Annotated in this window: 56 protein-coding genes, 2 tRNA genes and 2 pseudogenes (2 of these 60 only partly in view); 30 read left to right on the top strand and 30 right to left on the bottom strand. The window is 55.8% G+C overall.

What is annotated here, in order from left to right:
• The 4 genes from D3871_RS10910 to D3871_RS10925 form a co-directional block, all read right to left on the bottom strand.
• Nucleotides 1-1011 carry the 5' portion of an arginine N-succinyltransferase gene (locus tag D3871_RS10910; RefSeq protein WP_119768909.1) on the bottom strand. The gene continues 9 nt to the left of window position 1, outside the view, so the window shows 1011 of its 1020 coding nt (coding positions 1-1011); it begins with the start codon at nucleotides 1009-1011; the stop codon falls past the left edge of the window.
• A 30-nt stretch (nucleotides 1012-1041) separates the two neighbouring features.
• Complete coding sequence (astC, locus tag D3871_RS10915) at nucleotides 1042-2310, bottom strand: acetylornithine/succinylornithine family transaminase (RefSeq protein WP_119768910.1); 1269 nt, start codon at nucleotides 2308-2310, stop codon at nucleotides 1042-1044.
• Nucleotides 2311-2441: 131 nt separating this feature from the next.
• Nucleotides 2442-3947: an L-piperidine-6-carboxylate dehydrogenase gene (gene amaB, locus D3871_RS10920; protein ID WP_119770026.1), complete on the bottom strand. Its 1506-nt coding sequence runs from the start codon at nucleotides 3945-3947 to the stop codon at nucleotides 2442-2444.
• 15 nt (nucleotides 3948-3962) lie between these two features.
• Nucleotides 3963-5054 carry a saccharopine dehydrogenase family protein gene (locus D3871_RS10925; RefSeq protein ID WP_119768911.1) on the bottom strand — a complete coding sequence of 364 codons (1092 nt, stop codon included), beginning with the start codon at nucleotides 5052-5054 and terminating at the stop codon, nucleotides 3963-3965.
• Between the two features lie 128 nt (nucleotides 5055-5182).
• Here D3871_RS10925 and D3871_RS10930 point away from each other — a divergent pair, with 128 nt between their 5' ends.
• Both D3871_RS10930 and D3871_RS10935 read left to right on the top strand, forming a co-directional pair.
• Nucleotides 5183-5629 carry an Lrp/AsnC family transcriptional regulator gene (locus D3871_RS10930; protein WP_119768912.1) on the top strand — a complete coding sequence of 149 codons (447 nt, stop codon included), beginning with the start codon at nucleotides 5183-5185 and terminating at the stop codon, nucleotides 5627-5629.
• A gap of 43 nt (nucleotides 5630-5672) precedes the next feature.
• Nucleotides 5673-6008: a hypothetical protein gene (locus tag D3871_RS10935; protein WP_119768913.1), complete on the top strand. Its 336-nt coding sequence runs from the start codon at nucleotides 5673-5675 to the stop codon at nucleotides 6006-6008.
• Nucleotides 6009-6023: 15 nt separating this feature from the next.
• Here D3871_RS10935 and D3871_RS10940 read toward each other — a convergent pair whose 3' ends face one another.
• Entirely contained in the window at nucleotides 6024-7013 is a 990-nt protein-coding gene (locus tag D3871_RS10940; protein ID WP_119768914.1) for a serine/threonine protein kinase, read from the bottom strand.
• A 303-nt stretch (nucleotides 7014-7316) separates the two neighbouring features.
• On the opposite strand from D3871_RS10940, the gene D3871_RS10945 reads away from it, so the two are divergent.
• The 8 genes from D3871_RS10945 (at nucleotide 7317) to D3871_RS10980 (ending at nucleotide 17342) form a co-directional block, all read left to right on the top strand.
• A complete protein-coding gene (locus D3871_RS10945; protein ID WP_119768915.1) occupies nucleotides 7317-7763 on the top strand; it encodes a type IV pilin protein in 447 nt (148 codons plus the stop codon).
• On the top strand, nucleotides 7757-8332 hold the full coding sequence (locus tag D3871_RS10950; RefSeq protein ID WP_119770027.1) for a GspH/FimT family pseudopilin: 576 nt from the start codon (nucleotides 7757-7759) through the stop codon (nucleotides 8330-8332). The genes D3871_RS10945 and D3871_RS10950 overlap by 7 nt, the downstream gene beginning before the upstream one ends.
• 7 nt (nucleotides 8333-8339) lie before the next feature.
• Entirely contained in the window at nucleotides 8340-8777 is a 438-nt protein-coding gene (locus tag D3871_RS10955; protein ID WP_119768916.1) for a PilV family protein, read from the top strand.
• 4 nt (nucleotides 8778-8781) lie between these two features.
• Nucleotides 8782-9900 (top strand): PilW family protein, encoded by a 1119-nt coding sequence (locus tag D3871_RS10960; protein WP_119768917.1) that lies wholly within the window; start codon nucleotides 8782-8784, stop codon nucleotides 9898-9900.
• Nucleotides 9894-10520, top strand: a complete 627-nt coding sequence (locus D3871_RS10965; protein ID WP_119768918.1) for a pilus assembly PilX family protein — start codon at nucleotides 9894-9896, stop codon at nucleotides 10518-10520. Before D3871_RS10960 ends, D3871_RS10965 begins: the two co-directional genes overlap by 7 nt.
• Nucleotides 10521-10599: 79 nt before the next feature.
• A complete protein-coding gene (locus D3871_RS10970; protein WP_147376775.1) occupies nucleotides 10600-15714 on the top strand; it encodes a pilus assembly protein in 5115 nt (1704 codons plus the stop codon).
• Between the two features lie 218 nt (nucleotides 15715-15932).
• Nucleotides 15933-16499 (top strand): hypothetical protein, encoded by a 567-nt coding sequence (locus tag D3871_RS10975; protein WP_147376776.1) that lies wholly within the window; start codon nucleotides 15933-15935, stop codon nucleotides 16497-16499.
• A 138-nt stretch (nucleotides 16500-16637) separates the two neighbouring features.
• Nucleotides 16638-17342 carry a UPF0149 family protein gene (locus D3871_RS10980; protein ID WP_119770028.1) on the top strand — a complete coding sequence of 235 codons (705 nt, stop codon included), beginning with the start codon at nucleotides 16638-16640 and terminating at the stop codon, nucleotides 17340-17342.
• Nucleotides 17343-17423: 81 nt separating this feature from the next.
• Here the strand turns inward: D3871_RS10980 and D3871_RS10985 are convergent, their stop codons facing one another.
• The 5 genes from D3871_RS10985 to D3871_RS11005 all read right to left on the bottom strand — a co-directional run bounded on the left by D3871_RS10985 (nucleotide 17424) and on the right by D3871_RS11005 (nucleotide 23530).
• Complete coding sequence (locus D3871_RS10985) at nucleotides 17424-19214, bottom strand: glycoside hydrolase family 2 protein (protein ID WP_119768921.1); 1791 nt, start codon at nucleotides 19212-19214, stop codon at nucleotides 17424-17426.
• 129 nt (nucleotides 19215-19343) lie between these two features.
• A complete protein-coding gene (locus tag D3871_RS10990; RefSeq protein ID WP_119768922.1) occupies nucleotides 19344-21551 on the bottom strand; it encodes a family 1 glycosylhydrolase in 2208 nt (735 codons plus the stop codon).
• A gap of 392 nt (nucleotides 21552-21943) precedes the next feature.
• Nucleotides 21944-22597 carry a DUF2799 domain-containing protein gene (locus D3871_RS10995; protein ID WP_119768923.1) on the bottom strand — a complete coding sequence of 218 codons (654 nt, stop codon included), beginning with the start codon at nucleotides 22595-22597 and terminating at the stop codon, nucleotides 21944-21946.
• Between the two features lie 67 nt (nucleotides 22598-22664).
• Nucleotides 22665-23165, bottom strand: coding sequence for a glycine zipper 2TM domain-containing protein (locus D3871_RS11000; protein ID WP_119768924.1), 501 nt, complete (start codon nucleotides 23163-23165; stop codon nucleotides 22665-22667).
• 134 nt (nucleotides 23166-23299) lie between these two features.
• Nucleotides 23300-23530, bottom strand: coding sequence for a hypothetical protein (locus D3871_RS11005; protein ID WP_119768925.1), 231 nt, complete (start codon nucleotides 23528-23530; stop codon nucleotides 23300-23302).
• Nucleotides 23531-24415: 885 nt separating this feature from the next.
• Between D3871_RS11005 and D3871_RS11015 the strand changes: the two genes are divergently transcribed.
• Complete coding sequence (locus D3871_RS11015; protein ID WP_147376777.1) at nucleotides 24416-24823, top strand: hypothetical protein; 408 nt, start codon at nucleotides 24416-24418, stop codon at nucleotides 24821-24823.
• Between the two features lie 84 nt (nucleotides 24824-24907).
• On the opposite strand, the gene D3871_RS11020 is transcribed toward D3871_RS11015, so the two are convergent.
• Nucleotides 24908-25198 carry a hypothetical protein gene (locus D3871_RS11020; protein ID WP_119768928.1) on the bottom strand — a complete coding sequence of 97 codons (291 nt, stop codon included), beginning with the start codon at nucleotides 25196-25198 and terminating at the stop codon, nucleotides 24908-24910.
• Between the two features lie 418 nt (nucleotides 25199-25616).
• Here D3871_RS11020 and D3871_RS11025 point away from each other — a divergent pair, with 418 nt between their 5' ends.
• From D3871_RS11025 to D3871_RS31325, 5 genes are all read left to right on the top strand, one after another.
• Nucleotides 25617-25871 carry a hypothetical protein gene (locus D3871_RS11025; protein WP_147376778.1) on the top strand — a complete coding sequence of 85 codons (255 nt, stop codon included), beginning with the start codon at nucleotides 25617-25619 and terminating at the stop codon, nucleotides 25869-25871.
• A gap of 380 nt (nucleotides 25872-26251) precedes the next feature.
• A complete protein-coding gene (locus D3871_RS11030; protein ID WP_119768930.1) occupies nucleotides 26252-26560 on the top strand; it encodes a hypothetical protein in 309 nt (102 codons plus the stop codon).
• A 449-nt stretch (nucleotides 26561-27009) separates the two neighbouring features.
• Nucleotides 27010-27150, top strand: coding sequence for a hypothetical protein (locus D3871_RS30190; protein WP_158597909.1), 141 nt, complete (start codon nucleotides 27010-27012; stop codon nucleotides 27148-27150).
• A gap of 142 nt (nucleotides 27151-27292) precedes the next feature.
• A complete protein-coding gene (locus tag D3871_RS11040; protein WP_233575578.1) occupies nucleotides 27293-28486 on the top strand; it encodes a mechanosensitive ion channel family protein in 1194 nt (397 codons plus the stop codon).
• 61 nt (nucleotides 28487-28547) lie between these two features.
• The gene (locus tag D3871_RS31325) at nucleotides 28548-28670 is read left to right on the top strand and encodes a hypothetical protein (protein WP_274381723.1); all 123 of its coding nucleotides are present in this window, start codon (nucleotides 28548-28550) and stop codon (nucleotides 28668-28670) included.
• Nucleotides 28671-28877: 207 nt separating this feature from the next.
• Here D3871_RS31325 and D3871_RS11045 read toward each other — a convergent pair whose 3' ends face one another.
• Nucleotides 28878-29141, bottom strand: a complete 264-nt coding sequence (locus D3871_RS11045) for a hypothetical protein (RefSeq protein WP_119768932.1) — start codon at nucleotides 29139-29141, stop codon at nucleotides 28878-28880.
• An 806-nt stretch (nucleotides 29142-29947) separates the two neighbouring features.
• Here D3871_RS11045 and D3871_RS11055 point away from each other — a divergent pair.
• Entirely contained in the window at nucleotides 29948-30238 is a 291-nt protein-coding gene (locus D3871_RS11055) for a hypothetical protein (RefSeq protein WP_119768934.1), read from the top strand.
• Nucleotides 30239-30385: 147 nt separating this feature from the next.
• Nucleotides 30386-30610 (top strand): annotated as a pseudogene (locus D3871_RS30810) (J domain-containing protein); the annotation flags it as partial.
• 297 nt (nucleotides 30611-30907) lie between these two features.
• Here D3871_RS30810 and D3871_RS11065 read toward each other — a convergent pair.
• Entirely contained in the window at nucleotides 30908-31141 is a 234-nt protein-coding gene (locus tag D3871_RS11065; protein ID WP_119768935.1) for a hypothetical protein, read from the bottom strand.
• Nucleotides 31142-31549: 408 nt separating this feature from the next.
• Between D3871_RS11065 and D3871_RS11070 the strand changes: the two genes are divergently transcribed.
• The gene (locus tag D3871_RS11070; RefSeq protein ID WP_147376779.1) at nucleotides 31550-31765 is read left to right on the top strand and encodes a hypothetical protein; all 216 of its coding nucleotides are present in this window, start codon (nucleotides 31550-31552) and stop codon (nucleotides 31763-31765) included.
• Between the two features lie 162 nt (nucleotides 31766-31927).
• Here the strand turns inward: D3871_RS11070 and D3871_RS11075 are convergent.
• Nucleotides 31928-32003: transfer RNA gene (locus tag D3871_RS11075), tRNA-Asn, on the bottom strand.
• A 218-nt stretch (nucleotides 32004-32221) separates the two neighbouring features.
• Here D3871_RS11075 and D3871_RS11080 point away from each other — a divergent pair.
• The 4 genes and pseudogenes from D3871_RS11080 to D3871_RS31860 form a co-directional block, all read left to right on the top strand.
• Nucleotides 32222-32542: a hypothetical protein gene (locus tag D3871_RS11080; RefSeq protein WP_119768937.1), complete on the top strand. Its 321-nt coding sequence runs from the start codon at nucleotides 32222-32224 to the stop codon at nucleotides 32540-32542.
• A 492-nt stretch (nucleotides 32543-33034) separates the two neighbouring features.
• A complete protein-coding gene (locus D3871_RS11085) occupies nucleotides 33035-33904 on the top strand; it encodes a YihY/virulence factor BrkB family protein (RefSeq protein ID WP_119770031.1) in 870 nt (289 codons plus the stop codon).
• Nucleotides 33905-34356: 452 nt separating this feature from the next.
• On the top strand, nucleotides 34357-35088 hold the full coding sequence (locus tag D3871_RS11090) for a hypothetical protein (protein ID WP_147376780.1): 732 nt from the start codon (nucleotides 34357-34359) through the stop codon (nucleotides 35086-35088).
• A 60-nt stretch (nucleotides 35089-35148) separates the two neighbouring features.
• Nucleotides 35149-35355: pseudogene (locus D3871_RS31860) on the top strand (hypothetical protein); the annotation flags it as partial.
• Here the strand turns inward: D3871_RS31860 and D3871_RS29740 are convergent.
• The 5 genes from D3871_RS29740 to acs all read right to left on the bottom strand — a co-directional run bounded on the left by D3871_RS29740 (nucleotide 35348) and on the right by acs (nucleotide 39819).
• The gene (locus D3871_RS29740) at nucleotides 35348-35932 is read right to left on the bottom strand and encodes a hypothetical protein (protein WP_147376781.1); all 585 of its coding nucleotides are present in this window, start codon (nucleotides 35930-35932) and stop codon (nucleotides 35348-35350) included. The pseudogene D3871_RS31860 and the gene D3871_RS29740 sit on opposite strands and share 8 nt — an antisense overlap.
• 12 nt (nucleotides 35933-35944) lie before the next feature.
• A complete protein-coding gene (locus D3871_RS11100) occupies nucleotides 35945-36523 on the bottom strand; it encodes a hypothetical protein (protein ID WP_147376782.1) in 579 nt (192 codons plus the stop codon).
• A 9-nt stretch (nucleotides 36524-36532) separates the two neighbouring features.
• On the bottom strand, nucleotides 36533-37363 hold the full coding sequence (locus D3871_RS11105) for a TIGR04255 family protein (protein WP_119768940.1): 831 nt from the start codon (nucleotides 37361-37363) through the stop codon (nucleotides 36533-36535).
• Between the two features lie 193 nt (nucleotides 37364-37556).
• Nucleotides 37557-37647: transfer RNA gene (locus D3871_RS11110), tRNA-Ser, on the bottom strand.
• 189 nt (nucleotides 37648-37836) lie between these two features.
• A complete protein-coding gene (acs, locus tag D3871_RS11115; protein ID WP_119768941.1) occupies nucleotides 37837-39819 on the bottom strand; it encodes an acetate--CoA ligase in 1983 nt (660 codons plus the stop codon).
• Between the two features lie 257 nt (nucleotides 39820-40076).
• Here acs and D3871_RS11120 point away from each other — a divergent pair, with 257 nt between their 5' ends.
• From D3871_RS11120 to murI, 3 genes are read left to right on the top strand one after another with little or no spacing between them, the layout of a single operon-like run.
• The gene (locus D3871_RS11120) at nucleotides 40077-40697 is read left to right on the top strand and encodes a TIGR00645 family protein (RefSeq protein ID WP_119768942.1); all 621 of its coding nucleotides are present in this window, start codon (nucleotides 40077-40079) and stop codon (nucleotides 40695-40697) included.
• Nucleotides 40698-40723: 26 nt separating this feature from the next.
• Nucleotides 40724-42262, top strand: coding sequence for a fumarate hydratase (locus D3871_RS11125; protein WP_119768943.1), 1539 nt, complete (start codon nucleotides 40724-40726; stop codon nucleotides 42260-42262).
• Nucleotides 42263-42308: 46 nt separating this feature from the next.
• Entirely contained in the window at nucleotides 42309-43127 is an 819-nt protein-coding gene (gene murI, locus D3871_RS11130; protein ID WP_119770032.1) for a glutamate racemase, read from the top strand.
• A 172-nt stretch (nucleotides 43128-43299) separates the two neighbouring features.
• Here murI and D3871_RS11135 read toward each other — a convergent pair whose 3' ends face one another.
• Entirely contained in the window at nucleotides 43300-43749 is a 450-nt protein-coding gene (locus D3871_RS11135; RefSeq protein WP_119768944.1) for a cache domain-containing protein, read from the bottom strand.
• Nucleotides 43750-44225: 476 nt separating this feature from the next.
• Here D3871_RS11135 and D3871_RS11140 point away from each other — a divergent pair, with 476 nt between their 5' ends.
• From D3871_RS11140 to D3871_RS11155, 4 genes are read left to right on the top strand one after another with little or no spacing between them, the layout of a single operon-like run.
• A complete protein-coding gene (locus D3871_RS11140) occupies nucleotides 44226-44579 on the top strand; it encodes a hypothetical protein (protein WP_119768945.1) in 354 nt (117 codons plus the stop codon).
• A 2-nt stretch (nucleotides 44580-44581) separates the two neighbouring features.
• Nucleotides 44582-45175 carry an HD domain-containing protein gene (locus D3871_RS11145; RefSeq protein WP_119768946.1) on the top strand — a complete coding sequence of 198 codons (594 nt, stop codon included), beginning with the start codon at nucleotides 44582-44584 and terminating at the stop codon, nucleotides 45173-45175.
• A 31-nt stretch (nucleotides 45176-45206) separates the two neighbouring features.
• Nucleotides 45207-45521, top strand: coding sequence for a hypothetical protein (locus D3871_RS11150; protein ID WP_119768947.1), 315 nt, complete (start codon nucleotides 45207-45209; stop codon nucleotides 45519-45521).
• Nucleotides 45518-45898: a phage protein NinX family protein gene (locus tag D3871_RS11155; RefSeq protein WP_119768948.1), complete on the top strand. Its 381-nt coding sequence runs from the start codon at nucleotides 45518-45520 to the stop codon at nucleotides 45896-45898. Before D3871_RS11150 ends, D3871_RS11155 begins: the two co-directional genes overlap by 4 nt.
• A 47-nt stretch (nucleotides 45899-45945) precedes the next feature.
• Here D3871_RS11155 and D3871_RS11160 read toward each other — a convergent pair whose 3' ends face one another.
• The 10 genes in view from D3871_RS11160 to D3871_RS11205 are tightly spaced (at most 60 nt apart) and all read right to left on the bottom strand, a layout consistent with a single transcriptional unit that may run on beyond the window.
• Nucleotides 45946-46377, bottom strand: a complete 432-nt coding sequence (locus D3871_RS11160) for a type II toxin-antitoxin system HicB family antitoxin (RefSeq protein ID WP_119768949.1) — start codon at nucleotides 46375-46377, stop codon at nucleotides 45946-45948.
• A gap of 60 nt (nucleotides 46378-46437) precedes the next feature.
• Complete coding sequence (locus D3871_RS11165) at nucleotides 46438-46656, bottom strand: type II toxin-antitoxin system HicA family toxin (RefSeq protein ID WP_420799640.1); 219 nt, start codon at nucleotides 46654-46656, stop codon at nucleotides 46438-46440.
• A gap of 42 nt (nucleotides 46657-46698) precedes the next feature.
• Complete coding sequence (locus D3871_RS11170) at nucleotides 46699-47193, bottom strand: hypothetical protein (protein WP_119768950.1); 495 nt, start codon at nucleotides 47191-47193, stop codon at nucleotides 46699-46701.
• Nucleotides 47190-47840, bottom strand: a complete 651-nt coding sequence (locus D3871_RS11175; protein ID WP_119768951.1) for a glycoside hydrolase family 19 protein — start codon at nucleotides 47838-47840, stop codon at nucleotides 47190-47192. Before D3871_RS11175 ends, D3871_RS11170 begins: the two co-directional genes overlap by 4 nt.
• Nucleotides 47837-48211, bottom strand: coding sequence for a hypothetical protein (locus D3871_RS11180; protein WP_119768952.1), 375 nt, complete (start codon nucleotides 48209-48211; stop codon nucleotides 47837-47839). Before D3871_RS11180 ends, D3871_RS11175 begins: the two co-directional genes overlap by 4 nt.
• A 10-nt stretch (nucleotides 48212-48221) precedes the next feature.
• Nucleotides 48222-48725, bottom strand: coding sequence for a hypothetical protein (locus D3871_RS11185; RefSeq protein WP_147376783.1), 504 nt, complete (start codon nucleotides 48723-48725; stop codon nucleotides 48222-48224).
• Between the two features lie 3 nt (nucleotides 48726-48728).
• Nucleotides 48729-49295, bottom strand: a complete 567-nt coding sequence (locus D3871_RS11190) for a DUF4376 domain-containing protein (RefSeq protein ID WP_119768954.1) — start codon at nucleotides 49293-49295, stop codon at nucleotides 48729-48731.
• A 3-nt stretch (nucleotides 49296-49298) separates the two neighbouring features.
• Nucleotides 49299-51587: a hypothetical protein gene (locus D3871_RS11195; protein WP_119768955.1), complete on the bottom strand. Its 2289-nt coding sequence runs from the start codon at nucleotides 51585-51587 to the stop codon at nucleotides 49299-49301.
• On the bottom strand, nucleotides 51588-52505 hold the full coding sequence (locus D3871_RS11200) for a hypothetical protein (RefSeq protein ID WP_119768956.1): 918 nt from the start codon (nucleotides 52503-52505) through the stop codon (nucleotides 51588-51590).
• On the bottom strand, nucleotides 52502-57189 hold the 3' portion of the coding sequence (locus tag D3871_RS11205; RefSeq protein ID WP_119768957.1) for a phage tail tape measure protein. It continues 307 nt past the right edge of the window; the window shows 4688 of its 4995 coding nt (coding positions 308-4995); its start codon lies off the right edge, out of view — the gene reads right to left on this strand; its stop codon occupies nucleotides 52502-52504. The genes D3871_RS11200 and D3871_RS11205 overlap by 4 nt, the downstream gene beginning before the upstream one ends.

Below are 57189 nucleotides of genomic sequence, written 5' to 3' on the forward strand. Positions count from 1 at the left end.
CACGCACAGTACAAATTCGCCTTCGCTCAGTTCGAGCTTGCGCAATACTGCTTGCGGCAGGATGATCTCGCCCGACAGTTCGACGATCCTGCATTGGACGAGCAGCGCCCGGAAATTTTCTTCACGTGCAGTGGCGATCATCCAGGTTTCTGCCCCGGCGTTGTCGGCATCGCCGGCGTAGGCACGACGCAGCGTCGACGCGGAAAAGGAACGCAAGGCATTCCTGTGTGCCCGCAGTACCGGTCCGCCGTCAAAAATATCCACATACTTGTCGGGCTCGAAACCTTCCGCCGACAAGATACGGAACGGCAGTTCGGCTTCTGCATGCACCTGGCCCAATGCAGCTTGGGCCTCATTGGGCAACAGGGGAACATAGACTGGATAGTGCGGCATCAGTTCGACGATCAGTGTGCGGTTGCGCGCGCCCTCGATCATGCGTTCGGCCTCCAGAAAATCCATTCCGAAAAACTTGCGGCCCAATGCTTCCCAAAACGGCGAGCGGCCGTTCGTATCGGTCATGCCCGACATCGATGCAAAGAACTTGTCGCTGAAGCGCTGCGGCGCAACTGCCGCAAACAGCAGGCGCGCACGCGACAGAAGCGCCGCGCCGCCAACGGCGCGCCGGTCGCATAGATGAAATCCCGACAATTGCGAATAGCTGGTCAGATCCGAACACAAACTGAGCGCATCGACGTGATGGCTGATATTCAGGTCGCGCGACACCTGGCTCAACACATCATGTCGAAAGGCGAAGAAGGTGCCGGTCGCGCCGGCCGTCGCCGATATGGCCGCGGTGCCGGCAATCGTCTCATCCGGTCCTTCCATCACGAAAAAATAGGCTTCTTCGCTCGGCATCTCGGGAGCAGCGGAAAACGATGCGAGCGAGCGCTCCACCGCGCGTTCGATGGTCTTGCGCGTTCGCGGCAAGGTATGTACGCCAGGAGTGGACGCCGTCGCCAGCGCTTCCAGCAGCGGGACATCCCTTGCTTCTACAGGCCGGACGACGTACATGGGTTCTCCATTCACGATCGAACTGCAGCCCTACTGGTTTACCGATGTGGGCTCGATCACCGCATCGATCGCCTGTCGCAGGCGGGAAATGCCTTCGTCGATCTGCTCTTCGCTGACGACCAGGGCCGGCAGCAGGCGCACCACGTCGGGTCCGGCGATCAGCAGCATCAAGCCATGCGCCTCGGCCGACTTGACGATGTCTTTGGCCTTGCCCAGATATTGGTCCGCAAGCACGATGCCGAGCATCAGGCCGCTGCCGCGCACCAGCGAAAACATCTTCGGGTAATCGCGCACGACGACGGCGAGTTTGCCGACAAGATATTGCGCCATCTGGTTGACTCGCGCCAGAAAGGCCGGGGTATTGATGATTTGCAGTACCCGCAAGGCGACGGCGGTGGCGAGCGGATTGCCGCCGAAAGTGGTGCCATGCGCGCCGGGTGTGAAAACAGCGGCGATAGTTTCGGTGGTCAGCATGGCTCCGATGGGATAACCGTTGCCGAGCGCCTTGGCCGATGTCAGGATATCCGGCGTTACCCCATAGCCCATGTAGGCAAACAGTTTTCCGGTGCGCCCCATGCCGCACTGCACTTCGTCGAAGATCAGCAGCGCACCGCGTGCATTGCAGAATTCGCGCAAGGCTTTCAGATACGCCGGATCGGCCGGCATGACGCCGCCCTCGCCTTGCACCGGTTCGACCACCACGGCGCAAACCTCGTCGGTGATCGCGGCCCGGGCAGCCTCGATGTCGTTGAAAGGCACATGCAGCAATTCCGCCGGCAAGGGCTCGTAGCCCTCGGTGTATTTCGACTGGCCGCCGACCGATACCGTGAACAGGGTACGGCCATGAAAGGAATTGAGGCAGGATACGATGCGCGATTTGTGCGGCCCGAATTTCGCATGTGCATATTTGCGGGCCAGTTTGAACGCGGCTTCATTGGCTTCCGCACCGGAATTGGAAAAAAAAGCACGGTCGGCGAAAGTCGCTTCGGTGAGCGCACGCGCCAACTGCAGCACAGGCTCGTTGGTGTAGCCATTGCCTGCATGCCATAGCTTGTCGGCCTGAGTGCGCAGTGCCTCGACCACCGCCGGATGCGAATGGCCAAGGCCAGTGACGGCAATGCCGGCGGTAAAGTCGAGATATTGCTTGCCCTCCTGATCCCACAAGTTGAGTCCTTGCGCCCGCACCGGCACCATGGAACTCGGCGCATAGGTGGGCACCATGACTTCATCGAAAGTCTGGCGGGTGACGGGCTCGACTGCAAAGCCGGATTCGGTATCTTGTCCCGGAATCGCGTTCATTGGATGCTCCGTTTCATTCCGAATAATCAATTATAGGCGGCGCGGCCATGGTCTCGTTGGATCACATCATGCCATTTTTCCGTTCTGTTATACGCTTTCCGCATTTCAGAATGCACCATCAATTCTTTGGTTCAAATGTCGAAGCTGATCCCTTGTGCCAAGGGGAGCGCATGGCTGTAGTTGATCGTATTGGTTGCACGCCGCATATAGGCTTTCCATGCATCCGACCCGGATTCGCGGCCACCGCCGGTTTCCTTTTCCCCGCCGAACGCGCCGCCGATCTCCGCGCCGCTGGGACCGATATTGACATTGGCAATGCCGCAGTCGCTGCCCGCCGCCGACATGAACAATTCGGCTTCGCGCACGTCAGTTGTAAAAATGCTCGATGACAGGCCTTGCGGCACGGCATTGTTCCAGGCAATGGCCTGTTCGATCTTGCCATATCGCACAATATAGAGAATGGGTGCGAAGGTTTCGTGATGCATGATGCCGGTTTGTTCAGCCATCTCGGCCAGCGCCGGTTTGACGTAATAAGCGCCTTCGCAGCCGGCAACACTGACGCGTTCGCCGCCGTGCACCTTGCCGCCTTCCATTCGCGCCTTGTCCAGCGCGGTTTGCATGGCCTCGAAGGCGGCGGCATCGATCAGCGGACCGATCAGATTGCCAGGCTCCAGCGGGTTTCCGACAGGCAGAGTGTCATACACTTTCTTCAGGCGTGGCACCAAGGTATCGTAGACGCTGTCATGCACGAACAGGCGGCGCAGGCTGGTGCAGCGCTGCCCCGCCGTACCCACCGCCGAGAACACGATGGCCCGGGTTGCCAGTTCGAGGTCGGCGCTGGGGGCCACAATCATTGCGTTATTGCCGCCCAGTTCGAGCAGGGAACGCCCCAGCCGTTGCGCGCAGCGCACCGCCACTTCGCGCCCCATGCGCGTACTGCCAGTGGCGCTGACCAGCGGTAGGCGCGCATCGTCCACCAATGCCGCGCCCGCTTCACGTCCGCCGATGATCAACTCCGACAAGCCTTCCGGCGCATCATTGCCGAAGCGGGCGACAGCCTTTTCAAACAAGGACTGGACCGCTATCGCGGTCAGCGGCGTTTTTTCGGACGGCTTCCATACCACGCTGTTTCCACAGACAAAGGCCAGCGCCGCATTCCATGACCAGACGGCGACCGGAAAATTGAATGCCGAAATCACGCCGACCACGCCCAGCGGATGCCAGGTTTCCATCATGCGGTGCCCCGGCCGCTCGGACGCAATCGTCAGACCATAGAGCTGACGCGACAAACCGACCGCGAAGTCGCAGATATCGATCATTTCCTGCACCTCGCCCCAGCCTTCCTGCAGGATTTTCCCGGCTTCCATGGTGACCAGTCTGCCGAGCGCATCCTTGTGGGTGCGCAGTTCCTCGCCGAACAGGCGGACCAGCTCGCCGCGCCGGGGCGCCGGCACCATGCGCCATTGCGCAAAGGCGGCATGGGCACGCGCGATCCGGTCCGAGACCTGTTGCGGCGTATCGCATCGCAGGCTCGCGAGCGTCGCGCCGGAGATCGGCGATACGCTGTGCAAATCGCTTCCTTCGTAGCGTGCCAGATCGACACCGAGCGTGTTCAGCGCATGCTTGATGTTTTCCATACTTCCCATCCTTTCTCAAGCCGCGTAGAAACGGCCGAAGCGGTTATCCAGAAACTGCTGCAATCTCGCCTGCTCTTGCCTGACCAGTCCGCGCCTGGGCAAATGGCCTTGCATGACCAAGTCCACCATTGTGCAAATCCCGGCGGCGGTCGTCACCTGGATCGCCGACAACAGGTGGCCATTGACCGGCTGGCTATAAATTTTCTTCGCATAGGTTTCCTGTTCGAGGCGCCCTTCCCGCATGCCGCATACGCTGGCAAACACCAGCACGACATCCTGCCGGGTGATCGGAATAGCCGACTCCAGAACTTCCTTCAGAATGGGACGCCGGTCGAGCAAGCCCAGTTGCAGGTCGCGCACGAGCATCTTGATGATATCCCGGTGGCCGGGGTAGCGCACGGTCTTGTAGTTGAGGTTTTGCACTTTACCGGCGAGGCTTTCGCATAGGGTGCCCAAGCCGCCGGATGTGTTGAAGGCTTCGTAGTCTATGCCGTCGAGCGAAAAATGCTCCACTTCCTCAAGCGGCGACACTTCGCGCAACTGCCCGTCGACAATGGCTTCGCAGGGATTGCAATATTCATTGATCAGACCGTCGGTGCTCCAGGTAAGGTTGTACTTCAATGCATTGCTCGGAAAGGTCGGCAGCGCGCCGACACGCATAGTGACATCGCGTAGCGTATCGAAACGGCTGGCCACATCATTGGCGACAATGGAAATGAAGCCTGGCGCCAGCCCGCACTGGGGAACGAAAGCGGTCGCTGCATCTTCGGCCAACTGCTTGACGACGCGGGTGCTCTCCACATCCTCGGTCAGGTCGAAATAATGGGCACCAGCCTTTTTTGCCGCGCCGGCGATGACCGGGGTCAAAAAGTAGGGGCAGGCGGACAAGGCGACGTCATGACCATCGATCAGATCGACCACCGCCTTGGCATCGCTGATATCGACCAGCGTTGTCGTCACCTCGGGAAAGCCCATTTGTCGGACGTGGGCGAGACGCTGCGCATCCCGGTCGGCGACCGTCAACGCATAGTCGCCGCTGTACGCCAGCAGGTTGAGAATGGCGTCGCCGATTTTCCCGGCGCCGAGGAGGATGACTTTGTTTTTCATGTTGCACTCTCTTCAGGATGGATGAAAAAAGTGTAAGGGCGGGCACGGTCAGATAATAGAGAGCAAAGCGTCGTCGTATTGTATGATTCCACGACAAAACGTCGACACAATGAGACAAATTGCCTGACATGAAACCCTTACTCGACGAAGTCGACAACAAGATCCTTGCCTTGCTGATGGATGACGCGCGCATGCCCACCGCCACCATCGCCAAGCGGGTTGACATCGCGCGCACCACTGCCATTGCGCGCATCGCCAATCTTGAAAAACGCGGTGTCATTGCCGGGTATGGCGTCAGGCTGAACCAGGAACTGTATCAGCCGGCGGTGCGCGCCTATGTCGGCGTCGCGGTCGACCCGCGCAAGGCCGCGCCGCTGGTCAAACTGCTGCAGCGCATGCCCGAAGTTGAAACCCTGTGCGCGGTAAGCGGCCCGGTCGATTACATGCTGACGCTGCGCTGCCAGTCCACCGGCGAGCTGGACCGCCTGCTCGACCAGATCGGCGCGGTCGACGGTGTGCGCCAAACCTCGACCTCGATCATCCTCACAAAACGGATTGATAGAAGTCCGGTGTGAAAAAACGGAAATCGGCTAAGCTGCGTCCTTGAAGGAGAAATAAATGCATTCCATTCCAGAATCGAAAAAGAATCACCTCTGGCGCAAGGTCGTCTGGTTTACCGATCCGGACGAACACCCGCTCGGGCCATTTCACTCGGTTGAAGTGTATTGCAGCGAAGAGTCGAACGGCTACGCGGTCTGGTATGTGCGCAAGCTGGCCAAGGACGACCCGCGCGGCGCCGGCATCGAGAATGCGGACTATCTGCTGAAGTATTTCGCCAAGACCGCGCGCGATGCGGCCATCGAACACGCGGTACTCATCGCTCACAGCGATGCCTCCCTCGACAAGGTCATCGAAAACCTCGACCGTCTGGCGGTTGCGGCGCAAAAGGTTTGAGTCAATTCACTTCATTCAGGTCGGCCACAACGGCGGCTCGTCCATCAGCGCGGCCTGCTCGCGCAGTTCGAGGATGCGATCCTGCCAGTAGCGCTGGGTGTTAAACCACGGAAAAGCAGCTGGAAATGCAGGATCTTCCCAGCGTCGCGCCAGCCACGCCGAGTAATGGATCAGGCGCAAGGTGCGCAAGGCCTCGATCAGATACAGTTCGCGCGGATTGAAGTCAACGAAATCTTCATACCCTGCAAGCACATCGGATAACTGCCTGACCATATCGGCACGCTCGCCCGACAACAACATCCACAAGTCCTGAATCGCCGGACCCATGCGGCTGTCGTCGAAATCGACGAAGTGCGGGCCGACATCCGTCCACAATACATTCCCGGCATGGCAATCGCCATGCAGGCGTATGGTCGCGACTTCTCCGGCACGATCATAGCAACGGCGCACACCATCAAAACACTGAAGCACGACGCTGCGATAGGCCTCGACCAAGTCAGCAGGAATGAATCCATGTTCCAGCAGATAGGCGAGCGGTTCTTCGCCGAAGCTTTCCACATCGATGCGCGGCCTTGCGCAAAATGGCTGCAGCGCACCGACGGCATGAATGCGCCCGATGAAACGCCCTATCCACTCCAGCGTCACACTGTCGTCGAGCTCCGGCGCGCGACCACCCTGGCGCGGGAAAACGGCGAAACGGTAGCCGGCATGGGTATGCAGCGTCCGGCCATGAATAAGACTGGGAGCAACCACGGGGATCTCTTGCTCCGCAAGCGCAAGAACGAAGGCATGTTCTTCCAGGATGGCTTCATCGCTCCAGCGCTCGGGACGGTAAAACTTTGCGATAACGGGTGCGCCTTCCTCCAGGCCGATTTGATAGACGCGGTTTTCATAGCTGTTCAGGGCTAGCAGGCGGCCATCGCTGTGAAGGTCGAAAAGCGCGAGTGCGTCGAGAACGGTGTCGGGAGTGAGGTCACGGAAATGACCCTCAATTTTTATGGTCATTTATTCAAGGTCGGTTGCGGGTGCATAAGCGCAGAGTCTACATGGAAGTCGATGTCATCGACGCTCACTGAATTGCAGGCTTCGCGTATATATCGCCGAGCGATTCCGGATTGCAACGCAACTACCTGCTTTACCATTCGGCTGCTAAATTCTGCCGTTCGTCAACGGAGCTTTTGTTTCCGTATGTCATTGCTATAGAGTAACTTTACACGCCGCTCATGACATAACGGACATAACGCGCATTGCATATGGGAAAGCGCAGTAGCCTGTCAGGATGGCACAAGGACAATAAAGGATAACGCAATGAAGCAAGAAAAAGCGGTAGTTCGCCATGACGGATTTACTCTGGTTGAACTGATGATCGTCGTAGCCATAATCGGCATTCTCGCTGCGGTTGCATTGCCGTCCTATAGCGATTACGTCACACGCGGGAAAATCCCTGAGGCCACCGCCACCCTGGCGGCAAAACGGGTGGAAATGGAACAGTTTTTCCAGGATAACCGCACCTATGCCAACGCACCGGCCTGTACATCGGACACCACCTCGAGCAAATACTTTACGTTTGATTGCTCAGTTGCCGGTTCGGCTTCGGCATTCGAACTTCGCGCGACCGGTAGCGGTTCAATGACGGGCTTTAGCTTCACTGTCAATCAAAACAACGTCAGAGCCACAACAATCGGCGGCGGCGCACCCTCCGGCTGGACCGGCAACGCATCCTGCTGGGTCACGCAGAAAGGCGGCGCATGCTGAAAACTGTTGACATGCAGCGCGGCGTCAGCCTGATTGAAATCATGATCGGGCTGGCCATCGTCGCGATGCTGTTTGCAGCCGCGGCGCCCAACTACGCCACGTTTATCCAGAACAGCCAGGTGCGGAACGCAGCCGATGCGCTGCAAACCGGACTTGGCTATGCAAAGGCGGAAGCCGTCCGCCGCAATACCTTCGTACAGCTTGTCCTTGGCGCGGATTATTCATGGACCGTCGGATGCCAGACGCCGGTGGTAGACCCGGACGCCGACGACGGCATGGAACTCGATTGCCCGGCAACCATACAGACACGCAGTGCAAATGACGGCTCCCGAAATGCCGTCATCACACCAACTCCCGCGGCTCCTTCCACCATCGTTTTCAATGGTCTCGGTCGGACGACGCTTGCCGCCAATGCAAGCTATGACATTACCAATCCTTCGGGAGGAACCTGCGCGGCTGCGGGAGGAAAGATTCGTTGTTTGAGCGTCGTCGTAACGACCGCCGGCCAGGTGAGGATGTGCGATCCGGCGTTGACGATTTCCAAACCCACCGACCCGCAAGCGTGTTGATCCGCCCATGAACAGCCATTTCAATCATCTGAAACAGCAAGCCGGCATCGTGCTTCTTGAAGGGCTGATCGCCATTCTCATTTTCTCGCTCGGCATTCTCGCACTCGTCGGCACACAGGCTGTGGCAGTCAAGCAGTCGACCGATGCGCAATATCGCACCGAGGCCGGCCAATTGGTCAATCAGCTGGTTGGCACCATGTGGGCCTCCGACCGTACTACCGCCACTCTCAAGGCGAATTTCCAGACCGGAGGCGCTGGATACAACACATGGCTTGCCGATGTAAGCGCCACTCTGCCGGGCGTCGACACTTTCCCGCCGACGGTGGTAGTCAGCGATGTCGCCCCCAACGAAGGACTTGTGACGATTACGGTGTTCTGGCGCTCCCCTAGTGAATCGTCGACAGCCGCGCCGCATAACTACGTTTCCGTCGCACGGCTCAGGTAAGGAGATGAAATTGCTGCCGGTGTCCATATTCTCAACGCATCGCCATCGCGGCTTCGGCCTGGTGGAAATCATGGTGGGCCTCGTCATCGGCATGCTCGCTGCGGTCGTGATGCTGCAAGTGTTTGCCCTGTCGGAAGAGAGAAAACGCACGACCACCGGAGGCGGCGACGCGCTGACCAATGGCGCCATTACTTTTCATCAGTTGCAGCGCGATATCAGTCAGGCGGGTTACGGCTTCGTTGCGCTTGGTCTGCTCAACTGCAATATCCGTTGGCCGGTTGCCTCCGGCGCCAACATCGCAACCGCAGTTCGCCTAGCGCCGGTAACGATCAATCCGCCGAACGCGGTCATCCCCGCAGGCGACCCGAATACCGATACCTTGCTGCTGATGTACGGCAATGCCGACGGCCAGCCTCAGGGAAATATCATCATGGGCCAAACCGGCAGTTTCTACCGGGTGCAAATGGCCAGCGCATTTTCCGTCAACGATAGAGTGATCGCCTCGCCGGCTGCCTGCGCGGGCGATCTGTTGATCGATCAAGTGACAGGACTGGGCAACGCAGTCGTACCAGGCGTCTCCGTGGCGACCGGCGCGGCCGGCTCCACCGCTCTCTACAACCTTGGCAATGGCCCGACAATTTCCGCATATGCCATTCGCAACGGGAACCTCACCGTTTGCAATTATCTCGTGAACGACTGCGGTCTTGCGGCAAGTGTCAACGACGCATCGATCTGGATGCCTGTTGCCAACAACATCGTCAGCATGCGTGCCCTTTATGCACATGACATCGATGTACCTATGGATGGATACGCGGAAGATGCGGCGGGTTTCGATCAAACCACGCCAACCACGAATTGCGGATGGATGCGGACGCCGGCGGTTCATCTCGCCATCACGGCGCGCAACAGCCAGTTCAACAAGGAAGTCGTCACGAAGACCGGGGAAGGCGGCAATGCGCCGAGCTGGCAATGGGAAGCCGCCGCGTCACTGGTGGGCGCGAACGGCGCGCTCGGTCCCGACGCCGCGGCGGACGAGCCCTGGAAGCATTACCGCTATAAGGTCTTTCAAAGCCTCATACCCATTCGGAACGTCGCACTGGTTGCGCCGTCATCAACATGCTGATCCGATATCCATCTCGCGTCATCTACCGGCCGCATCACTCGCAACAGGCGGGTGTGGTGCTGATCATCGCACTGGTGGTCCTGGTCGCCATGACACTGGCAGCCGTAGCCCTTGTGCGCTCGGTCGATACTTCGAATGTCATTGCCGGCAATCTCGCCTTTCAGCAGGCGGCAACGCGCTCGGCGGATACCGGCATCGAAACGGCCATCAGCTGGCTTGAAGCCAATAACGCCGGCGCCATGTTGAATGACGACGATCAAACCAATGGCTACGCCTCCAACGGCGGCAATGCGGCCCAAAGTCCGGCCGCCAATGAATCGTGGGACGCGTTCTGGATGCGTTCCCTGGTCAACCGGTCGGTCAAGCTGTATGGCGGCGGAAAGGACAGTGCAGGCAATATGGTTTCCTATGTCATTGACCGCATGTGCAATAACGCAGGTGCGACGACCAGCGGTGCATCCTGTATCGCGTCCCCTGTCGTGACAGCGGCAACCGGCAATGCCGAAGAGGGGGGCGAAGTCCCGCTCGCGGCGCCCTCCGTGGTGTATTACCGGATCACGGTCCGCGTGGCCGGTCCCCGGAATACCGTCAGCTACGTGCAAGCGGTGGTTGCTATTTAAAGACGCCGCATCACCGGGTTTCATCAACATGAAAGTCAGCGCTTGCGAAATGCAGGTACTTCAATATCAGGAGATCGCGATGATCACCGCACGATTACTCAGAAAAACGATTTCGGTACTGATGAGTCTGGCTTGGTCCGGCGGCGCATACGCTGCGGCGACAGACATCTCTACCGAACCGCTGAATACCTATTCCGCAACGTCTTCGACGGATGTCAAGCCGAACGTCATGTTCGTACTGGACGACTCCGGCAGTATGGCGTGGGACTTCATGCCCGACTGGGCCTGTGCTAGGCATTCCGTGGTGCGCCCCGAATGCGGCAGCCTCGGAGAAAATCCCTCGTCGCCACGATGGGAATATCTGTTCAGGAGCGCCGACTATAACGGTGTCTACTATAACCCGGCGATTCGGTACAAGCCTCCCGTTGCGGTCAATAGTGCGGGTGTGGCGACCACTGCCACCTATCCGAGCATGACAGGCGACTCCGCTGCAACCGGTGCGGATTCCTCCAGCAAACCGAACTGGAAGGCGGTCAAGAACGATGCGTTCGGTGTGCAAAGCACTGGAACATCGGATCTGAGTTCGACGTCTTCGAACGAAGCAAGCTTTTATACCGTCATACCGGGCGAGTATTGCACGAGCCCCAATCTAAGAAGCTGCATTTCCACCAACGTTCAGACAACGACGCATCCTTATCCCGCCAAGGTCAGATGGTGCAACAGCAGTGCGCTGACAAATTGCCAGGCGGCATTCACACCGACCTACAGCTGGGTGCGTACGCCCTCTCCGCGCACAGCGACGATCATTGTCTCGGCGCCCTCCAGTCCCACTACGACAAGCGTGAGCGGCATCACGATCGGCACAACCCAAATCATGGCGGGTACGGCCGCTGCGTCGACCAATCCGCTCACCCTTGCCCAGAATATCGTCGATCAGATCAATGCGTGTACAGTCCATAAAGTAGGCAATTGCCAGACAGTCGGCTACAGCGCATCGCGTATACAGCGCCGGGACTCCAGAGATTCCGGGGCGAGCTTTGGCGAATGGTATCCCGTCGGCTCTTGCACAGAGGACACCAGTGGCACCACGCAGAACCAGTGCCGGAACAACGTCATCGTGATCAGCGCACCGCGTAACGTGTCCGGCACGCCGTCGGTCAGCAAGGGCAATAGCGGAAATCTGTCCTTCGCGGTCACCGCATTTGTCGGCACCGACGTCCCGGGCGAGATCGTCCGCACCAGTATCACGGATACGATCACCGGTACAAGCTATCCCTTCCCCGGGAGCGCCGGCAAGGCGGCGGATCGAACCGACTGTGCGGGAAGTACCTGTACCTATACCGAGGAAATGATCAACTTCGCAAACTGGTGGACGTACAACCGTACCCGGATGCAGTTGATGAAAACCGCCGTCAGCCAGGCTTTTTCGAAAATCGATACCGATGCGGACATCGCGAGCGGGATGTCGCGGTTCCGTCTGGGCTATATGAGTATCAACAACGCGACCACACAAGATTTTCTCAATATCGATCAGTTCAAGACGTCGCAGAAACAGACTTGGTACGCCAAGCTCTTTGCGGCAAATCCGTCCGGCGGGACGCCATTGCGGCGAGCCTTGTCGGACGCTGGCCGCCTGTATGCCGGGAAATTGAATGGCGAAAGCTTCAATGGAAGTACCGTCGTCGATCCGCTGCAATACTCCTGCCAGCAGAACTACACCATCCTGTCGACCGACGGTTTCTGGAATGGCGATGACGGATACAAGATGAACGGCACGAGCAGTGTCGGAAATCAGGACGCGCATCTGGCCCGCCCGTACTACGACGGCGGCAATTCGCAACTCCAGCAACGCACCAGCCAGCTCCAGAAGCAAGACCTGACGCTGCAACTGCAAAGCAGGGCAAGCACCCTGCAGACAAGGACGATCACAAATACAGCGGCGCCCTCGATGCAGAAACGCGAGTCGTCGAATAGCGGCAGCACCTGGACTGAGTGGACCGACGTTACGTCCTGCAGCGCGGACAATAGCGGGTCATCCAGGCGTCAGTGTCGTTATCCGAACAGTACCTCGTCCGACAGCGGTGCTACCTGGACCAGCTGGTCCTACGAGAATGATTGCGACTCCGACAACTCGGGAACCAACCGTACGGCATGTTCTGGTACGGTTGCCGTGGCCAGCGACTGGGCCGACACGGCAAGTTGCACGGCGGCGGGCGACCGTCAATGCCGCTACTCGTCCTGGACTTCGTGGGCAAACGCAGCTTCCTGCTCCGCTGTATCGCAATCGCCCAGTTCTCCTTATACCGTTGGCCAAGCATCTGAATGCCGCACGATTGTTTCGTCCACCGGACCCTGGACAAATGCATCGTCATGCACGGTATCCGCAACCCAGAATTGCCAATACACCAGCTGGTCCAGCTGGTCCAATGCCACTTCCTGTACCAGCGCAGCGCAATCCGTCGCGCCGGGATATACCGTGGGCCAGGCGCGCGAATGCCGCAACAGTGCAAGCGGCGGAACACTGGATACGCTGGCGGACGTCGCCGCGTATTACTACAGCACCGATCTGCGCAGTTCGGTTTCAGCAGATGGCACCGGGACGTGCGATGGTCCGGTTATTGCACCCGCAACCATCCCCAACAACCTCTGCACGGACAACGTGCCATCAAATGGCCGGGACGTGGCGGCGACGCAGCATATGACGACATTTACCCTTGGCCTCGGCGCACAGGGACAAATGATCTATGCTCCGATCGACAAGAAGGATTACTGGAACGACGGCAGTGGCGATTTTTACGACGTAAAACAGGGCACCACAGCCAATGCCAGCAACGGCATCTGCTCGTGGCAAAGCAGCGGTTCGTGCAATTGGCCTACCCCGTCGGCCGATTCCAGCGCAAATATCGATGATTTATGGCACGCGGCGATCAATGGGCGCGGAACCTACTTCAGCGCCAAGGATCCGGTGACCTTGACCACCAGCCTGACAAACACGCTCGAAGCGATCATCAATACGCCACGGCCCGGCACAGCGGCAGCGGCGGCAAGCAGTAATCCGAACGTCAGCGCAAGCGACAATTATGTGTTCAGCTCTTCATACCGGTCCGTGGAATGGTTTGGGGAACTCATCCGGCAGCGCATCAGCGATAGCGGCGCATTGACGGCGCAGAACTGGTCCGCCATGAAACTGCTCGACTGCGCAATGACAACATGGACTCCATCGACCAACTATGTCGTCGGTGCGGTGTTCCGTCATGGCGACAGCCCACGATGCTATTCCGTCACGACCGCTTACACCACGGGCGATTCGTTCGGCACGGCCGACACCGCGAATACCTCGATCGTGAACGTCGATGAAGCGGCGGATACCAAGACAGCTATCGAAGCGCCGACATCGCGCACGATCTATACCAAGGCCGGATCGGTTCTGATACCTTTCACCTGGCCCAGCATTCAGGCAGCCGGCCTGAGCTCCTACTTCACCAAGCCAACGATTGCCTATGTATCGGAAAGCGTAGGTCTGTCGCAGTTCTGCTCGACAGGGGGTACCTGTCTGAGTGCGGCCGCGCAGGATAATACGACCGTCGCCTCGGGAGGAGCGGCCGGAGAAGCGCTTGTCAACTTCCTGCGCGGCGAGCGCACCAATGAAGGCGGCTTCTTCCGTAAGCGTACTCATGTCCTTGGCGATATCGTTGCCTCCGAAGCAAGGTATGTGCAGGCGCCGTTGTTCGAGTATGCCGACGCGAATTACAGCCAGTTCAAGGCAAACAATCTGTCTCGCGCAGGAAGCGTTTATGTAGGCGCGAACGACGGCATGCTTCACGCTTTCGACGCGACGAACGGCAAGGAACTTTGGGCCTACATTCCCAGCCTCGTGCTTCCGAATCTGTACAAGCTGGCCGACAAGAACTATGCAAGCAAGCATCAGTTCTTCGTCGACGGCACGCCAGAGACCGGCGATATCTGTCCCAATGCCCCTGCATCTGCATGCACGGCGAGTGAATGGCGGACCATTCTGGTCGGCGGTTTGAATCGGGGCGGCAAGGGTTATTACGCTCTGGATATCACTAACCCGGCCTCGCCAGCCCTGCTATGGGAATTTACCCATGCGCAGCTCGGTTACAGCTACGGCAATCCCAAGATCACCAAGCTGAAGGACGGTACCTGGGTGGTATTGGTAGCATCGGGCTACAACAACGCTGACGGCGCAGGCCGCCTGTTCGTTTTGAATGCCAAGACCGGGGCGCTGATCGGTGACCCCATCCTCACAAGTGCCGGCACTGCCGCCACCCCCAGCGGTGTGGCGCGGATCAGCGCCCATGTCGTCTCACCGCTGACCGACAACACGACATCGGCTGCTTATGGCGGCGACACGCTGGGGAATCTGTGGCGCTTCGATATCAATGGCGACATCGGCGCTTCAGGCCGTGATGCGCATCGCCTGATCACGCTGGTCGACGAGAATGGCGCCGCGCAGCCGATCACGGTTCGCCCGCTGGAAGCCACCATCAATGGCAAGCCGGTCGTATTTGCCGGTACCGGCCGCTATCTGGGAACCAGCGATGTGGCGAACACCGCCATGCAGTCTTTTTATGCCGTAAAGGACAATCTGGACGCGACAAGCTATGCAAGTCCGCGGGCCGGCGGCAGCAACTTCGTCAAACAGACGCTGACCGCGGGCAAATGTCCATCGGGAACGCCACGTACGGTATGTACGGCCGAGCAACTGGTCCGGACCAGCAGCAAGAACCCGGTCGATTGGACAACCAAAAACGGCTGGTACATCGATTTCGTGACGCCGGGCGAACGCTCGGTTTCCGATCCGTCGCTGGGGCTTGGTACGCTTTTGTTCACAACGATCACGCCACAAGCGACTTCAGTCAGCGCATGCGGCGATACGGAAAACTCCTCACCAAGTTTCGTCTATGCATTGGATTATCTGACCGGGGGCGCGGTAGAGGGGGCAAATAATGTCAGTGGAGTAAGCGTGGGTTCCGGGCTTGTGACGCGGCCCGTCATGATCAGGCAGACAGATGGTACGGTCCGGGCGCTGATTCGTACTTCCGGCGGAGGATCTGCCGCAGCGGGAAGCACCGATCAGGGCAATACGATTGTGATTGATCCGACCATCAGGCGTAGCGGCGGCACCGACACGCGTCGTGTCTCATGGCGCGAGCTAACCACAACCAAGTAAGGCTATTGTAGATAGCGCATCGAGGGGCGCTGCGCCCCTCGATAGATTTATTCGCGAGAAATTGTTTGTATTGTCCTCCACCCTTGCGTAGCCGCCTTTTTCAGCTGACTGCGCTTTTGCTGTCCCTGGCTCTTCACATCGGACTCAGCCTTGCGATTGGCAAGAGAAACCACGCCACTCCGTCAATACCTGCGAAGCAGATGGAAATCGGGCAGGCAATGACTGTTTGGCTGCATCTACCGACAAATGCTACCCACAATGAAATATCGTCTCCGGCGCTCCTGAACAACACAGGTATTCCGATAGAGCGCCCGATGCCGGATGCAAGGCAGGCAACCGTACAACCAAGCCCGTCCGAGCTTGCCGCTCCCTCCCTCACGTCGCCCATGGTTTCCGATACCGTTGCTGAGGAGCGGCTTGCGCCTGCATTGCTGGAAATCCCGGAGCCACCGTACCTGGAAATCAGCCAGTTGACGGAAAAGCCTGATCTGATCGAAGACATTCCTGCCGACAAGGTAAAACAGGTGACTGATGTTCCAGTGGAGCCGGTCATTGCGAATTTGTTGATCAATGAAGCTGGCGGTATCGACAACGTCGTCATCAATGACCCCGCGCTTTCGGAAGAAATCAGGCAATTTATTGTCGACTCTTTTGCCGGCGTACGTTTTCATCCCGGAAAAGTTGGCGCCTTGCCGGTCAAGAGCCAAATGGCTATCGAAATCAGGCTGGATCCACCCAAGCCGGCTCCCGCACCCGTACCGGTAATAGTACGGACCTTGCAATAGTGCTTTTGTCCTCTTTGTTATCAGCGGCGTTACGCAGGCTCAGTGCACTATGATCGGCACGCCGGAATGCATCCGGCGTCGGATATGCGTCTACAATGACGCATTCGGCAGGCATGCTGCCACTCTCTTTTCATGATCATGCATCTCGACGAACCCCTCTCCGATAAAGAATTCAAGGAACTCGACCAGTTCCTCCTCTCCGACCGTTGCGCCGACGATGGCATGACGATGGATTCGCTGCACGGCTTTCTGACCGCGCTTGCCATCGGTCCGGAAGAAGTGTTGATGGCCGAATGGCTGCCGGTCATCTGGGGATCGCATGGCGACAAGGGCCCTGCCTTCAAGAACGCGAAGGAAGCTGAGCGCATTACCGGCCTGATCGCGCGCTTCATGAATGAAGTGGCGATCACCTTCGAAGTCGCGCCCAAGGAATTCGAACCGCTCTACTGCGAGCATGAAGTCGATGGACGCACGCTGCTTGATGCCGATGCTTGGGCATGGGGTTTCTGGGAAGGGATCGACCTGCGCGCGGAAGCGTGGGAGCCGCTCTGGTCTTCCGATCTCGCCGAGATGGCGCGCCCGATCTATCTGCTTGGCGCAGAAGAGATCGAGGAAGAGGAAATGGCACTGGTGGACGATCCGGTCAAGCGCCACAAGCTTGCCATCGAGATGGAAGCTGCCATTCCGCATATTCACCGCTTCTGGCAACCGCATCGCAAATCCGCCGTTCAACAGGTGCAGCGCGACGCGCCGAAGGTGGGCCGCAACGATCCCTGTCCTTGCGGCAGCGGCAAGAAATACAAGAAATGCTGCGGAGCCGACCAGGCCGATCCCCAATCTTGATATGCCGCCGTGAGCCCAAGGCCGTGTGCGGTTCACCCGTGCGGCTTGCTACTGCAGCTTTACCGCCGGACGACCAGGGCTTCAAATTCCATACTGCATTTTCGCATTCGGCTTGACGTTGCGGGTCGCCGCATAAATGTCGGACAACGGCAGCTTGGGTGAACGGTCCGCGGTCAGCAAGCCGTTTGCCTCTTGAAAGGTGTCGGCAAACTGGGTGTAGCAGAATCCGCTGAACATCGGCGCTTCGTTAATGACTTCCAGCAAGCGCCGATAGATGCTCAGAAATTCCTGGTCGCTGTCGGCCAGCGAATACCCCCATACATTCTTGACGCCAGGCTCCGGCTGTTTGGCATAGGTGATGCCGCCGAATTCGGTCAGGATGATCGGCTGCCCGCGGTGCGGATAGCCATCCAGCGTCAGGATGCGGCCGCCGGGGCGCCTGCGATCGAACAATTCCTGCGTCGTCACCTTTGACGAATAGCGGGCCGCAATCCGTTCTGGATCTCCGTCATAGTCATGTATGCCGAGCAGGTCGGTCGCCGAGGCTTCCCAGCCATCGTTACCAATTACCGGACGCGTGGAATCGAATGTGCGCGTCAGATGATAGAGCGCTTCGACCGCGTTGCGATGGGCCTGAGTGGACGTCAGGTTCGGCACGCCCCAGGATTCGTTGAACGCAACCCAGACGATGATGCAGGGATGGCTGTAATCGCGCTCGATGACCTCGCTCCATTCGCGCACCATGCGGTTGATTGCCTGCGGCGTAAAACGATACGACGATGGCATTTCTTCCCACACCAGCAGCCCGAGGCGATCGGCCCAGTACAGATAACGCGGGTCTTCGATCTTCTGGTGCTTGCGCACGCCATTGAAACCCATGGCTTTGGCCAATTCAACATCCTTGCGCAACGCAGCGTCCGAGGGCGCCGACAGCAGCGTATCGGGCCAGTAGCCCTGGTCGAGCACCAGCTTGAGGTGATATGGGCGACCGTTCAGCATGAAGCGGTCCCGGTTGATGTTCACAGAGCGCAGCGCAGTGTACGACTTGATCTTGTCGATCACCTGATCCTCGTGCCACAGCGTGACGTCGACATCGAGCAGCGTCGGATGCTCTGGACTCCAGAGCAGTTCATTACGCGAATCGTCGATGCCCGGGTCGGACAAGGCGATCTTACGATGCGCTTCCCCCCCGATCACCTTGTAATGATCGTCGGCGAGCATTTTTTGTCCATGCCGGATTTTGACTTCGACCGACAAGTCGTCTTCCAGATCGCCCGCGATAAAAGCCTCGCAACCGATTTCAAACCCCTCGAAGTGCGGTGTCCAGCGCAGTCTCTGGATATAGGTGCGCGGCACGCGTTCCAGCCATACCGCTTGCCAGATGCCTGTGGTCCTTGGATACCAGATCGAATGCGGTTCGAGTTGCCAGTCCTGCTTGCCGCGCGGCTTAGCCAGATCGAGCGGATCATCTTCGACAAACACCGTGACCGTATGTCGGCTTTGCTCGCCCAGGGCATTGGTAATGTCTGCATAAAAGGAACTGTGACCGCCTTCATGTTCGGTGACCCTATGCCCGTTGACCCATACCACGGCACGGTAGTCGACAGCGCCGAAATGCAGCAGCACGCGTTCGCCCTGCGGCACGATGTCGAATTCGTTCTGGTACCAGCACGCGCGATGGAAGCCTCGATCCCCTACCCCGCTGGCTTGCGATTCCGGAGGAAATGGCACCGTGATATCGTGCGTCCACTGGATGGGATTGCTGGGATGCGTGTATTTCTTTTCGCTATCGAAGGTAAATTTCCACTGACCGTTCAGCGATTGCCAGTGCTCACGTACCAGTTGAGGACGCGGGTATGCGGTATCAGCCATTCTTTTTCCTGTTCCGTTATGTGGTGAGTGCTACCACATTTGGAGTGAAAGCCGGCGTGGCTGTTCCCTGCGCGCCTAAAGATGCCATCGGGCAAACTGCCGGCATCGACTGATACAGCGTAAACCAGATCAGGCAGCCTCGCGCTCGGATGGCGCGTCGCTCCATGCGACCGTGTTTTCCTGCACATAGCGTTCTATTGCACTGGTAAAGCTTGGCAACAACAGGCCGCGCTCGCTGGTCAAGGCTGTCATGCCGCGTTCTGCGCCCTGCACCCTGATGAGCATGCCCGTATCAAGGCCGGCCTGGCGTGCAGCGCGCTCGGCGAACTCGTACCACGAGATGGTGCCTTGGTTGGCGAGATGCCAGATGCCGCCGACGCGATCAATCAGCAAATCGATCGTGGCATGGGCCAGATCGGGCACATAGGTCGGCGAGACCTGGACCTTGTCGCTGGCTTCTACCGGACGGCCAGCAACAAGGTCGCGCAATACTGCATGGACGAAGTTATAGCGGTCCCACGGACTGAAAAAGGCACTGGTGCGCACGACCAATGCGTCAGGAAATGCCTGGATCACCCTCTTTTCCGCCTCTGCCTTGCTACTGCCGTAGACGCACAGCGGCGAGACTTCATCGCTCTCTACATAGGCGCGTCCGAGGCTGCCATCGAATACAAGATCGGAAGAAAAAGTGACGTAGGGAATCCCCAGCTTTGCACAGGCATGTGCCAGCATTTCGGCGCCCGCCGCGTTTTCACGGAAGCAGCGTTCGGACTCGCGTGCCGCATCAGCCACGCGCACATAGCCGGCTGCATTGATCACAGCCCAGGGCCGATGCCTTCGCAACGCCGCTTCGACCGATGCGGTATCGGCAATATCCATTTCGTCGCGTGTCAGCAAGTCATGGGCAAGGCTGCGGTGTTCGCATACCCGTGCCAGCGCGCGTCCTAATGTACCGCGTCCGCCGGTAATCACCAGTTTGCGCGCGGACGCGCTGATATGGGGCGCGCCTATCGGTTGCGGTGGCGGCGCAAAGAAACGGTCTTCGCGATGCCACCAGCCGACTCCATCCAGCACCGGATGATCGAATGTCCCTTCGCGCACCAACGATGACACCGCGCCTGCCAGGGCGGTCGGACGTATGGCGCCGCCGCGTACGTCGAATACACCGCTCTCGTAGAAACCGTTTTGCTGGGTCAACAAGGTATTCCAGTCGACGCATCCAAAAAGCGACCATGCGGTGACAGCACGCACGTCCGCACCGTCGGCGCGCAGATTCTGCGCGGCCTGCCAAACCTGCCCAAGCCAGCGCAACTGGTCGTCGCGCGCACCGCCGAGATGAGCTTCGGTGACCACGATAGGCAACCGATAGCGCTCCCATACTTCACGCAAGCGCGCCTCGGGTCCTGTCAGTCCGATCGTCTGATAAGCGCGTGTGGCATGGACATCCACATAGGGCACCGCGTCGGTATGAAATGCCGGCGGATAATCGCGGAACCGGTGATCGAGAAAACGTTCGCTGGTGACATAGTGATTGATGCCGATGAGATCTGGTACGCAAGGCTGACCGACAAACTCGGCCAGTTGCGCCGCATCGATACCGGCCTCCAGAAACGCCTGGTGCCACGGGTGCGAACGAGAAATCTTCCCGCACAACAAATCGAATGACAGCCAGCGACGCTCATTCTCAAAATCTGCCTGGTGTTGCAAGCGTGGAAGGCAAAAGGTTTTTCCCATGTCTTCGGTCTGCACCAGTTGGGCATCCGGGATGATGCTGCGGATGGCACGCATCGACAGCAAGATTCCGCGACATTCCTGATAAAGCGCTCTGAGCATGGCTTCCTGACTTCGGGCATGGGGATACCAGTGGCCATACAGCGCGCTGAATCGCGCCGTCGTCAGCGGCTCATTTACCGGAGTAAATAACTTGATCCAAGGATAGCGTTCAGCGACGCGCAGCGCATGCTTGGCCAGCTTTTCAGGGAATTCCGCATCTAACAAGCTCGTGTATGCCGGACCGCTGCCGTGATGGACCAGTCCAGCGATCGGTGCAATACCCAGGCCATGGAGGTGGGCCATTCTTTCATCATGCCAACCCCAGTCGCAGACATCCGGATGGTCCGGTGCAATCGTTTCCCAAAGGATCGGATAACGCAGTGTGCGAATGCCGAGGGCGGCAATGGCGTCGAGGTCGGATAGCCGGTTTGTGTGGCCGGTTTCAATGGCTTGGCTTCGGAATTTGTCTTGAATGCGAACGATGGTGCATTCGATTCCACCCCACAATTCCAGGGGCGCTTGGATAAGGGAAAAAGGCTTGCGATTCGAGGTGAGAAGAGTCATATCCACAAGTCGGTTAGATAAGAGATGGATTGAATGATCCGGACTTGTCTCCTGACCGTGGCTGATGAACATCAAGGCCGGACAAGATCACTCGCGATTCCAGTCCGCGTGGCGCATGTCGTCGGGTATTCAGCAGATTGCCGGAAGCAGCCGTCTCGGTTGTCCTGGAGGAAATTCGGAGATGGGTCTTAGCAAGACAACGACGGATCGGCAAGCCTGTAGTGCCCTGCCCCGCCAGACTGGTCCGAATTACCCTCTGCTGCACATTGTGGGTGTTTCATTAACCAAGACTATGGAAGTCTGTTAAATGTTCCTTGATATTCGATCAAGAATGGCGCGAGGAGGACCTGATCGGAGCATGCTTTGGGCGCCGATAAGTCAGAAAGAAGGGGTTAATAGCCGAAATCACGTAATTGTATTTGCAAATGATGCTGCAAACGGTTCGCTTCGCTATAAAGATAGTTGTTTTCGCGGCCAAGCGAGTTCTTTTGATCGAGCAGGCGATTGTAGTCGTTAAGCAGGGCCGCGCGCCGCTCGGCGGGCGGATTGTCCCTGTCCAGTTCACGCCGGATTTTTGCAATCTGTTCATCGTTGCGTCGCATCTGGCGCTGGTTCCGTTCGATATGTGCATGTCGATTCGACAAATCCCGTTCCATTGCATGAACCTGCGTACCCCGCAGGTGCTGGTCCAAAAACCCATATTTCAGATGTTCCGGACAATCCCCGGCATTGGCTTCATTTCCGCGCCGGCCGACGGCAAAGCCGTTATCCGGCCGGCAGTATCTCAGCAGGCCTTGCTCACGGCCGCGAAGATAATCGTCGAGATGCGGTCGGATGCCATATTCGGCACATGCCTTCGCATGATCATTGATACGGCCGGCCGACACGCCGGAAGCACCGTCACCAAAACCAATCTGCCGCCAGTCCGCTGTCTTGCATTGCTCCGGCGACAGGCTCGCGCAAGACGACAAGAGCATGAAGGAGGCATATGCAGCGATGCGGCGCCAGGAAGGCGCAGGTGCATCGGAGAAGGGAAGATGCCGCATGACGGATGTCTTTCGGTGATGAACAACGAGGGGGAGATCCAGGAGAGGCCTGAACCGGCCATCCCGATTACATGCGTGGTGCCACCGATACGCGCACCCGCAGGCGATCGCCAGGGTCGTAAGGCATGATGCTGGTATAGGTATGGCCGTGGTATTCGTAGGTCACCGCATAGCCGTTGTTGCGGGTTTGCCAGTTATCGATGGTCCGGCACTGACGTACTGGCTGCTGCTCGGTCACAATTGTGCCGTTGCTGTTTTCCATTCGGTCGCCAACAATGGCGCCGGCAATGGCACCGGCCGCAGTGGCAACGGTGCGTCCGCTGCCGCCTCCCACCTGGTTACCCAGAATGCCGCCGGCCACACCGCCGACAATGGAGCCGCCCACGCCTCTTGACTGACGCTGTACCGGGACGTACTCGGTCCGGCATTCCTGCTGGGGATAATTGACTTGCTCTACTTGCGGCGTAACACTCAGTACGCGCGCATAGTCTTCGAAATCGGCGGCTAGCGCCGTCGAACCAGTCGCAAATGCAAGCACGACGCCTGCTGCGACAGAAAATCTGGACATAATTTGCCTTTCGGTAAAAACGACAATGAAATGCTACGTCGTTCAACGTGCAAAGCAAATAAATGTACTACAGGAAAATGTAACGACATGTATCGAAATTTGCCTTTTCCGATATTGCCTGGCGACTACATTTTTTAGACGCCTGCAATGCCGGGTTGCGTTCCGACCGAGCGTGCCATTTGAACCAGCAAAGCGCCCTGCACCATCGAAAGCGCCACATTGCTGCCCATCTTGAAACCGCGCATCGCTGCCGCATCCATGAGCGTCAAAACCTGCTCATGCGTAAGATGCTGATAATCGTTTCGTCCAAACAAGACATCACGGTTGCGCGTATTGAGTTCACTGATAATTTCATCCGGCGTCATGTCGGCTCCCGAAGGTTCAATGACTTGTTGATCATGGTGCTAAATTGATAACAAGTTTGCTCCAGTAGTTGCCATGCGTTCTGCGCCAATTCGCATGCTCTGCATCGAAAAATTGTGAACGCTCAAAAATTGTTAAAACTCCAACAGCGGACCAACGTGCTCAGGCACAGCGAAACTGATCGAGTCGGATGAGAAGCCGGGCAAAGCAACGATACCTGGCGGTATCAGGCTGAAGGATTATTGAACGCTTCTTCTTCGACACGATAGTCATCTGCGCAGGATTTGTTGCAAAAGCGCTTGATGTTGTCGAGCGGCTGGTTGCAATACCAGCATGCGCCTTTAGGCTTCAATGCTGCGACGCTTATTCCGCCTGCAAGCTCGGTTTGCCTCCGAGGTTCGCTTTGCCCGTCAATATGATCTGCATCATTCATGATTCAGCCGCCGCTCCAAAGCTGTTACCAATTGCGCCGAAAGACAAATTGCAGCCAGTATAGTGCTATATGACGCCGGCATCGAACAGTAATACCAGTCCCAACCCCTAACGTGATGTGACATCGCGTCTTTTTCCGGGGGCGCCGAGCCGCCTGCCTGCGTTGCACTCGTCGTCAATAGCACCGCTATTGATTCCTCCTGCGCCATGCCGGTCGAAAAAATCCATCGATTTCATTTGTCCCGTTACCGGTCGGGATTGGTATAGGACAAAAATCCGGGACCGCTCGCATTCGGTCAGCCGGTGTAAACGCCTGGCCGATTTAAGCAGGATGCATCCAGCGGAACGCCTGCGAAACGTCGTGTTTCCCCAATGAACTTTTTTCGGCAGTGCCGCGTCCAACGACTCAAAATCCACAGGGAATATACCCCACATCATGATGCCAGGGAGGTCGCGTGTCAGCAGTACTTGATTCGAATGAAATTGTGTCGACAGCCGGTTCCAGGTCGACAGCTATCGAAATCCGCGAAGGCGACTGGAAGGCCTACCTGTACTGTATCAATCGCAGCAAGGAGACTCCGGCAATCATCGAGCGCTATGGCAGCGCTGACGCTTACAAGCGTGCCTGCGCACTCGCCTATCTCGGCAAACGTGCCCAGCTTCATGGCGGCGTATGCAGCACCCGGCATCCGCATGTCATGACGCCGCAATTCATCGCCGACCTCGAATTGACAAATCGTACAGCGCGCTTCAACCGCTATCCGTGGTTACGTGCACTAATGACGCTGCTTGCCGAAATCGAACAGATACAGGATCAGATATCGAGCACCAACGTCATCACTCTGGTGCCCTCGTCAAAGTAAGCCCGCTCATTGGACGCGTAGACATCAACGAGCGATTGCCTCCTTCAGCGCGATTGACAACCCGTGTCCGGGCCCCGGCTTTATTTATACGGCTGGCGGCCGCACCTCATGTTCAACCTGCGCGGTTTCATCGCCGACCTTGCTCATCCACGCCTGTTCCCAATATACCTTCTGTTCACTAGTCGGTTCTTCAAACCAGACTACTATCAGCGTCCCCTTGTGATCGTGCAGGTGTGACAGCTTGCCAAGGAACTGCTGATCACCGACGCCATCGGCAACGGCCAATGCGTAACCGTACACACGGTTCAGGCGTTCAATCCTGTCCGGCTCGGTATTGCTGTTGGTGGCACTGATTTTGGGGTGGTCCAGGTACATCTTTTCGTCTCCATGAGAAGGCCAGATCCGTATGCGCAGTGGATGCGCATACGGAGGTGAAGTCTGTTCTGATGATGATCTGCAGTCGAGCCGCTTCGATCATGGTACATCTTGTGTTGCATTTGCCAGCATATCACTGTTCATATGATGGTAACGATTCCGGGAACGATCGCTGCGTCGGCCGGATATCCTTCGCCACATGTTAGCTTCAGACGAGCGGGAGCTGACGTTATTCCAGACTCCTGCATAAAAAGTGCGGCAGAGGCCCGTACCAATCGAATCATTCGTGCAGCACCTGCGCCATGTCGCATATATAGCGTCGAGAAGTTGAGTGGTGTCAAAACTTCCATGTATTGGCTCATTACCATCAAGCACATCGAGGTTCCGTTTCTGCAACCCTCAATCTATGGAGACAACGATGCACAGAACAATGTCGGAGCCACGCGTCGCGGAAGAAGGCGTGACCTTTACGGTCGAAGTCGGTTTCGTCGATCGCGAATGCGTAGTGTCAAAGAATGCCCTCGCCCATCTGCGCCGCATGAAAGGCGGCCAGCTGGATTTCATGGAAACCTACCGCACATTCGAAGACCAGATCCATAGTGTGGCGCGCCGCCTCGTTGTGGCAGGCGTCAGCGGTTCCCCACTCGTATTGGGCGCAGCCTATTTCGTTTAGTTTGTTAGCTGTAATACCAATCCTGACCCATAACATGACATGAAATCGCGTCTTTTTCTGGGGGCGCCGAGCCGCCTGCCCGCGTTGCACTCGTCGTCAATAGCACAGCTATTGACTCCCTCTGCGCCTTGGCAGTCGAAAAAATCCATCAATTTCATTTGTCACGTTATGGGTCAGGATTGGTATAAGGCGTCGATTCGCATAAAAGCGTGTAATAAGCATACGCGGACTGACGCTCGTCTTTATCAGGTTGTACGCATTACGCAAGTACACACTCTCGGGCGGATGCAGAAACAAGCATCTCTGAGAATTATCAAAAAGACATCTGAGCGAATAGTCAGAATAAACCTCAGATCGAACCACAATGGGGAATAGTCCACATGAACCAAGCTAAAGAAATGAACGCGTCAGAACAGTTCCAATACGATCCCAATCATCTCTTGGAATCGTTGATCGAAAAGCTGAACCTGAAAAACGATGCGGCTCTCTCTCGCGCACTCGAAGTCGCGCCCCCACTGATCAGCAAGATCCGCCATCGCCGCTTGCCGGTCGGCGCCTCGCTTCTGATCCGCATGCATGAAGTGTCGGATCTGAGTATCAGGGATCTGCGCCAGTTGATGGGCGATCGTCGCAACAAGTTCCGCATCAGCGACAAGCAGTTCAAGCCGAAGACCAGCTCGCCGTCCTGACGTTCGCCATCCCCGCACTGGCGGCTACTGATCTTATGCCGCCGTGCTGCGATCGACGCAGTTGTCACAGCTTTTCGACAAGTCCTCTGCGCCAGCGACAAGCGTACACGGAGTGGCGGTGGCAGGAGAGTTGCCTTTTCATGGCAAGGTTTTGGCAGGAACGTCTTTCTTGCGGTATCTCATGGGCTACTGCATGAATCTATGGCGGCAGCCCGGTCGCAGGCGGTGACTGCAGCGATATGATGCCGAAGTACCGGTCCTCAGCCATCGGCAGGCCACCATTGATCTGCAAGCAACAGAAAACAACGCAAGACACGCGCGCTTTTTATGCGTCAGTGTGCAGACCGCCAACGGTATACCGCATGATGCAAATCTCCTCTTCACTGAGGTCGCTCAAGGTCTTCCTGTACAGGCGCGATACGATAAAGCCAATTGTATTGGAGCAGATCATGTCGAAATTTGAAGATCATCAGGTGCCGCCAGACCCTGTCCCAGGCGATCCGCCGACCCCTGACCAGAGTCCCACTCCAGACGAAGACCCGGTCCCTGACCACAATCCGGTTGCCGCTGAAAACGCAAAGGCCAAGTAGCCTTTTCCTTCCCAGGAAAAGTCGTCGTGGCGGACATAGAACCGCACAATGATTTTTCCCATGACGGTTTTATTCTTGCTTTGCACGCACGGTCGCCGGCGTAATGCGCGCAAGCCAATCCTTCCCTTGCAATTGATGGACGATGCTGGCCATTCGTTGGCGTTTTCCATTGCATCGCCACCACCGTGAATCGATGAACAATCCCTCGTCGGAATGGCTCGATGCTATCGCACTCACTGTAGTGCCGTGGATCCTGCTCATTAATCATATGCCGTGGATCGGTGTCGTGGTCCAGCTGCTGATCGCCGTGCCGGTGGTAGCGGTGATACATAGCGTTGCGGTGAATATCCTGCAGCGCCTTGCCGCATCGCTGCCCTATTCGCGCCGGCTTGTGCAATATGGACATCGCGCCGCAGGCACGGTTCTTTTCCTGCTAATAGCACAGGTCTTGCTGCGCAATGCGGCCGATAGCCTTCCGGGTATTGCGACGGCCAGACACGTTGCGGCGCTTGCATTGATCGCATCGGTCACCTGGCTGGGAGTTCGATGCGTACGTGCAGTGGCGCATACCATCATCGAATTCAATCCAGCCGATGTCCCCGATAACCTGCAGGCGCGTCGTATTCAGACCCAGACCCGGGTGCTGGCACGTTCGGTCATGGCAGTCATTATCCTTATCGGCACCGGCACTGCATTGTCGACCATGCCCATCCTGCGCCAAATCGGCACCAGCCTGCTTGCCTCCGCAGGCGTAGCCGGCCTGGTGGTCGGCTTTGCCGCAAAGCCGGTACTGGGCAATCTCCTCGCGGGAATGCAGATCGCATTGACTCAACCGATCAGGCTGGAAGATGTGGTCATCGTTCAGAACGAGTGGGGACAGGTTGAAGAAATAACCGGCACCTATGTCGTCGTGCGTATCTGGGATCAGAGACGGATGATCGTGCCGCTGCAGTGGTTTATCGAAAACCCTTTTCAAAACTGGACGAGAACGAATTCCGACATACTGGGTACGGTGACGGTATGGGCCGACTATCGCATGCCGGTAGAACCACTGCGCCTTGAAGCTGAACGCATCTGCAGCAAAGCACCTGAATGGGACAAGCGCTTATGCCTGACGCAAGTGGTCGACGCCGGTGAGCGCGCGATGCAGATACGCGTTCTGGTCAGCGCCGGCGACGCCGGCCGGTCATGGGATTTAAGATGTCGTGTGCGCGAAGGGTTGATCGATTTCGTTCAACGCGAGTATCCGGAATACCTTCCGCGCATGCGTGCCGAAGTCCTTGCCGAAGGACCGATGCGCTCACCATCCGATACGGACGATGCAAGGTTGACGTAGCGCAAATGCACCGAACTGATCGCTTGATACATTGCTTATCCGCACAGGGAGGAGCCATAACATGCAAACATACATCGACCAATACCAAACCGTCTATTCGTTCAATGAATATCTCATCAAATCCACCGTCGAATACTGGACGGCGGTAAGCTTCCCGGCAATTTATTTCGCCAAGTATTTATAAGCTTCCCTTCAAGGCTTGCGTCTGGCTGCGACCCGGCCAGACGTCATGTCTGCTGCATCGAATTTGATCAGCGCCATCTTTTCTTTACGAATCAATGCCTTGCCATTGCTGACTGACGGTTATCCACAGGATTAACCACAACAAATGTGGGCAACTTGGCAAAGACATGGAACATGACGGCCAAATTTTGGCGCAGTACTGTCCGGTTCACGCAAATCGCCGTCGAATCTGCAACAATCCGAGAGGCAGCAAGAGACGCTTGCGCATTGCCGCCTCCTCTTCTGTAATGGAAGGGTCCACATCACCACTAACGGTCTGTGCCCCCGGCGCAGCTTCAAGCGCAGATTGAAGCACTATGCGCATGAGTTCCTGATTGATATGCAAGTCTTCCTGACGTGCATGTCGTGGGAGAAGCCCGGCTTCGGTCGCTTTCTTCACAGCGGCGTCGATCATTTGCATCGTTATGTTCATCACAGTTCTCCGGTAGGCATTCGTCATGCCAGTGCCTCGGTATCGTGACTGGTGCCAAGAGCCCTACACCCTTCATACCTTCAAGCATCGGCCTAACCAAGCGGACTCGTAGTGTGCAGGCTCTTTATGACGTGCAAATGAAAGCCTGTGAAGTATCCGCGCGATCAATTTCGGCTCAGGCTCGCGAACCGAATTGCCATCGATCATTTGCAAAAATTATGCCGCTTCAAATGGGGAGCTTGACCTCGGATCGTGATTACTTTAGATCAACAGCCAGTGCATCTAGCCAGTGCATCTCCCATATCTATGGCTAGCCCGGTCCAGGTCGTGCGCGAATAATGTGCTTTTCTTCCTGTACTAAGCCAAGTGGCGCAAGCACCGACTTGCAAGAACCCATGCGCCTGATGTCATGCTTACAATGCCAATGCCGTCTTTCGGATCAAGCAAAGTCATGTCCTGACTGCGGTTATCCGGTGCCTGGCGAGAACAGTTCGAAAATTTCAGACACTGATGCTATTTCGGAGCATCCGCTCCAACAGTATCGAACACTGCGCATCATCGGGTTAGCTGCAATGGGAAGTACCGTGGTAATCGCGATGAATGAGTTTCACACCGCAGCAACTATCGCAGGCATAAGCGGTGCGACCACCTATCTGATCGGTTTGCTGAGTGCATGGTGGAATACCTGAAACCGATTGCGTACTTCAGACTCGAAACAATACGCCGATAAGCCTCTGATGCAGATATCTCTTACCAAACCTGTGCATGGCATCATTCATGCGCGCTGAAATGCTCGATGAGAATAGGTGGAGCAATGGGTGGAGCGCATTCATAACAGCGTCGTTTTCCCGCGAAGAAGCTTTATGCAAATAGAAACTATCGGAAAGTATCAGATCCATTTGCTTGCACATGAAGTTGCCGGGGGCAAACAATGGGATCCCTTTATTACGATCTTGAAATTTGATGACCTAGCCGGAGATTTTCGCTGTGTACTTGAAAAACGACGTGCAGCCGATACCCCTTTAGACACCTACGAACAGGCGATAGAAGTTGCCCGCCAAATCGGCACGATGATGCTGAAAAAAGGCGAAGTGTAGTAAGCGCTTTCGGCAAGACGACCGAAATCAATACGCCGCTTGATAAATTGCAATGGTATAACGTATCGTGTCACTTACCATGAATGCAAGATAAGGCTAAGCCGAATCACTAGATTTTTCATGTAACCTCTATCCGGATTGCCGCCGATGGCACAGATCCACACGCATTACGACAACCTGAAGGTCGCACGCAACGCACCACCTGAAGTGATTCGGGCGGCGTACAAGACGCTTTCGCAAAAATATCATCCTGATCGAAATAGCGACAATCCGGACGCGATCCGTGTCATCCAGATCATTAATTCAGCGTATGCCGTACTATCCGATCCCGCCAAGCGACGGGAACACGACGAGTGGATAGCGCGCACGGAAGCGCAGAATCAGCATTCGGCCGCCGGCATCGATGGTGTCGACTTTGTCATAGGCCGTACCATTCATAGGAAATCCCGCCGTTCGCGCCATCATTCGTCCGCAAGCAGTTTTCTTTCCCGGCGCGGTCACTCGCATCCGATATTAAAGATGCTGCAAAAAGCCTTTGGATGGTGGGATCACCTGGGGCGCAAGCTGTTTCGAAAAGTCTGATCATCGCGTGCCGACGTCGCAAGCGTTCGCCACGTCCTGTTACATCACGCAATCTTCCATAGTCATAGAATGATGAGAGCTTGCTAGTCAATCCTCTTCTTCGGTGTCGATTCCGCGGTGCGAGCGCTCCACCTTCGCAAGCAACGATGCGACCGAGGCCACATTGACCAGTTGTTCATCCTCCGCATCGAGCTGACGTCCATTCTGCATTTCATGAATAACCGATAGCAATTCAAGCACCAGGCCGTAATGACAGGCAGCTTCTACCAATATTTCAAGTTGTCTTGCAGTATGTTCAGCGGCAGGCATCGAGAACCCCATGATCCGTTTGCACGTCATGTGTGCTTCGTACGGTAATCCTGATGGAAGTTCCGGTTCTTTATGCGATTTACAATTGTCTCGCACATGGGTGCCATTGCACGGCGGTTAAGTCCTGCCAATAAAAAACCGGCTCGTGGCCGGCTTATCAAGTCCCGTGTCTGGGATGGGGATAGGCAATAGTACACCATCCGGCAAAGGAAGCAAACATACCCCATGCTTCCGGAAGAAAGGCGATGATTTAGCGTCCATCCTTGTGACTTCAAGGACGTTTTTCATGAAACGGCTATTTTCGTTCAGTCTGATTGGCGCACTCACGCGGTATGCGTGTCCCGCATGCCTCTCAGGCGTACAAACCGTCCATGCTTTCCTTTAAGCCACATCAACATCTGGTTACTTAAAGGTTTCAATATGACTACATTCACTGAACGCCTTGGGGATGCTATGAATGAAGATTCCACATTATTGTTCATGAAAGTGATGTGCGTGGTGGCGTGGGTCTACATTGGAGCAGCAATCGCCTGTTGTTTTCCGTGGTTCTTTGGCGTACGTAAGTCAGGGCCAATACAAGCACAGCAACAGCGCACGGACGAAAAGCAAATCCCAACCGAAAATGCGCAGATCTAATCGGCTTGGAACGAGACTTGCCATCGCAAGCTGCAGCAGCCTGCGATAAGGTATAGCCCGAGGATTAAAGGGAATGTTTGGCGGAACCCACGCATGTATTGCCGTGGATGAGTCTTTGACTTGCGTTAGCAGGCATGTGCCTGCTCTTTTCATCTGGAATTCTGGCTCCCCGACCTGGACTCGAACCAGGGACCTGCGGATTAACAGTCCGTCGCTCTACCGACTGAGCTATCAGGGAAAGGAGGCGGAATTATAAGGTCGATCCTGCAGGCAAGTCAAAATTTTATTTCCTACCGTTCCCGCTTGGGGGCATTGGGGCGCTGCGCCATGCAGTAGCGCCCTATCTATCCTACAATTTCCGTCCACGCTGGCGACCGGCGCGACAGAAGGAACCGCGCATCGCTTTAATTACCTAATTATCTCGGGGCTCACGCCCGGCAACAACGAACACGATCGATGACAGACCGAAAACACAAAGCGACGAACAGAGAAATCAGCCTGGACGACCTTGCGGCGATGGTTGAACAAGCGGCAGCGAAGATCATCCGCTTGCAGGAGGAAGTCGCCCGTCAAAACAGACAGATCAAGGAGCTGGAACAACTGCAGGAAGCCGTGCGGCAGGACGCCGACTGGAGTCGGTGGTTCCGCCAGAAGTATCGCAATACCGTCTACTATCCGGTGATCGAAAAGGCGTTCTTCGACGATCATCCGCAGCATTCAACGTCGGACGACCAAGCTCCGGCCGGTAATGACGCACAGTCGCAGCAAGAATTGTAGACATTGAGTCGATGCGGCGACAGATTTCCTGCGATCTTATTTGCAGCTTTTGACCGTCGTAAAGCGCATGCCGAGCGAGCATGCCGCCTTGTGCATTGCCAGTCGCAGTTTTTCTATACCCGGCAATAAGGATGTAGATTTGAGACGTATTTTGTTGTGCAGAGACCTTCCCATGATTTCCCCCTATATACATAAACTTTTCCGATAGCTGAAATTATAGAAAGCGGCCCATGACGTGGATGTGACACCGAACACATTAGCGATTGACGCCGAGCAAATATATGCACACTCCGCCAGGATCCGCTGTTATGCCGGGCCCATCGCCGGGACAAATCATCTCTGTGATCCATATGTAGGTAATGCTCCGGTGGCGGTTATCGAATGGACACACGCAGTGCACCAGAACTCTGGCAGACGCAGGAAGGTATCGCGCTCAGGCCAAGTGCAGAACAGGTTCTCGCCATGCCGATAACCGACCGCAGAACCCGCCTCATGATCGAGCGCCCGGGCGCCTTCGCATTACGGACGCTCAAGGGGTTTCGCGCCAATCAGGGATTGCTGCTGGCAGGTGCCGTCGCCTATTATGCCCTCCTGTCGATCGTTCCCCTGCTGATCGTGACTGTCATCGCTCTCTCGCACGTTGTCGATCAGGGCGAGTTGCTGTTGACGATTGGCCGGTATCTGGAATGGCTTATCCCGGGCCAATCGCAGGCCGTGATCGAGGAACTTGCCGGATTCATGGCGCACCGCGAAGCAGTCGGGTGGCTGCTGCTTCTCACGCTGATTTTTTTCAGCTCGCTCGCATTCACTGTTCTGGAAAATGCGATGTCGGTAATTTTCTTTCACAGGGTATCGATAAGGCGCAGGCATTTCATGATCTCCGCCCTGCTTCCGTATTGCTACATTCTGTCGCTGGGTATTGGCCTGCTGATTGCCACCCTCGTCGCCGGTAGCCTGCAAACGATAGGACAGGAAAGCGTCGACCTGCTTGGAAGAACCTGGTCGTTGAGCGGATTGTCCGGCGTACTGCTTTACCTGCTTGGCCTGGTTGGCGAAATACTGATGCTGACCTCGGTCTATATGGTGATGCCGGTCGGCCGCCTATCGCTGCGCCACGCCTTGATAGGCGGCGTCACGGCGGCGCTGCTATGGGAGATCACGAGGCACATTCTGGTGTGGTACTTTGCCACCCTGTCACAAGTTAGTGTGGTATATGGGTCGATGACAACAGCGATCTTCGTCCTGCTAAGCCTGGAAATCGCAGCAACTCTTTTCCTGTTCGGCGCGCAGGCAATTGCCGAATATGAACGAACGGAGGATGGAACCGATGAAGAAAGCGAAGAGGCTTTCCATACGGATTAAAGGCATCTCGGCCTGAGCAGACGATGAAATTAAAGCTCTGGCGAAAAGCTTTAGGAAGATATACGGCGGGAGGGATGGTACGCCTCTCCATAGTTGGTCGAGGCGTACCGAACTGCCATCATGCATATCGGTTGCATGTACAGCAGATGAATCAAGTGTATAAGACTCTTGTTACGAGAGCATGACTGGGCTCAAGGGAAATGCGAAGTCTGGAAGATTGCTTGAAATTGGCACGGTGTAATAGCCAAGGCATGCCGCTTCAAAAACGTTGTCCTGCCACCGTCATGTGGAAAAACAAAGGCCTCCATACGGAGGCCTTGCATGACCGGCGGAGAGGGGGGATTCGAACCCCCGAAGTATCGCTACATTTCTAGTATTTGCAAAAATGCTGGCGAAAAGCTGGCATTTCATCATTCCTAATTTTTCTTTTTTCAACGAAACGCGTCAGCTCCTTGCTTGAAAGACCGGCATCATTTATAAAGTATAACGTTGTCTTTTTTTCATCATTTATGGATTACAAAGCTTATGCTGCCTTTCTCCGACAGAAAGTTAGAGACTTTCGCGGAATTGCCGCAGCGACAAACGGTGACCTGGAGGTCGAAGACCTGCACAACGAAGCATGGGTTGTAGCTGAATACCATGGGGCTAAACGTGGGATACCAATCGACTGGCTAGACCCTGCGGATCAATCACTTATCTTGGGTACCTTGACGGTCAAATACGATTGGGAAAAGCGTGCGCAGCGGTCGCAGACAGTCAGCATTGACGCAGCAGGAATTGACGAGGACGGTGAGGCATTCACCCTGTGTGACTTGCTACATTCCGACGTAGCGATTGACCCCCTGGATGAACTCGCTCACCGCCAGGAAGTAACCAGTGAGGCAGAACGGGCGAAGCGGGCGGCCGAAGAAAGGATTCTTGAATCGTATTCGCAGTCCGTGGCCTACAACGTTATTCTGTGGCATTTTGAAAACGTGCGCCGGCGGCTAGCCGGTTATCTCGCAATAGACCGAGGCACGCTGAGGCTCCGAATTGACGCTGCGGCCAAACAGCTGAAGGTTCAGCCATCGCTTTTTGATCAAATTGAACGCATTGCGTCGTCATTTCGACCAGCACCAGGAAAGGAATATTGCAAGCGAATTGAACAGCACCGCGCAGGTAAACAATGGGCTTGGGAGTTCTAATCAGACGAGGCTCTAAGGAATAAAGCAAGTGCAAATGACGAAGGACCGAACCCCCGGTGTCAAACACGGCACACATTCGCCAGCATGATGCTCGCTGCTGGCGAGTCACCGATGTGGGTTGCACAGCAAATGGGGCACAAGGATTGGACGATGATCGCCCGGGTCTATGGGAAGTGGATTAAGGACGCGCAGCCGGAGGCTGGCAATAAGGCCGTTGCAATGTTTGCTGGGTCAAATCAGAGAACGACACCCCAAGCGACTAATTGAGTTGTGGCTGAGGAAAAACACCAGCAATGAACCTATTTGCCAAGTCACGCAGACTCAAACGGATGCTTCGCGTATGTGCCTTTTGGTGAACAAGTTCGCAGATGTCCGCATGCGAGCGATCTGTTTCTAAAGCAGTGTCATATACGCCAAAACCGCGAAGCGGAGCTGGATCAGTTTCAAATTGAACGGTAATTTGGCGAACATCAGCGCAAAGAAATTGGATTGTACCAAGGTACAGACGCTCCTTTTCGGGATTACCCTGATTGTGTCTAAATACTCTATTCTCACCGAGTTCTTCGATATATTCCTGTGACGCATGGGCTAGCCTATTCACAGACATACCGAAACTTGAAGCATCGGAAAACGCCGCCGCAGTAAGAGAGTTTGTCTCCGGGTCGTAGTGAACTGGACTCACAATTTGACGGCACAAGATTTCATTGTCCTGCACTGGACCAGGCGAGTGCGCGGACGCAGATTCACCTTCCCACCCAACTAGCTGTTCTTGGGAAAGTTTTTGCAGATCCTTGCATTTTTGTTTATTGCCGGAATTTTGAGAAAAAAACTCGATGCAATCCATCGACTATTGCACCTACGCGGCTAGAGCGTACCCATGCGGAATGAGTAGGTCGCCCAAGGTATCGAAATACCAATTCGAATTAATACTTGTTGTATCAATTGAATCGTAAAACTTCTCTTTTCCGGTCGAACGAATTTTGGAATATATAGATATCTTTCCTTCAGGTTCGAAGGCAATATCGATATATATGTCGTTATCGTCCCAGTAGAGGCCTAGTTCTCCACTTGCTGAAAGCATCGCCTTTGGCAAAGGAAGCACTGGCGGCATTGAAAGTACAAAATCCAAAGCCGCCTCAATATCTTGGCTTGCAGGAACAACGCTATCAGCACCGTCCCATCCCGGCTCTAACTTTGCGAATGAAGACAACTGCGACAAGACATCCCCTGTCGCCACTACATAGGTATTTGAGGTTTCAATTGCACTGAGTGGCGGCTCATAAGTCGCTTCAGGTGCAGCTGTATCAAAGTACATTTGAGTAAGAGACGTATCAATGCCTGCAGCTTTAGACTTTTTCCCTGCACCCCAATTAGGTAAAGCAGTCGCAGGCAAAGCCAATGAGGCAAGCAACGCGATTGTCGAAAGTGGTTCCATTGTTATCCCTTAATTTTGGGTATCAGCTTGGTTCTTCAGCTTAATTTTTTCGCATACTTCTTCGGATAAAAGTTGTCCGAGAACCAGTTTATTTTCTTGGTGAAGTATGTTTTGATACTTTTCAATCGATTGCAGATAGTCTTTTGTCGCTATTCGCAATGGACTGTTTAGCGTCAGCTTGTGTGAGGTCAAAATTTGAATAGCCCGATCGTCTTGATTATTGACGACACTGACATTTATATTGTCCAAACACGTACCATCTACTCCTTCCAAATCACGTATGAAGCCATGATGACAGTGCCACAAGCCCTTCTGCTCGAAACTATTAGGAGCAAGGTAGGGAGTGTCGGTTTTAAATACTTCACGCAGATTGAGATTGGCCGGTTCGTCCTTCCAGGTAAACATATCGTTATACTGTAAGGCAATAGAACCGATCGATTTCTCCCTAAGGATCGGAGGCAAAACAATCTTGTAGTATCGCATCACGGCTTCTAGAATTGCGTCCCAACGACTGTACTCATTAATAGCAATGAGACAATTATTTCGAGAAACAACCATTTGGCTTGCAACTTGGCCAAATTTCCCCATACGTTGGAAAACAACTCCACCCATCGCATCGCCGTTTTGCTGAATAGCAGGAGAACCACTTGTAGCTTGGTCAAGATTGACCATAACCACTTTTTGCACCGTGCTTATCGGAAAATGGGACTTTAAGCTTTGTCCAAGACTTTGGACTTCTTGCAAAGCTCTGTCAGAAATTTCGCCCTGCCATTCCAAGACAAATATCACGCTCTGAATTGCGTGTGACTCAGTAATGGGAAATAAGTAATCCAAGCTCATAAGCACAACTATAGCATTTCGTTATTTTTATGCCTAACAATGCTGGCTGATTGATCTCAACGAGCGTCTAGGACTCTAAAAGGCTGGCGAAAAAGCTGTCATTCCAAAGCCCATTTCAACTCATTCAGCCCCACAAACACTAGACGAAAAAAATGCGTAAGTCTTTTTAATCAAGGACTTACGCATTGCTTCTTGGCGGAGAGGGGGGGATTCGAACCCCCGATAGGCTATTAACCTATACACGCTTTCCAGGCGTGCGACTTAAACCACTCATCCACCTCTCCTGGATTCTGGTTTCGCTTTCACGAAGCCGCAGATTATAGCAAACATTCGAAAATTTTCTCCATTTTTTCAGCAGGCAATATTTGATGCAAAGAAAAAGCCGGTGCAGGCTTGTGGCCTCACCGGCTTTCTTGTCTCCTCTCGGCTTTTTGCGGCGGGTATTCCGCGTATGGCTTATTCTTTCTTACTCTTTATTGCGCTTCTTTCAATTGCTCCAGGATCGCGGGGTTTTCCAGGGTGGAGATGTCTTGCGTAATTTGCTCGCCCTTGGCCAGTACGCGCAGCAAGCGGCGCATGATCTTGCCGGAACGGGTCTTGGGCAGATTGTCGCCAAATCGGATTTCCTTGGGCTTGGCGATCGGACCAATCTCCTTGGCCACCCAGTCGCGCAATTCCTTGGCAATCTGCCTGGCTTCCTCGCCGCTCGGCCGCGCCCGCTTCAGCACCACGAATGCGCAAATCGATTCGCCCGTGGTCTCGTCCGGCTTGCCCACCACCGCCGCTTCCGCCACCAGCGGATTGGCCACCAGCGCCGATTCGATTTCCATCGTGCCCATGCGGTGACCCGACACATTCAAGACATCGTCGATGCGACCGGTGATCGTGAAGTAACCGGTCTTGTCATTGCGCACCGCCCCGTCGCCAGCCAGGTAAATCTTGCCGCCCAGCTCTTCCGGAAAATAACTCTTCTTGAACCGCTCCGGATCGCCCCAGATGGTGCGGATCATCGATGGCCAGGGCCGCTTGACCACCAGGATGCCGCCCTGTCCATTCGGCAAGTCGTTGCCGGTTTCATCGACCACCGCGGCCATGATGCCTGGCAGCGGCATCGTGCATGAACCCGGCACCATCGGTGTGGCGCCCGGCAGCGGCGTGATCATGTGGCCGCCAGTCTCGGTTTGCCAAAAGGTATCGACGATTGGGCAGTGTTCATTGCCCACATTGCGGTAGTACCACATCCAGGCTTCCGGATTGATCGGCTCGCCGACCGACCCCAGCAGGCGCAGGCTGGACAGGTCGTATTTCTTTGGATGCACTTCGGCATCGGCGTCGGCGGCCTTGATCAGCGAACGGATCGCGGTGGGCGCGGTATAGAAAATGGTGGCCTTATGTTTGGCGATCATGTCCCAGAAACGGCCGGCGTTGGGGTAGGTCGGCACGCCTTCGAACACGATCTGGGTTGCGCCTACGGCCAGCGGGCCATAGGCGATATAGGTGTGGCCGGTGACCCAGCCGATGTCGGCGGTGCACCAGAAAATGTCGGTGGGCTTGATGTCGAAGGTCCACTTCATGGTCAGCATGGCCCACAGCAGATAGCCGCCGGAGGCATGCTGGACACCCTTGGGCTTGCCGGTCGAGCCGGAGGTATACAGGATGAACAACGGGTGCTCGGCATCGACCCATTCCGGTTCGCAAGTACTGTCCTGGTTGGCGACGACGTCCTTTAACCAGCGGTCTCGGTCCTGCACGAAATTGATATTGGTGCCGGTGCGTTGATAGATCACGACGTTCTTCAAGTGTTCGCAACCACCCATGCCGATTGCTTCATCAACGATGGACTTCAAAGGCAGCTGCTTGCCGCCGCGCACTTGTTCATCGGCGGTAATGACCGCAACCGCCCCTGCGTCGATGATGCGTTCCTGCAGCGATTTTGCCGAGAAGCCGCCGAACACCACCGAATGGGTTGCGCCGATGCGGGCGCAGGCTTGCATGGCGACGATGCCTTCGATCGACATCGGCATGTAGATCACGACGCGATCGCCCTTTTTGATGCCCAGCGATTTCAGACCATTCGCAAATTGGCAAACCTTGTCGTGCAATTCCTTGTACGCGACCCTGGTTACCTGACCGTCATCGGCTTCAAAAATGACGGCGGTCTTGTCGGCATTGCCGTTTTGCAAATTCCGGTCGAGACAGTTGTAGGAGACGTTGAGCTGTCCATCTTCAAACCATTTATAGAAGGGAGCATCGGTCTCGTTCAGGGTACGAGTGAATGGCTTGCGCCACTCGATGTTTTCATTGGCCAGCTTGGCCCAGAAACCTTCATAGTCGTTTTCCGCCGCGGCGCACATCGCCTGGTATGTTTCCATTCCAGAGATGGTGGCGTTTTTGACGAAGTCGGTAGGAGGGTTAAAGATGCGATTTTCCTGCTTGAGGGTTTCGATGTCTGCCATGAGCGTCTCCCGCGAGATGTTAGTTTGCTACGAAGGTAAACTTTTACACTTACTCAAGCCTTACACCCCCATGGACGAACAGGTCCACACGCACCAAAGGCGTGCGAACGGTCGTGATCGGCTTTTTCAGATCGGCTTTTACCATGCCACATCCGGTCTGATCTTGCCATAGTTGCATCGCATGGAATACGCAAGAGCTTCATCGTTGACGCGTGTAAAATGCTGGGGTTTTGTTTCACTCAAAAATGACTAGCGACATGAAACCTCTCGAGCACGAAACCTCCAAGGCTTCCCGGCCCATCCGCCCTTTGCCGAACCTGATTTTCATGAGCCGGTGGCTGCAGTTGCCGCTCTACCTCGGCCTTATTCTGGCGCAAGGCGTCTACGTGTATCACTTCTGGGTGGAACTGGTGGACCTGATCGGCGCAGCCATGGGCAATCAGGCCGCGCTCGAGCATATCCTGAATGCAGTCGCCATCGATGGCGCCGTACGTCCGACCAAGCTCAATGAAAGCACCATCATGCTGGTGGTGCTCGGCCTCATCGACGTAGTCATGATTTCCAACCTGTTGATTATGGTTATCGTCGGCGGTTATGAAACGTTTGTGTCGCGCATGAATCTGGAAAGCCACCCCGATCAGCCGGAATGGCTGTCGCATGTGAATGCATCGGTTCTGAAAGTAAAACTCGCCACCGCAATCATCGGCATATCGTCCATCCATTTGCTGAAGACCTTCATCAATGCCGGCGCATATGATGCCAAGACCCTGCTCGCGCAGACCGGCATCCATATCACTTTCCTGCTGTCGGCCATAGCGATCGCGTATAGCGATCGTCTGATGGCGCACACCACGAGCCATTCCAAGCATTCCCACTGACCCTAGCCATCCTAGCCAATATCACCATGACTACCATCAAGCAAGAAGACCTGATCGAGTCGGTTGCAGCCGCGCTCCAGTACATCAGCTACTACCATCCGGTTGATTACATCCAGCACCTGGCGCGCGCATATGAAAGCGAACAGAGCCCGGCCGCGAAGGATGCGATCGCGCAGATCCTGACCAATTCGCGCATGTGCGCGGAAGGACGCCGTCCGCTGTGCCAGGACACCGGCATTGTCAACGTCTTTCTCAAGATCGGCATGGAAGTGCGCTTCGAAGGCTTCAAGGGCTCGATCACCGATGCGGTCAATGAAGGCGTGCGGCGCGGCTACAACCATCCCGACAATGTCTTGCGCGCGTCGGTCGTGGCAGACCCGCAATTCGAGCGCAAGAACACCAAGGACAATACGCCTGCGGTCGTGCACATGGAACTGGTTCCGGGCAACACCGTCGACGTGCAGGTCGCGGCCAAAGGCGGCGGCTCGGAAAACAAGTCCAAGTTTGTCATGCTGAACCCGTCCGATTCCATCGTCGACTGGGTACTCAAGACCGTGCCGACCATGGGTGCAGGCTGGTGCCCGCCAGGCATGCTCGGCATCGGCATCGGCGGCACCGCGGAACGTGCGATGCTGATGGCCAAGCAAGTGTTGATGGAAGACATCGACATGTATGAACTGAAGAAGCGCGGCCCGCAAAACAAGACTGAAGAATTGCGTATCGAACTGTGCGACAAGATCAATGCACTCGGCATTGGCGCGCAAGGCTTGGGCGGCCTGACTACCGTGCTCGACGTAAAGATCATGATGCACCCGACGCATGCCGCATCCAAGCCGGTAGCGATGATCCCGAACTGCGCGGCAACCCGCCATGCGCATTTTGTGCTCGACGGTTCCGGTCCTGCCTACATCGAGCCGCCTTCATTGTCCAATTGGCCGAACGTGCAGTGGACACCTGATACCGAACAATCGAAGAGCGTCAATCTGGACACCCTGACCAAGGAAGAAGTCACTTCCTGGAAGCCGGGCCAGACACTGCTGCTTAACGGCAAGATGCTGACCGGCCGCGACGCTGCGCACAAGCGTATCCAGGACATGCTGGCCAAGGGCGAATCGCTGCCCGTCGACTTTACCAACCGCGTGATTTATTACGTCGGCCCGGTCGATCCGGTACGCGACGAAGTGGTCGGCCCGGCTGGCCCGACCACGGCCACGCGCATGGACAAGTTCACCGACATGATGCTGGAGCAGACCGGCCTGATTTCCATGGTCGGCAAGGCCGAGCGTGGTCCAGTCGCGATCGAGTCGATCAAGAAGCACAAGTCGGCCTACCTGATGGCGGTCGGCGGCGCGGCTTACCTGGTATCCAAGGCGATCAAGGGCGCGAAGGTGGTGGGCTTTGCCGACCTCGGCATGGAAGCGATCTATGAGTTTGAAGTCAAGGACATGCCGGTCACGGTCGCGGTCGATTCCAACGGCATCTCGGTGCACAACACCGGTCCAAAGGAATGGCAGGAACGCATTGCGACCGGCAATCTTGCCAAGATTCCCGTGACTGTTGCATAAGCAGGATACTGAAGCGGTGAACGTCACTTCTCAAGCGACGAAGCTGATGGGGGCCGAGGCCCCCATCGGTATTTTTGATTCCGGCATTGGTGGCTTGTCGGTCCTTAAATACATTCACGCCTGCCTGCCGAACGAACAACTGCTGTACTTTGCAGATTCCGGGTTCGCGCCGTATGGCGGACGTCCGGAAGAAGAAATCGTCGCGCGTTCGCTGGCGATTGCAGAGTTCCTGATGCAGTACGGGACCAAGGCCTTGGTCGTCGCATGCAACACCGCGACCGCCGCTGCAATCCGTGCGATCCGCGAGCGCTATCCCACCTTACCGGTGGTCGGAGTCGAACCGGGTCTCAAGCCGGCTGCCGCGCTGACCAAGACCGGCACGGTCGGTGTAATGGCGACCAAGGGCACTCTGGCAAGCACCAAATTCAATTTATTGCGCGAGCAAATCACGGCTGCAAGCAACGTGGTGTTTATCCCGCAGCCATGCATTGGGCTCGCCGATCAGGTCGAAAAAGGTGAGTTGCATTCGGCGACCACCGCTACGCTGGTGCGCGGCTACGTTGCGCCATTGATCGAACAAGGCGCCGACACGCTGGTACTGGGTTGCACACATTACCCTTTCGTTCAGCCCCTAATAGAAGAAGTGATTGCGCATGTCACCTCGAGGCCGATCACCATCGTCGATACCGGCGAGCCGGTGGCACGACAACTGGTGCGTCTGCTGACAGAAAAGAAATTGCTGCGCCTGGAAGGAAGCGGGACGATGAGCGGTTTTACGACGGGTAGCCAGAGCGCATTGCAAACTGCATTTGCCAAGCTGCTTGGATTGCATCCTCCGGTAATGCAGATTGCGACGAGTGCTTGAAGATTCCGATGCGCTTACGATGAATTGCGTACGCATAAAATCACAGAGCCGTCGCAAGAAAGTAAAAAGCCTGGTTACAGAAACCAGGCTTTTTTTTCAAGATCCCAGGACACCTTAAGGGAACACCGAATCAGAATATCCCTTACTGCCTGAAGAGCTGGAATTGGTTATCTTACTTATTGTAGATGCCGCAGCCGACTACAAGATCATCGACTTTTTGTACATACGTGGATTTATGCTCGATGGCCTTCGTATTCGGATTGACCCATTTATAGTCGGACCAACCGCTACCTTTTGCATTGGCCAAGTCAGTATATTCTTTGACAAACGGTTTGCCATCTGCGTCTTTTAAGTCCATCAAATCTTTACCGATCAGCTTTGCGTTCGCACCGTGCGCAAGCATTTTGCCTTGGACGTTTGTTACGAAAATATACAGTTCACCTTTTTTGAATTCGCCTGAAGGATTACTAAACTCTGCGAGCGCCTTTTCTTTACCATGGTCCTTGATATAACTGACCGCTTTTTTCACCATCGCGGTCGCGTTGGCCGCGTCGTCAGCCAATGCGGACGCAGATATTGTCATAGCCGTCAAAACCAAACCGGCAAATTTTGTAAAACGCATGAGTGTCTCCTTATGGAAGTATGTCGGAAATCTGTTTCCGTAAGGAAATATTAGACTAGTATCTCTGGTATGTCATTGAAATCAGTCTGCACAGGCATATACACAACAGTCGTGTTGCGTATTGTTAATGTGAAGTACATACCCAAGGATATTCCTCCAATTCATGCTGCCCGGAAGTGCCCCTGAAAACAAAAAGCCCAGTCCGAAGACTGGGCTTTTTGTTTGAATTCTATGGGGTGGCTGACGGGACTCGAACCCGCGACAACAGGAATCACAATCCCGTCTGCAACTCGGCGCTGGGCCGCATGAATCCTCACTTCTCCAATTCGGATTTTCCAACGACGCACGAGTTATCCACAGCGATTTACGCTGGTTTCAGGCGAGCCGTTGGAAAATTTTAGCACCATACCAGGCGCCTCAATAGGTACTCTGACCTGCCTTATATTGCCATTTCCGAACCATCAAATGGATGAGAAATGAGCACAGGAACCTGCGACACCGACCTTGAAGAACTGATGCGCCTGGCGGATGCGGCGACGCCCGGGCCGTGGCAATGGTGGACAAGCAATAGCGTTCTTCGACTCTCCGGAGCCGATGGCAAGGATGGCGGAGTCCTATCGGCCGTCATGCACTCGAGCTGGCCAGACATACTCTGTAGCCCTGCCAATCAGGCGTTTATCGCCGCGGCCGATCCGCTCGTGGTCGGATCCTTGATTGAACGCATCCAAGACCTGCAGCGCCTCCTCGATGTCGAGCGTGCCGAGAATTCTCGCCTTGAGGACGAACTTGCCGGCCTCCGTGCTGCGGCGCCAGCGAGAAAGGCGAATTGACCATGCACGCCGATATTGCATTTTCTGCCATGTTATTCGCCCGTGAGGTGCACAAGAACCAAGTTCGGAGATATACCGGCAACCCCTACTCCGATCATTTGGCCGAAGTCGCCGGCATCGTGGCGACTGCCGCGCACGCCTATCCACACCACATGCGTGACCAGATGATTGCCGTCGCCTGGTTGCATGACTGCGTCGAAGATCAAGGAGTGCAGCACCATACCCTGATCGAGAAGTTTGGCATGCCAATAGCGGACGGCGTACGTTGGCTGTCTGACCTCGAGAAAGGCAACCGGCAGGAACGCAAGGCCGCAAGTCGCGCGCGGCTCGCTCGAGCGCCAGACTGGGTCCAGACGATCAAATGCGCCGATCTGATTAGCAACACATCCAGCATCGTCAAACACGATCCGACGTTTGCCGTGACTTACCTGCAAGAGAAACGCGAGTTGCTGGCCGTGCTGACCAATGTGGACATGGGCCTATGGCACTTGGCTGCCGCACAAGCGAACGTCCAAGCAATTTCAAAGAGAGAGAGAGAGAGAGAGAATGACAGAAAATCAGCCACGAAAGACATGGCTCTACTTCGGTTGCCATAGAGAGCCCGGGCACTATCTGTTCGCGCCTGGGATGCGTCACATCTATGACCGCACTCTTCAAAAGCTTCAATACTTCGACGGCAAGCTGCCGTCTCAGAATGATACCACCGGCTATGTCGCCTCGATCTCTCGCTTGGGTGGCTGGGGAATGTCAGCGCTGGCCTTCTGGGATTATTCCGTCGACAAGCGCGGCGGTTGCAACAGCGTGTTCTATGCCCCGTCGCTGACGATCACACCAGAAGAACTCATGGCCGGCGCAAAGCAACACTTTCCTGAAGTGTGGGCTCGGCTTCCTGAAGTCCGGCTTGCCGTCCCTCCCCTTCCCACACTGAGGCCAACAGCATGAAAGTATTTGAGCTGAATGGCGTCTGGCTGGATTACTGGGTTGCGCGTGGCCATGACAAGATCGTTGCCCTGCCAATAGACGGCAGTCGGCAGGAAGTCGGCTTTGACTACATCCCGTGCTATTCCACGGATTGGAGTCTTGGCGGCCCGATCATCGAGCGGGGGAAAATTGTTTTGCTTCCGCCGCCAGCCCATGCGAAAGACTGCCAATGGTGCGCTTGCAGTGGCGCATACTTCGAGACGATCCACAGCATGGATGGCGCGCAAGAAGGTCCGACTCCGCTCATCGCTGGTATGCGTGCATTCGTGGTTGAGAAGTTTGGCGAAGAAGTCCCTCCTACCATAGTAGGAGATACCACCGATACAGCGGCAGATTGATTGAAAAGGCTACGACAGCAGGAGGGATAGAACAAGGGCAGGGATTCTCATGCGGACGCCACATCGCGACGCACATCGATCACCAGCTCTTTGCCAAGCGCCTTCAATGCCTCTTGGATCGTGTCGATTTTTGTCGAGTGCGACAGATCCAAGAGGCGATTGACATCCTGCGGCCGAGTGCCAAGGCGCCGCGCCAACTCCGAAGGCTTTACACCTTGCGCCAACATCTCGTTGAGCAACAAAACCTTGGCAGATAGGCTCGCCGGAAGCTCGACAAACGGGAATTTCCCGCGCATCTTGCTTGGCAAAGGGACTGTCCGGCGATCCTCGAAATAAAACTCCATCGCCGTTGCCAGCGCATCGCGCGCCATTTCCATCGCTTCTTCTTCCGTGACGCCAGAAGTCAAAGCCTCCGGAATATCCGGAAACGACACACAAAAACCGCCCTCGTCAGGCGTTAGATTTACTGGATAACGCATATGCACTCCATGGGTGCCGTGCTACATCGCGAGTCTTGGAAAGCCCCTTTCGGGGCCCTCCTATTTGATTCCCAGCTGTTTCAGAATCGCCTGCCTTAGCCCCTTTGTTATTTCATGGCTGGGGTGCCTTGGCAGCGTGGTTTGCTTTCCATTTAGGTAGACTTTCGTGTGACTTGCACCTTCTTTGAAAGTCGCCCCTTGGTCAGCGAGCCACCGTTTGAACTCGCTTTGCTTCACCGCACCTCCCTTATTCGTTGAACATGGAGATACTATAAACATTATTGTTTAATAATTCAATGATTTTTAAGCAATTTTGTTTATTTATTGAGTCATATTTTCAGCAAAAATAAATGCTTGGCATGCCCTTCCAGCCGCAAATGCCTCTTCGACTTGGAGCTTCAGCGCATCAAGATCTCGTCCAATGTCTTCACGAACCAGCCGGCCTCCGGGATCGGCTGCATCGCTGCTGCCGGCGCTACGGGCTTCGGGCGTTCCGGAAGGCTGACCACAGATTGCGGGACCGACGCGCAGCCTGGGAGCACTGACAATAGAAGCGCGCACACGACCCAACTCAAAATCATGAGCTTTCTGGATAAGGCGGTTGCTTTCACGGTTTTTCTCCCTTTCTGCTTCGTTTTCAGCATTGCGCTCAATGAGCGCCTTATTTTCGGCGGTGGCGCGTGCCGCGGCCGCTACCGCGCACTTGCCCTCTTCGATGTGGCCGCCCATGTAGAAGCCTGTAGCGAACAGGGCAATGCAGAAAGCGACCTTGGCAAACTTCAGCGCCGGTTCGATGAATGGCTTGAAAATATTCATATCAAAACTCCTATCGCGCGGGCGTAGATGTCCCGGCGCTCGGTCATGCCATTGGTGCCACCATTGACGGCTTTGCTGATCGCGTCAATGTTGCCGGTATCAGCCAGGAAATTGAGATCGCGGCCAGCCGGATTCCCTTCGACCCAGAACCAGCCAAAAGACCGGCAGGCTATATCGGGACGCTCAATCAGTTCAGGCTGCGACACAAGATCAATGCCCAAGGCCGCGCCGCATTTAGCGTAGTTGCTTTTAAAGGTCAGATGGCCGGCGCCACCGCCCCGAAATTTCCAACCGTCGCCAGATTCCATCGGACCGTTTCCGTACCGGCCGGCGTATGCAATATTGGCAATCGTCTGCTGATCGGCTGAATGTTCCGCAGTGCGGCCGTAGCGGTATGCGTCCGTTTTTGTGAACCGGGTAACCTTGGACGTATTGAAGGTGCGCAGCAGTCCTTCCGGGCTGTAATTCAGATTTTCGCGAAGCTTCGACAGCCCTAACGTCTCATGCAAAATCTGGGAAAGAAAGGCCGCCTGACGCGCCGGTGTGTTGACGCTGAACTCCTGCATCGCAGCGCAAAGAGGTGTAAAAAAAGCCGCTAGGTGCGGCTTTACAGTAGGCCTGATGCGGATCAGATCGTCTTGTGTCATACCGTCTTCCTCACTTCCTCGGCCGCTTCGGCGATGTCCTTGCCGTTACGCTTGTGCAGCCATAGAGCTGCAGCGCGAGTCACCCACCAAGCCGGGGCCCCAACGAGCAGATATACCGCGCTACGGTTCTCGGCTAACGGGACGCTTGGCAGGTATGACACCAAGACATCAACCGCCAAGTCACCGAAAACCATGCTGGCAATTCCCGCGCATGCCAGCCGCACCACAAATTCCCGCTGATCGAATGTGCCGTCCGGCTTCACCGGGGGCAGCACGAAGTAAAGAAGCGCCGCACCTATCATGCCAAGCCCTGCCTTCAATCCATAGAGTTTAAAAAATGCCAGCCCTGCCGCTTCGCCTGGTCCGTTCATGTGTGTCGCCTTATTGTTGTGGAGTCGTAAAAAAACCCGCCGAAGCGGGTTTGAGGATTGGAGATTTCGGGTAGTTACATTGTCGAAGGTCGTTTGGCGTCACCCGCGTTTTCTCGTCCGGATCGAGCAGCCATAACCCACCGGCACCGATCTGAGCGAAGTTGAGTTCGCTGCACCACCATTTGCTTTCATCCTGCCAGTTTTCCGATTGAAGAAACGGCAGACCGAATGCGCCGGGGAAGTCATAGTCCTTGCCATGCTGCCGCTCGCCGAACTCGATAGCAGCATCGATGTCCGGTACCGGGACATACATGTCCTGGTAGTAGGCGACGCCCTGCATGGCCACGGCCTCATCGACAGCGCGGCAGCCGTGCGACATTGACGCCTCGTACGCGCGACCCCGGATGATGCTCATGGTATGACTCCAACGACGAGAACCGGTGGCAATGGCAATCACTGGGCTGATCAGATTAGGCGGCCAGCGCGTTGTCGAACGTACAGTAATGATCTCCATGGGTCACCACACAATCTCGTCAACTTGCACTTGTGTTGTTGCAGTCGCAAGTGCTGCCTTGAGCTGCTGCGACTTATTGAAGTTCGCCGTTCCCTGTGCCGCCATCGATGCATAGAACGTCTTGAAATGTTCGATGGTCGGCATCGGGATGATCGATTTATCCTTGGCCTTCCAGCCACCAGGGAAGTCCGGCGGGAAGGTGCCGAACAATGCAATGTGACTGGCGGTCGATGCAATGTCTTTGAAGGACAGCGAATCGCAGGCAATCACCTTACCCTGGTGGGTGAACACGGTATTGTTTGCTTCCTCGCGCCATTGATCGATCTGCGCGTTCTTCGCATCCTTAACTGATTGCGACACGGGCGGCGGATCTTTACGCACCAGCTGGCCATCGACATACAGGTAATCGCGGGCGGTAAAACCCTCGGGCACGTCAAGGTCGATAACCGCGAACTCACCTTGCACTTTGCAGAATACCGTTTCGCCCACGGTGTAGGTGTCGTCGGTTTCGACGATGGTGTCCGCCAGTTCGTCGGCCAAGATAGTAGAACCGATAATAAGTAATCGCATAATTTAGACCTCGGCGAATTTGAAGCGGTAAAGGGTTGCATTCTTTCCAATTTGAACATCGTGATTTACGAGGCCGATCATTTCCGCGTTGCCCTGCACGATCGACCCGCTTTGCGGACTGCCGAATGAACCCTCGGCAAATTTGAACCCATCGCCGCGCATGACCCCGTGCCAGCGTTTAAGGCCCATGTTGGTAGAAATCGCTACGCGGCCATTAGACAATCCGATCGCCCCGCCGGACGCCCCGAACGTACCCTTCGAAAACGGCCCGAACGTAAGGTTGCCCGAAGCATCGATTGATATTTTCGTAAGATCAACAGAAACATCGTTGCTTGCGTTTGATTGGGCTACGCCTATCCGCTGATACGTGACGGATGAGGCGCCCGTACTATTCGAGAACGAAAAGGTTTGCCCGTTGAGTGGGTATTGGCCCGAGGCCGACGGTTCGAAACGATTCGACCCGATCGAAACGGTCGAGCCGCTTACCGCAAAACCCTTGTAGTGCGTTTTGGATCCGGACGCCGCATCAAGGTAATAAACAAGACCTTTTCCGTCCAAGTCTGAAACGTTTTGCAAAGTGAATACGCGAGACGCGCCGGGCAAGGTCGAATCAATATTCCCGCTCAAAGAAAACGTTATTGCGTTTGTTTCTTTGTTCGCGGTAATGAGTTCAATTTTCGCCGTGTTCGCCGTTTGATACCCGGCTTGGACAATCGAGTTACTCGAAACGCGGAAAAAGACCCCGAGCATCGTAGTCGACGCGAGGGTTGATGTTGCGATAGCCGCCCACGTTGGCGTGCCGCCCGATGCAGGAAACTTCAGCAACCCGAACTTAATCGCGTTTGCGTCCTGGTAGTACGGAATCAAATAGCATTCCGCGTTACTTGTATCTTTACCGAGCGAAAAACAGTCGGGTAAGTGGGCCGAATTCGTGGTTATCAATCCGGTCGGGTCGCCGGCATCGCCGCCCCAAGTCAGCGTTGTCCCTGCGCGAACTACGCATCGCGCAATAGACCTCCAATACGAACCGTTGTTGTACCTGCCCTTTACCGCGGCGACGGTTGAATTAACCGCTACCGCCAAGTCGTAACCGTAGCTCGACGTCCCGGTATAACTTGATGTTTGAACCATTGCGCCCGCCGTAATGGTCGTACCATTTGCGCCGCAATCAAAGCAAATGGCCTGTACCATTTGCGCCGCCGCGTTATACCCCAGTGCGACGACGTAACGATCATCTTGCACAACTAAATGGCCGCCCCACGACGTAAGCGCCGATCCGTTATAAATTTGGGTTCGCGCGCCGACTGCAAGCGCCGCGCCAGCGGACCAATCAACAACAACGCCGTACGAGCCCGTTGTCGGCACGAACATGCGATTCGCGCCGAGCTTAACGCAGTAGGTCGTTTGAACGGATGATGCAGTTACCGCGTCTAGCACATACTCATTGCCGACTGTTAGCGCAACGCCCGCCGGGTGTGAAACGTAGCGCACGCATGGAAGTGAAGCTTCGTTTTGATAAAACAGAAGCGAAATATTGTCGGAGACATTAACAAGCGTTGCGCCATTCCAAGCCTTAAACCCCGCTTCCGCAGTTTGGAACCAAGGGTCCAAATTACCCTCGGTTTGCCATGCACCGGCCGCCGTCGTGATATTGGACAGACTGAACTTAACGCGGTCGTTTGGCAAGATTTGCCCGACGACTTGGCCAGCACCATTCAAGACGCCGATAGGGTATGAGCCGGCTACGATAATGTCGAAATGCGGGCCGCCCTGGTCAAGCGTTGTAGCCGAGGGCAGTTGCACGTAGTAGCCGTAACCTGGCGCCGTCAAAACCTGCATACCTGGCGAGTCAGCGGTAAGCACCTTGTTCGCTGCAAGCGTTTCGGTGTTGGCTTCATTGATGCCGCTCCCCGATGCGCCAACAGCTTCCCATGTTGCCGGATCATTGGCCGGATCGGTGTTGCTTACACCAGCCACGGTGTGGCGATACGTCTGGAAATCGCTCGGCGACCATACGGCCACCCCGAGAGCGTAATTAGTGCCAGATACCCATTGAACGGCACCGGCGACAGCGATGGCTGCAGCTGCAGCCGCCTCGGCAGTACTACGGCTAATAGCAGCCGCAGCAGCATCTTCGTTGGTCGCTGCCTGCTTGACTGTGACATCTGCTTGCAATGCATTCAACTCTGCGACATTGACCGCATCCCATGCAAGCCGTGCCTCGACATTTTCATTGAAGGTTGCGGCGTCTTGACCAGGAGACGGCGCGGTCGGTGGTGGTGTCAGTGCCATTTAAGTAAGACTTTCAATGTTGATTGAGAGAAGTGATTCAGTCGTATATTGAATTTCGGTTTCGTAGTCTTTGTAGAAGCCGTAATTGACCATGCACCCGTATAGCGGCGAGCCGATATAGACGACCGGCGTCGCCCGGTACCTCGCCAGCAGTTTATGGAGGCGGTCGATAAACGTGTTTTGCACGACGACCGTGAAGCTTCCGCGCTGGCTGTATGCCCGTTCGAGCACAGTGAGATTTCCGAACGCGTCCGGTGTCTTGGCGCTGTAGTCGGTCATACCAATACGTGCACCGAACTGTGTGTCACCAATTTCCTTTGCTTGACCGACCAGGCAAGCACCGCATAGTGCTGTACCACCCGGCCGGAGAATCGAAATCCGTAGAGTCACCCCTGCATATGGAGGCAATCCCGTAATAGCCAGATCCCGGATTCGGTCGCGGTCATCGAAATGCCAGGAATAAAAGTCACTGATTCCAGCATGGTCGAGCAAACTGAACGTCTGGTCATACACCACGCCAGCTGTCGGACTTTCCATCTCAATATGCAGTTCGTCGCCGTCGGCATTCAAGATGGTGACTGCCGTGGCGCGCCCCTCGATCGCCAACTCGATCTCGATGCTGTTCGGATTGCTGGTCTGCGACTGCACCGAGCGATCGAACATCTTGTGTCGATTGGTAGCCCCAACGTCCTGCCACCAGTCCGTTGCCGTCGCAGGCAAGACTGGCAGCGGCTTGTTGGTGTTTGCCCCCTGCAACGACCGGTAGATGTGATGCGTGGTCGTACTGATCACATATGCATCTACCGCATAGGTCGTCGCAGTGCTGTACACCGGATAATCATTCTCGGCAACGTTACTGCTTACCAGAATGTCGTCCGTGATCGCGATTGCCGGGATGATCGTAAAACCGTCACTCATACTGTTAGATCCCTTTCTGCTGGCAAGCCGTCACCCTCCCAGCGCTCAAGTACCCGTGCACCGCGGCTTGTGTTCTGGGCGATTGCAATGTCGCCGGCCTTCGACTGTTCGCGGAAGGCGCGCAGTTCTGCTTGTACTGCTTGCAGACCGCTGGCCAGCACTGCACTGTTCTCATTGGGGCTGCTCAGACGCCGCATCAACTCGCGATTGTCGGCCGCTGGGATGACACGTTCGTCCTTATGAATCTTGGTGAACATGTCCTCCGGCACGCGGTTTGTTCCTACCGCCAAGCCCTTTCGTGCATTGACGATGTTCACCGAGTCCTGGAAAGAGGCCAGTACCGAGTCGTACGACTTACCCATGGCAAGCTGTCCGGTCCAGTAAGCCAGTCCTTCCGCATCGACCTGTGAGCCGATCTTTCCTGCGTATCCTGCATACAGGCCAAGAACGCGATCCACATAATCACCAGAAGCGCCCGTAGTCGGGGGCACTGGATTCGACGTAACACCACCGGCGCCACCCGCCGCGCGGCTTCCCTGGTTGAAAACCGCAATCGCATCACGCACTGATAGAACCGATGTGTTGACGCCATTGATCGCGTCAATCTCTCGTTGCGCCGCAGCCAGGATGTTGTCGAGCCGGGTCATCTCGTCCCGGTATCCCTGCTCTGCAATCTTCTTTTGCGCCTCGATTGCTTCGAGCATTTTCTTCTCGACCGAAACTTGCGAGTCGGCCAGGTCCGCCAATTCAGCAATGGCATTTCTGTCCTGCAGGAAGTCGCGCTCGAAGTCGACAAACGATGCATACAGCTGCTCGGCCGGCTGTCCAATGACCGACAGTGCATTTTGCAGATCACCGGCTTCAGGGAACACTCCGCCCGCCTTGGCCAAGGCTAATGCGGTTTGAATCTGTGCCCTTGCCGACGCCCGGTCCATGCCGGACTGCGAATCCAGCCGCATACCATTGACTGAAGAACGCAGTGCGCTCGACAGGCTGGATAGCTTGCTGATCGAGCTAGTCACACCTTCGATCTGCTTGGCCAGCCGGTCCATCACGCCCTGGTGGGCCGTTGTGATCGCCTTGCGTTCGGCTTCGACCGCACGCTGCAGCACCGAGAAAAGCGTGCTTACCGTGTTCTTTGCATTGGCCAGTGCCGTCGCCTCATCTTCCAGTGCATGAATACGCTCCAGCATCGGACGAAGAGACGCATCGATCCCGTCAAGCTCAATCTTGCGACGCGCGGCCAGTGCACCGGCCGCATTGCCGGTCAGCTCCATGATGCGGATTTCCATATCACGGCTCTGATTGGCCAATTCCTCAGGATCTTTCGCCTTTTCGGCAGATTCGTTAATAACGTCGAACAATCCATTGCTTAACGTTAGTGCCTGGGCGAGCAACGTACGGCCAGCGTCAGTTGTATCCTTCTTCAAGGTGTCGATCATCGTGCGATAACCGACGGTTGTCGCGGGCATTTCCAGGCCGAGGGCCTCAAACTTTTCTCCCATATAAGCCGTTTTCGCGGCCAGCTTTTCGCCATCAGTAAAGAAGTTTTCGAAATAACCGTCGAGCCCTTCTTGCAACGAATCCAAGCCACCAGCCCCGCGAATCATCGACCGTCCAAGGGCGTTTTTATCAATACCAACCATTGACAAAGAATCTTGCGCAGCTCTGAGATTGGCGTATGTCTCGGCTAGGTCGCTCGCGGAACCGTCGAGGTATTGCATGATTTCGCCCACGCCGGTCAATGCGCCGCTTGTGCGTTCGGCGTTCATTACGGTTTGACGCACGATTTCGGCCCCAACATCCCCCTGCTTTTTGACAACGTCGGTATAGCTGACCGCCTGCAAGCCGAAGCGCTCCAGCTCGAACTGGGCAACCTCGACGCCATTGGCAACACGCACCAGCGTCTCGAACATCCCTTCTCCGACCTTGTTGAAAGCCTTGAGGGACGGCATTGCTTCCTTGGCCATGGTGTCACCCACGGCGCCAAGCACTTCGGACAGAATCTCGCTGATTTCGGTACCGCTCTTGCCCATCAGGCTGATCTTGTCGAGCTTCAGATCATCCATGTCCAGATCCTTGATGATCTGCGACATGGCGGCACCATTGGCGCCCAGCGATGTCCCGGCCAGGACAATGGCGTCCGTGGTGGCATTCAGGTTCTTGATGAACTCTTCGCCGAACTCGGGATCCAGCGAACTGAATACGTCTTTGACTTCGACGTCATCATCGAACCATCCGTCCTCAGTACGCTTGACCGTGCCGTAACCGCGTGCCCACAGCATGCCGCTGGACAGGATGTCGCCGATCTTCTGGGCATACCACTGGTCATTGCCCTGCCCATCCTTGCCGACAAGCGCACGGTCGAAGACGATACCGCTGTCTTCAAGCGAGATTTCGACGTCCTTGAAGAAACCCTCTTCCTTACCGACGCCATACGAAATCTGATCAGCGTATGTGCCACGGATGCCCGCTGTCCGAGAAATGGATGCGGACATGCCGGCGATACCGACTTCGATATTGCGCAATGCCGCCAACATCTTGCTGGAATACTCAAGGGCAATGTTGGAGTTACCAGCAAGCAGCTCGGTTGCTTTGGCCAGCGACTCCGACTTCGCGTTTTCGTCGCCCAACACCGTGCCGGCACCCTGCTGCTTCTGGCGATCGGCGGCAGACATATACCCACCACCTCCTCCACTGCCGCCGCCACTGATTGCCACGCCCAGACCGGCCACGACAGCCGCCATCGCAGCCATCCGACCGAAGGCGGTATAGGGGTCTCCGTTCGCCTGGTTCAGCACCGCATTGATCGCTTTGGGAACTGTTTCGGCGATCGTCATTGCCAATTCGGCAGCGTGGAACGCCTGAGAGACCGCCATCAGTCCGCGATAGGCTGAGCTCTGCTCGTTGAAAAATGAGGCCGCCGCACCCGCCATGTCGCCATAGCCGCGCATCTGGTTCTTTACATTTTCTTGGTCTATCTTGCCGATGGCTTCGAGGTACTGCTCTTCGGTCTTTTTCCCTCTAGCACGAGCTATCTCCGCATCTTTCCGAGCTTCATCGATTGCGGCCTGCCGCTTTCCAAAACGCTCAAGCGACGTAGTCAACTTGATCAGAGAATTGCCGGCGCCGTTGAAGGCGTCGCTCAGCGCGTCGCCGAAGTCAATTGCCTTGGTCGGATCAAGAAATTTGTCGAGATCTTCCGTAGCCTTTTTGCCTTCGTCATCACGGGTTTGCTTGGTGCCGCCTTCGCGCTGCCCGGACGCCAGGTCGCGCTTGAGCTTTGCCGCTTTTTCCAGATCGTCTGCATGCCGCAGATATGCACCGTGCAAGTCCCCGGCATAGGCCGCCGCATTGCGCATGTTCGCTGCAAGTTCCTCATCGGCAGCCGCAGCGAGTTCCAGCTTCTTGGCCGCCAGTTCGGCAACCTGCTCCTTCGACAAACCGATTTCCGCAATCTGTTCGCGCTGCTTGGTGACTTGTTCGGTCAGAGAGTCGATTTCCTTCTTGCCCGCGTTGCCGAGCTCGTCCGACATTTTCACGGCGTTGCGCTTGTTGTCGACCAAGGCGTCGAGCTGCTGTGCGCGCTCCAAATCAGCCTTGGCCATTGCATACTGCTGCGGCAACAGTTTGATCAGACCCTTTTCGTAGTCGGTCGTGAGCTTGGACAACTCCTTTTCCGATGCCGACAGTGGCCTGCCAACATCCAATTCGGACTGAGCCAACGCGATGCGCTCTTGGATTGATTTGTTCAAGCTGTCGTAGTCATTGGCCGTCTTCTTCGCGGATTCCCCTTGTGCACCCAGCAGCTTTGCGATGGCTGCGGTGCGTGCTTTGCGGGCAGCGTCATCCTTCGCCGATTTCTGTTCGGACTCGCCAGCCTTCTTGTCCAGTGCATCAAGCTTTTCGTTGAGCGTGGTGGAAAACAGTTTGCGATTCAGAATTTCTTCTTTGTCTTCATGGAATGAATTAAGGACATTGCCCGCCGCCTTGAATTCGCCTTGTGCCACCAGGACCGCAGCGGCCGCCAGCGAGCCGAAACGCTTGCCGACGAGTTCGAACACGCGATAAACACCCTGCCCAGCATCGCCGACAAAGCCGATGGCCTTGGCAGCAGAAACCGCCCATTCGCGCAACGTGCCGTCTTTCTTGAGACGTTGCGCGCTCTGATTCAGGGAATCGGTACCGCTATAGGACTCCACCAATGCATCGCTGAACATGGCCAGCACCGGCAACGAGGCTTCTGCAAGCTGGTTGAACGTGCCCTCGGTGATCTTTCCGAGAATTGTCAGGTTGTCGTTGAATTGTTCCGCACCGGGCAACACCTTGCTATCGACGACAAGACCGAACTTCTCCGCCTCTTCAGACGCTTTCTTGAGTGCTTCCTTGCCGCCATTCAGCGCCGGGATCATGTCGGTGCCGGCCTTGCCGAAAATTTTTACAGCCAGCGCTGTCTTGGTGGCGCCGTCGTCCATACTTGCGAACACGTCGGCGATGTCGGCCATGACGTCTTCAGAGTCGCGCAAATTGCCGGCCGCATCCTTCACGTCAACGCCAATCCCCTTGAAAAGGGCTTGCTGTTCCTTGCCGCCGCCAGCAGCTTCGAGCATCGAGACGGATAGCTTCTTGAATCCGGTCGACAGTGCCTCGACGCCCACGTCGGCGAGCGCGCCGATATAGGTAA

It is taken from the genome of Noviherbaspirillum saxi, from assembly GCF_003591035.1.
In the GTDB taxonomy this organism is placed as follows: Bacteria; Pseudomonadota; Gammaproteobacteria; order Burkholderiales; family Burkholderiaceae_D; genus Noviherbaspirillum; species Noviherbaspirillum saxi.

Bases quoted from the DNA above. Each gene is read 5' to 3' on its own strand.
- astC (WP_119768910.1), bottom strand. From the start codon at position 2,310: ATGAACGCGATTCCGGGACAAGATACCGAATCCGGCTTTGCAGTCGAG.
- amaB (WP_119770026.1), bottom strand. From the start codon at position 3,947: ATGGAAAACATCAAGCATGCGCTGAACACGCTCGGTGTCGATCTGGCA.
- D3871_RS10925 (WP_119768911.1), bottom strand. From the start codon at position 5,054: ATGAAAAACAAAGTCATCCTCCTCGGCGCCGGGAAAATCGGCGACGCC.
- D3871_RS10930 (WP_119768912.1), top strand. From the start codon at position 5,183: ATGAAACCCTTACTCGACGAAGTCGACAACAAGATCCTTGCCTTGCTG.
- D3871_RS10935 (WP_119768913.1), top strand. From the start codon at position 5,673: ATGCATTCCATTCCAGAATCGAAAAAGAATCACCTCTGGCGCAAGGTC.
- D3871_RS10940 (WP_119768914.1), bottom strand. From the start codon at position 7,013: ATGACCATAAAAATTGAGGGTCATTTCCGTGACCTCACTCCCGACACC.
- D3871_RS10945 (WP_119768915.1), top strand. From the start codon at position 7,317: ATGAAGCAAGAAAAAGCGGTAGTTCGCCATGACGGATTTACTCTGGTT.
- D3871_RS10950 (WP_119770027.1), top strand. From the start codon at position 7,757: ATGCTGAAAACTGTTGACATGCAGCGCGGCGTCAGCCTGATTGAAATC.
- D3871_RS10955 (WP_119768916.1), top strand. From the start codon at position 8,340: ATGAACAGCCATTTCAATCATCTGAAACAGCAAGCCGGCATCGTGCTT.
- D3871_RS10960 (WP_119768917.1), top strand. From the start codon at position 8,782: ATGAAATTGCTGCCGGTGTCCATATTCTCAACGCATCGCCATCGCGGC.
- D3871_RS10965 (WP_119768918.1), top strand. From the start codon at position 9,894: ATGCTGATCCGATATCCATCTCGCGTCATCTACCGGCCGCATCACTCG.
- D3871_RS10970 (WP_147376775.1), top strand. From the start codon at position 10,600: ATGATCACCGCACGATTACTCAGAAAAACGATTTCGGTACTGATGAGT.
- D3871_RS10975 (WP_147376776.1), top strand. From the start codon at position 15,933: ATGACTGTTTGGCTGCATCTACCGACAAATGCTACCCACAATGAAATA.
- D3871_RS10980 (WP_119770028.1), top strand. From the start codon at position 16,638: ATGCATCTCGACGAACCCCTCTCCGATAAAGAATTCAAGGAACTCGAC.
- D3871_RS10985 (WP_119768921.1), bottom strand. From the start codon at position 19,214: ATGGCTGATACCGCATACCCGCGTCCTCAACTGGTACGTGAGCACTGG.
- D3871_RS10990 (WP_119768922.1), bottom strand. From the start codon at position 21,551: ATGACTCTTCTCACCTCGAATCGCAAGCCTTTTTCCCTTATCCAAGCG.
- D3871_RS10995 (WP_119768923.1), bottom strand. From the start codon at position 22,597: ATGCGGCATCTTCCCTTCTCCGATGCACCTGCGCCTTCCTGGCGCCGC.
- D3871_RS11000 (WP_119768924.1), bottom strand. From the start codon at position 23,165: ATGTCCAGATTTTCTGTCGCAGCAGGCGTCGTGCTTGCATTTGCGACT.
- D3871_RS11005 (WP_119768925.1), bottom strand. From the start codon at position 23,530: ATGACGCCGGATGAAATTATCAGTGAACTCAATACGCGCAACCGTGAT.
- D3871_RS11020 (WP_119768928.1), bottom strand. From the start codon at position 25,198: ATGTACCTGGACCACCCCAAAATCAGTGCCACCAACAGCAATACCGAG.
- D3871_RS11025 (WP_147376778.1), top strand. From the start codon at position 25,617: ATGCACAGAACAATGTCGGAGCCACGCGTCGCGGAAGAAGGCGTGACC.
- D3871_RS11030 (WP_119768930.1), top strand. From the start codon at position 26,252: ATGAACCAAGCTAAAGAAATGAACGCGTCAGAACAGTTCCAATACGAT.
- D3871_RS30190 (WP_158597909.1), top strand. From the start codon at position 27,010: ATGTCGAAATTTGAAGATCATCAGGTGCCGCCAGACCCTGTCCCAGGC.
- D3871_RS11040 (WP_233575578.1), top strand. From the start codon at position 27,293: ATGCTGGCCATTCGTTGGCGTTTTCCATTGCATCGCCACCACCGTGAA.
- D3871_RS31325 (WP_274381723.1), top strand. From the start codon at position 28,548: ATGCAAACATACATCGACCAATACCAAACCGTCTATTCGTTCAATGAA.
- D3871_RS11045 (WP_119768932.1), bottom strand. From the start codon at position 29,141: ATGAACATAACGATGCAAATGATCGACGCCGCTGTGAAGAAAGCGACC.
- D3871_RS11065 (WP_119768935.1), bottom strand. From the start codon at position 31,141: ATGGGGTTCTCGATGCCTGCCGCTGAACATACTGCAAGACAACTTGAA.
- D3871_RS11070 (WP_147376779.1), top strand. From the start codon at position 31,550: ATGACTACATTCACTGAACGCCTTGGGGATGCTATGAATGAAGATTCC.
- D3871_RS11080 (WP_119768937.1), top strand. From the start codon at position 32,222: ATGACAGACCGAAAACACAAAGCGACGAACAGAGAAATCAGCCTGGAC.
- D3871_RS11085 (WP_119770031.1), top strand. From the start codon at position 33,035: ATGATCGAGCGCCCGGGCGCCTTCGCATTACGGACGCTCAAGGGGTTT.
- D3871_RS29740 (WP_147376781.1), bottom strand. From the start codon at position 35,932: ATGGATTGCATCGAGTTTTTTTCTCAAAATTCCGGCAATAAACAAAAA.
- D3871_RS11100 (WP_147376782.1), bottom strand. From the start codon at position 36,523: ATGGAACCACTTTCGACAATCGCGTTGCTTGCCTCATTGGCTTTGCCT.
- D3871_RS11105 (WP_119768940.1), bottom strand. From the start codon at position 37,363: ATGAGCTTGGATTACTTATTTCCCATTACTGAGTCACACGCAATTCAG.
- acs (WP_119768941.1), bottom strand. From the start codon at position 39,819: ATGGCAGACATCGAAACCCTCAAGCAGGAAAATCGCATCTTTAACCCT.
- D3871_RS11120 (WP_119768942.1), top strand. From the start codon at position 40,077: ATGAAACCTCTCGAGCACGAAACCTCCAAGGCTTCCCGGCCCATCCGC.
- D3871_RS11125 (WP_119768943.1), top strand. From the start codon at position 40,724: ATGACTACCATCAAGCAAGAAGACCTGATCGAGTCGGTTGCAGCCGCG.
- murI (WP_119770032.1), top strand. From the start codon at position 42,309: ATGGGGGCCGAGGCCCCCATCGGTATTTTTGATTCCGGCATTGGTGGC.
- D3871_RS11135 (WP_119768944.1), bottom strand. From the start codon at position 43,749: ATGCGTTTTACAAAATTTGCCGGTTTGGTTTTGACGGCTATGACAATA.
- D3871_RS11140 (WP_119768945.1), top strand. From the start codon at position 44,226: ATGAGCACAGGAACCTGCGACACCGACCTTGAAGAACTGATGCGCCTG.
- D3871_RS11145 (WP_119768946.1), top strand. From the start codon at position 44,582: ATGCACGCCGATATTGCATTTTCTGCCATGTTATTCGCCCGTGAGGTG.
- D3871_RS11150 (WP_119768947.1), top strand. From the start codon at position 45,207: ATGCGTCACATCTATGACCGCACTCTTCAAAAGCTTCAATACTTCGAC.
- D3871_RS11155 (WP_119768948.1), top strand. From the start codon at position 45,518: ATGAAAGTATTTGAGCTGAATGGCGTCTGGCTGGATTACTGGGTTGCG.
- D3871_RS11160 (WP_119768949.1), bottom strand. From the start codon at position 46,377: ATGCGTTATCCAGTAAATCTAACGCCTGACGAGGGCGGTTTTTGTGTG.
- D3871_RS11165 (WP_420799640.1), bottom strand. From the start codon at position 46,656: ATGTTTATAGTATCTCCATGTTCAACGAATAAGGGAGGTGCGGTGAAG.
- D3871_RS11170 (WP_119768950.1), bottom strand. From the start codon at position 47,193: ATGAATATTTTCAAGCCATTCATCGAACCGGCGCTGAAGTTTGCCAAG.
- D3871_RS11175 (WP_119768951.1), bottom strand. From the start codon at position 47,840: ATGACACAAGACGATCTGATCCGCATCAGGCCTACTGTAAAGCCGCAC.
- D3871_RS11180 (WP_119768952.1), bottom strand. From the start codon at position 48,211: ATGAACGGACCAGGCGAAGCGGCAGGGCTGGCATTTTTTAAACTCTAT.
- D3871_RS11185 (WP_147376783.1), bottom strand. From the start codon at position 48,725: ATGGAGATCATTACTGTACGTTCGACAACGCGCTGGCCGCCTAATCTG.
- D3871_RS11190 (WP_119768954.1), bottom strand. From the start codon at position 49,295: ATGCGATTACTTATTATCGGTTCTACTATCTTGGCCGACGAACTGGCG.
- D3871_RS11195 (WP_119768955.1), bottom strand. From the start codon at position 51,587: ATGGCACTGACACCACCACCGACCGCGCCGTCTCCTGGTCAAGACGCC.
- D3871_RS11200 (WP_119768956.1), bottom strand. From the start codon at position 52,505: ATGAGTGACGGTTTTACGATCATCCCGGCAATCGCGATCACGGACGAC.